The organism is Streptomyces tailanensis, from assembly GCF_008386495.1.
In the GTDB taxonomy this organism is placed as follows: Bacteria; Actinomycetota; Actinomycetes; order Streptomycetales; family Streptomycetaceae; genus Streptomyces; species Streptomyces tailanensis.
Genome location: NZ_VTHJ01000002.1, coordinates 279626 through 337296 on the forward strand (window position 1 = coordinate 279626; position 57671 = coordinate 337296).

Annotated in this window: 47 protein-coding genes and 3 pseudogenes (2 of these 50 running past the window's edge); 23 read left to right on the forward strand and 27 right to left on the reverse strand. The window is 70.0% G+C overall.

Annotated elements, in window-relative coordinates; all coding sequences use genetic code 11:
- The 8 genes from F3T56_RS03135 to F3T56_RS03170 all read right to left on the reverse strand — a co-directional run.
- Positions 1 to 1964, reverse strand: partial view of a molybdopterin oxidoreductase family protein gene (locus F3T56_RS03135; protein WP_149823088.1) — the 5' portion only. Its footprint begins 391 nt before the window's first position; only the first 1964 of its 2355 coding nucleotides appear in the window; it begins with the start codon at positions 1962 to 1964; its stop codon lies beyond the left edge, outside the window.
- A complete protein-coding gene (locus F3T56_RS03140; RefSeq protein WP_172638783.1) occupies positions 1957 to 2700 on the reverse strand; it encodes an SDR family NAD(P)-dependent oxidoreductase in 744 nt (247 codons plus the stop codon). Before F3T56_RS03140 ends, F3T56_RS03135 begins: the two co-directional genes overlap by 8 nt.
- On the reverse strand, positions 2697 to 4058 hold the full coding sequence (locus F3T56_RS03145; RefSeq protein ID WP_149823090.1) for a B12-binding domain-containing radical SAM protein: 1362 nt from the start codon (positions 4056 to 4058) through the stop codon (positions 2697 to 2699). The genes F3T56_RS03140 and F3T56_RS03145 overlap by 4 nt, the downstream gene beginning before the upstream one ends.
- A 27-nt stretch (positions 4059 to 4085) precedes the next feature.
- Positions 4086 to 4343: an acyl carrier protein gene (locus tag F3T56_RS03150; protein ID WP_149823091.1), complete on the reverse strand. Its 258-nt coding sequence runs from the start codon at positions 4341 to 4343 to the stop codon at positions 4086 to 4088.
- Positions 4340 to 4642, reverse strand: coding sequence for a LysM peptidoglycan-binding domain-containing protein (locus F3T56_RS03155; RefSeq protein WP_149823092.1), 303 nt, complete (start codon positions 4640 to 4642; stop codon positions 4340 to 4342). Before F3T56_RS03155 ends, F3T56_RS03150 begins: the two co-directional genes overlap by 4 nt.
- 22 nt (positions 4643 to 4664) lie before the next feature.
- Positions 4665 to 6314: a fatty acyl-AMP ligase gene (locus F3T56_RS03160; protein WP_149823093.1), complete on the reverse strand. Its 1650-nt coding sequence runs from the start codon at positions 6312 to 6314 to the stop codon at positions 4665 to 4667.
- 55 nt (positions 6315 to 6369) lie between these two features.
- Positions 6370 to 7302, reverse strand: coding sequence for a hypothetical protein (locus F3T56_RS03165; protein WP_149823094.1), 933 nt, complete (start codon positions 7300 to 7302; stop codon positions 6370 to 6372).
- Between the two features lie 426 nt (positions 7303 to 7728).
- Entirely contained in the window at positions 7729 to 9237 is a 1509-nt protein-coding gene (locus F3T56_RS03170; RefSeq protein ID WP_149823095.1) for a flavin-containing monooxygenase, read from the reverse strand.
- Between the two features lie 392 nt (positions 9238 to 9629).
- Between F3T56_RS03170 and F3T56_RS03175 the strand changes: the two genes are divergently transcribed.
- The 10 genes and pseudogenes from F3T56_RS03175 to F3T56_RS03220 all read left to right on the forward strand — a co-directional run bounded on the left by F3T56_RS03175 (position 9630) and on the right by F3T56_RS03220 (position 21052).
- Positions 9630 to 10607: a carbohydrate ABC transporter permease gene (locus tag F3T56_RS03175; protein ID WP_149823096.1), complete on the forward strand. Its 978-nt coding sequence runs from the start codon at positions 9630 to 9632 to the stop codon at positions 10605 to 10607.
- A 1-nt stretch (position 10608) separates the two neighbouring features.
- A complete protein-coding gene (locus tag F3T56_RS03180) occupies positions 10609 to 11499 on the forward strand; it encodes a carbohydrate ABC transporter permease (protein WP_342786893.1) in 891 nt (296 codons plus the stop codon).
- A gap of 64 nt (positions 11500 to 11563) precedes the next feature.
- Positions 11564 to 12838: an ABC transporter substrate-binding protein gene (locus F3T56_RS03185; protein WP_149823097.1), complete on the forward strand. Its 1275-nt coding sequence runs from the start codon at positions 11564 to 11566 to the stop codon at positions 12836 to 12838.
- 139 nt (positions 12839 to 12977) lie between these two features.
- Positions 12978 to 14294, forward strand: coding sequence for a Gfo/Idh/MocA family protein (locus tag F3T56_RS03190; RefSeq protein ID WP_216372916.1), 1317 nt, complete (start codon positions 12978 to 12980; stop codon positions 14292 to 14294).
- Positions 14295 to 14371: 77 nt separating this feature from the next.
- Positions 14372 to 15067 (forward strand): GntR family transcriptional regulator, encoded by a 696-nt coding sequence (locus tag F3T56_RS03195; RefSeq protein WP_149823098.1) that lies wholly within the window; start codon positions 14372 to 14374, stop codon positions 15065 to 15067.
- A gap of 294 nt (positions 15068 to 15361) precedes the next feature.
- Complete coding sequence (locus F3T56_RS03200) at positions 15362 to 15973, forward strand: hypothetical protein (RefSeq protein ID WP_149823099.1); 612 nt, start codon at positions 15362 to 15364, stop codon at positions 15971 to 15973.
- A gap of 118 nt (positions 15974 to 16091) precedes the next feature.
- Positions 16092 to 17768 (forward strand): extracellular solute-binding protein, encoded by a 1677-nt coding sequence (locus F3T56_RS47385; protein ID WP_246203372.1) that lies wholly within the window; start codon positions 16092 to 16094, stop codon positions 17766 to 17768.
- A gap of 56 nt (positions 17769 to 17824) precedes the next feature.
- Positions 17825 to 18748 (forward strand): carbohydrate ABC transporter permease, encoded by a 924-nt coding sequence (locus tag F3T56_RS03210; protein ID WP_246203389.1) that lies wholly within the window; start codon positions 17825 to 17827, stop codon positions 18746 to 18748.
- A gap of 14 nt (positions 18749 to 18762) precedes the next feature.
- Positions 18763 to 19650: a carbohydrate ABC transporter permease gene (locus F3T56_RS03215; protein WP_149823101.1), complete on the forward strand. Its 888-nt coding sequence runs from the start codon at positions 18763 to 18765 to the stop codon at positions 19648 to 19650.
- A gap of 5 nt (positions 19651 to 19655) precedes the next feature.
- Positions 19656 to 21052 (forward strand): annotated as a pseudogene (locus F3T56_RS03220) (glycoside hydrolase family 32 protein).
- Here the strand turns inward: F3T56_RS03220 and F3T56_RS03225 are convergent.
- A pseudogene (locus tag F3T56_RS03225) lies at positions 21015 to 22080 on the reverse strand (LacI family DNA-binding transcriptional regulator). The pseudogenes F3T56_RS03220 and F3T56_RS03225 overlap by 38 nt on opposite strands.
- 442 nt (positions 22081 to 22522) lie before the next feature.
- Entirely contained in the window at positions 22523 to 23002 is a 480-nt protein-coding gene (locus F3T56_RS03230; protein ID WP_149823102.1) for an RICIN domain-containing protein, read from the reverse strand.
- A 318-nt stretch (positions 23003 to 23320) separates the two neighbouring features.
- Here F3T56_RS03230 and F3T56_RS47390 point away from each other — a divergent pair.
- Positions 23321 to 23710, forward strand: a pseudogene (locus F3T56_RS47390) (SulP family inorganic anion transporter); the annotation flags it as partial.
- Positions 23711 to 23871: 161 nt separating this feature from the next.
- Here the strand turns inward: F3T56_RS47390 and F3T56_RS47395 are convergent.
- On the reverse strand, positions 23872 to 24612 hold the full coding sequence (locus tag F3T56_RS47395) for a recombinase family protein (RefSeq protein ID WP_149823103.1): 741 nt from the start codon (positions 24610 to 24612) through the stop codon (positions 23872 to 23874).
- 59 nt (positions 24613 to 24671) lie between these two features.
- Positions 24672 to 25094 (reverse strand): secondary thiamine-phosphate synthase enzyme YjbQ, encoded by a 423-nt coding sequence (locus F3T56_RS03245; protein ID WP_149823104.1) that lies wholly within the window; start codon positions 25092 to 25094, stop codon positions 24672 to 24674.
- A gap of 303 nt (positions 25095 to 25397) precedes the next feature.
- On the opposite strand from F3T56_RS03245, the gene F3T56_RS03250 reads away from it, so the two are divergent.
- Positions 25398 to 26477 (forward strand): NAD(P)-binding domain-containing protein, encoded by a 1080-nt coding sequence (locus tag F3T56_RS03250; RefSeq protein WP_149823105.1) that lies wholly within the window; start codon positions 25398 to 25400, stop codon positions 26475 to 26477.
- 61 nt (positions 26478 to 26538) lie between these two features.
- Here F3T56_RS03250 and mltG read toward each other — a convergent pair whose 3' ends face one another.
- Positions 26539 to 27417, reverse strand: a complete 879-nt coding sequence (gene mltG, locus F3T56_RS03255; protein WP_149823106.1) for an endolytic transglycosylase MltG — start codon at positions 27415 to 27417, stop codon at positions 26539 to 26541.
- A 43-nt stretch (positions 27418 to 27460) separates the two neighbouring features.
- Entirely contained in the window at positions 27461 to 29347 is a 1887-nt protein-coding gene (locus tag F3T56_RS03260; RefSeq protein WP_149823107.1) for an ABC transporter ATP-binding protein, read from the reverse strand.
- A gap of 94 nt (positions 29348 to 29441) precedes the next feature.
- Between F3T56_RS03260 and F3T56_RS03265 the strand changes: the two genes are divergently transcribed.
- The gene (locus tag F3T56_RS03265) at positions 29442 to 29897 is read left to right on the forward strand and encodes a MarR family winged helix-turn-helix transcriptional regulator (protein ID WP_149823108.1); all 456 of its coding nucleotides are present in this window, start codon (positions 29442 to 29444) and stop codon (positions 29895 to 29897) included.
- A gap of 105 nt (positions 29898 to 30002) precedes the next feature.
- On the opposite strand, the gene F3T56_RS03270 is transcribed toward F3T56_RS03265, so the two are convergent.
- The 3 genes from F3T56_RS03270 to F3T56_RS03280 all read right to left on the reverse strand — a co-directional run bounded on the left by F3T56_RS03270 (position 30003) and on the right by F3T56_RS03280 (position 33870).
- On the reverse strand, positions 30003 to 31385 hold the full coding sequence (locus tag F3T56_RS03270) for a cation:dicarboxylate symporter family transporter (protein WP_246203374.1): 1383 nt from the start codon (positions 31383 to 31385) through the stop codon (positions 30003 to 30005).
- A 144-nt stretch (positions 31386 to 31529) separates the two neighbouring features.
- Complete coding sequence (locus tag F3T56_RS03275) at positions 31530 to 33140, reverse strand: peptide-N4-asparagine amidase (protein ID WP_149823110.1); 1611 nt, start codon at positions 33138 to 33140, stop codon at positions 31530 to 31532.
- A 43-nt stretch (positions 33141 to 33183) separates the two neighbouring features.
- Positions 33184 to 33870 carry a L,D-transpeptidase family protein gene (locus tag F3T56_RS03280; RefSeq protein WP_149823211.1) on the reverse strand — a complete coding sequence of 229 codons (687 nt, stop codon included), beginning with the start codon at positions 33868 to 33870 and terminating at the stop codon, positions 33184 to 33186.
- A 314-nt stretch (positions 33871 to 34184) separates the two neighbouring features.
- On the opposite strand from F3T56_RS03280, the gene F3T56_RS03285 reads away from it, so the two are divergent.
- From F3T56_RS03285 to F3T56_RS03295, 3 genes are all read left to right on the forward strand, one after another.
- Entirely contained in the window at positions 34185 to 36005 is a 1821-nt protein-coding gene (locus F3T56_RS03285; protein WP_149823111.1) for an ABC transporter transmembrane domain-containing protein, read from the forward strand.
- Positions 36002 to 37783, forward strand: coding sequence for an ABC transporter ATP-binding protein (locus F3T56_RS03290; RefSeq protein WP_149823112.1), 1782 nt, complete (start codon positions 36002 to 36004; stop codon positions 37781 to 37783). The genes F3T56_RS03285 and F3T56_RS03290 overlap by 4 nt, the downstream gene beginning before the upstream one ends.
- Positions 37784 to 38221: 438 nt before the next feature.
- The gene (locus tag F3T56_RS03295; RefSeq protein ID WP_149823113.1) at positions 38222 to 38686 is read left to right on the forward strand and encodes a DUF5709 domain-containing protein; all 465 of its coding nucleotides are present in this window, start codon (positions 38222 to 38224) and stop codon (positions 38684 to 38686) included.
- A 113-nt stretch (positions 38687 to 38799) separates the two neighbouring features.
- On the opposite strand, the gene F3T56_RS03300 is transcribed toward F3T56_RS03295, so the two are convergent.
- On the reverse strand, positions 38800 to 39594 hold the full coding sequence (locus F3T56_RS03300; protein ID WP_149823114.1) for a metal-dependent hydrolase: 795 nt from the start codon (positions 39592 to 39594) through the stop codon (positions 38800 to 38802).
- Between the two features lie 166 nt (positions 39595 to 39760).
- Between F3T56_RS03300 and F3T56_RS03305 the strand changes: the two genes are divergently transcribed.
- Complete coding sequence (locus F3T56_RS03305) at positions 39761 to 42274, forward strand: DEAD/DEAH box helicase (RefSeq protein WP_149823115.1); 2514 nt, start codon at positions 39761 to 39763, stop codon at positions 42272 to 42274.
- A gap of 19 nt (positions 42275 to 42293) precedes the next feature.
- The gene (locus F3T56_RS03310) at positions 42294 to 43169 is read left to right on the forward strand and encodes an acyl-CoA thioesterase (RefSeq protein ID WP_149823116.1); all 876 of its coding nucleotides are present in this window, start codon (positions 42294 to 42296) and stop codon (positions 43167 to 43169) included.
- A gap of 80 nt (positions 43170 to 43249) precedes the next feature.
- Here the strand turns inward: F3T56_RS03310 and F3T56_RS03315 are convergent, their stop codons facing one another.
- The 7 genes from F3T56_RS03315 to F3T56_RS03345 all read right to left on the reverse strand — a co-directional run bounded on the left by F3T56_RS03315 (position 43250) and on the right by F3T56_RS03345 (position 50022).
- Complete coding sequence (locus F3T56_RS03315; RefSeq protein ID WP_149823117.1) at positions 43250 to 44212, reverse strand: DUF6397 family protein; 963 nt, start codon at positions 44210 to 44212, stop codon at positions 43250 to 43252.
- 128 nt (positions 44213 to 44340) lie between these two features.
- Positions 44341 to 44754 carry a roadblock/LC7 domain-containing protein gene (locus F3T56_RS03320; protein ID WP_149823118.1) on the reverse strand — a complete coding sequence of 138 codons (414 nt, stop codon included), beginning with the start codon at positions 44752 to 44754 and terminating at the stop codon, positions 44341 to 44343.
- A gap of 224 nt (positions 44755 to 44978) precedes the next feature.
- A complete protein-coding gene (locus F3T56_RS03325; protein ID WP_149823119.1) occupies positions 44979 to 45584 on the reverse strand; it encodes a GTP-binding protein in 606 nt (201 codons plus the stop codon).
- Between the two features lie 189 nt (positions 45585 to 45773).
- Positions 45774 to 46190, reverse strand: coding sequence for a DUF742 domain-containing protein (locus tag F3T56_RS03330; protein ID WP_149823120.1), 417 nt, complete (start codon positions 46188 to 46190; stop codon positions 45774 to 45776).
- 20 nt (positions 46191 to 46210) lie between these two features.
- Entirely contained in the window at positions 46211 to 46648 is a 438-nt protein-coding gene (locus F3T56_RS03335; RefSeq protein ID WP_149823121.1) for a roadblock/LC7 domain-containing protein, read from the reverse strand.
- A complete protein-coding gene (locus F3T56_RS03340) occupies positions 46645 to 49182 on the reverse strand; it encodes a sensor histidine kinase (RefSeq protein WP_149823122.1) in 2538 nt (845 codons plus the stop codon). Before F3T56_RS03340 ends, F3T56_RS03335 begins: the two co-directional genes overlap by 4 nt.
- Positions 49183 to 49245: 63 nt before the next feature.
- Complete coding sequence (locus F3T56_RS03345) at positions 49246 to 50022, reverse strand: MHYT domain-containing protein (RefSeq protein ID WP_149823123.1); 777 nt, start codon at positions 50020 to 50022, stop codon at positions 49246 to 49248.
- A 143-nt stretch (positions 50023 to 50165) separates the two neighbouring features.
- Between F3T56_RS03345 and F3T56_RS03350 the strand changes: the two genes are divergently transcribed.
- From F3T56_RS03350 to F3T56_RS03360, 3 genes are all read left to right on the forward strand, one after another.
- A complete protein-coding gene (locus F3T56_RS03350; protein ID WP_172638784.1) occupies positions 50166 to 50774 on the forward strand; it encodes a class I SAM-dependent methyltransferase in 609 nt (202 codons plus the stop codon).
- Between the two features lie 158 nt (positions 50775 to 50932).
- Complete coding sequence (locus F3T56_RS03355) at positions 50933 to 51229, forward strand: hypothetical protein (RefSeq protein ID WP_149823125.1); 297 nt, start codon at positions 50933 to 50935, stop codon at positions 51227 to 51229.
- Positions 51230 to 51366: 137 nt separating this feature from the next.
- A complete protein-coding gene (locus tag F3T56_RS03360; RefSeq protein ID WP_149823126.1) occupies positions 51367 to 52230 on the forward strand; it encodes a hypothetical protein in 864 nt (287 codons plus the stop codon).
- A 76-nt stretch (positions 52231 to 52306) separates the two neighbouring features.
- On the opposite strand, the gene F3T56_RS03365 is transcribed toward F3T56_RS03360, so the two are convergent.
- Positions 52307 to 52519 (reverse strand): hypothetical protein, encoded by a 213-nt coding sequence (locus tag F3T56_RS03365; protein WP_149823127.1) that lies wholly within the window; start codon positions 52517 to 52519, stop codon positions 52307 to 52309.
- 317 nt (positions 52520 to 52836) lie between these two features.
- Between F3T56_RS03365 and F3T56_RS03370 the strand changes: the two genes are divergently transcribed.
- Together F3T56_RS03370 and F3T56_RS03375 are read left to right on the forward strand one after the other, a co-directional pair.
- Positions 52837 to 55623, forward strand: coding sequence for a DEAD/DEAH box helicase (locus tag F3T56_RS03370; protein ID WP_246203376.1), 2787 nt, complete (start codon positions 52837 to 52839; stop codon positions 55621 to 55623).
- Positions 55620 to 56885, forward strand: a complete 1266-nt coding sequence (locus tag F3T56_RS03375; RefSeq protein WP_149823129.1) for an SWIM zinc finger family protein — start codon at positions 55620 to 55622, stop codon at positions 56883 to 56885. Before F3T56_RS03370 ends, F3T56_RS03375 begins: the two co-directional genes overlap by 4 nt.
- 263 nt (positions 56886 to 57148) lie before the next feature.
- On the opposite strand, the gene xylA is transcribed toward F3T56_RS03375, so the two are convergent.
- Positions 57149 to 57671, reverse strand: the end of a protein-coding gene (gene xylA, locus F3T56_RS03380; RefSeq protein WP_149823130.1) for a xylose isomerase. The gene runs 644 nt beyond the window's last position; the window shows 523 of its 1167 coding nt (coding positions 645-1167); the start codon falls outside the window, past its right edge; it ends in the stop codon at positions 57149 to 57151.

A 57671-nucleotide genomic window follows, 5' to 3' on the forward strand; every position in this document is an offset into this window, starting at 1 on the left:
CCGCGCCCGGTGATCAGTACGAAGCCCCGGCCGCGCTCCTGGAAAGGCACCAGTCGTTCGGGGGCCGGCAGATGGAAGCGGGCTCGGCGCCGGTCGGCGCTGAACACCCCGGAGAACAGTGGGACTTCATCGTCGGCCGCGTCCTTGCCGTCGGTGGGGGGCGGCACATAGCGGCGTGCCCCCTGCCACTGGACGCCCTCGCCCGAGCGGATGCCGTCCCAGGTGATCGGCTTGCCGTCGGCATCGGTGAACTCGTTGTAGAAGCCCCGCGAGGCCTGCTGGATCTCCTGCCAGACCGCCTCGCCGGAGGGTTCGCCGTCGGGCTCGGCCGGGTACCGGAAGGCGGCGTCCAGCGCGGGTCCGGACAGGTCGCGGTTGCCCTCGGCGACCCACGACTCGAGGTTCTCCTGGGACGGTTCGACGTCCGTCGCGGGCGGCTGCTGGTCCCCGAGGCGTTCGGCGATCCGCCGGGCGACCGAGCAGATGATGCGGACATCGCCCCACGCCTCGAACGGGGGCTCTTCCACCGGCTCCATGTACTGCAGCCGGCGCTCACCGTTGAGGAAGATCCCCGACGTCTCGTGCTTCGTCCGGCACGGCAGGATGATGTCCGCGTACTCCAGGATCTCCGGGTTGTAGTAGGAGTCCGCGTACACGATGCACAGGTCCATCATCTTCTCGCGCCAGCGCCGGAGGTTGGGAAAGTTCCGCGCCGGGTTGGTGCCGAAGACGAAGAGGGTGCGCAGCCGTTCCGAGGTGGCGAACGAGGCCACGGGAAGCCCCGGTCGGGGACTGATCCGCCATGGCGGCAGGTCCCATGCGTCCGCCATGACGGCCCGGTGTTCGGGGTTGTCGACCCGCATGCGGAACGGCAGCATGCGGCCGGAGAAGCCGAGCGCGAGTTCGCTGGAGGCGTTGGACTGGCCCGCCAGCCGGACGTGACCGCGCCCCGGCTCACCGATCGCGCCGGTCAGCAGATGCAGGTTGAGAATGGACGCCACTCCGGCACTGCCGACGGTCTGGTTGATGCCCACCGAGCTCGTGGACACCACCCGGCGCCGGGCCCACAGGTCGCAGGCTCGCTCGACCCTGGCCCGCATGTCGGCGGGGTCCATGCCCTCGGGGGTGATCCGCGGCACGACCTCCTCGACGCTGAACGGTCCTCGCCGGAGGAAGGCGAGGAAGCTCTCGGCACTGTCCGCGTCGACGTGCCGCTCGACATAACTCGGGTTCCACGCCCCGGTATCGAGGAGCCGACGGGCGAACATCAGGTTCAGCAGGACGTCGCTGCCGCTGCGCACCGGCAGATGGATGTTGTCCGGGTTGTCGGCCAGCAGCTGGGTGACGGTGTCGGTACGCCGCGGGTCGACGACCACCTTCACGGCGTCGCGATTGCGGCGGATGTAACGCTGGAACACGGTCGGATGGTTGACGGCCGGATTGTGGCCGTAGAAGAAGATGGCTTCGGCCGACCGGTAATCGTCGTAGCATGAGAACGGCCCCTCATTGCCGAACACGAGCTCGTGGCCGCCCGCGTTGTTGGCCAGGCACTGCTCGGCGTTGGAGCAGATGTTGTTGGTGCCCAGATGCCCTTGGAAGAACTTCTTGGTGACCCACAGCGCTTCCATGGTCATCTGGCCGACGCCGTAGAACGCCAAGGAGTCACGCCCGAAGTCCTGCCGGTCGGCGAGGATGCTGTCGGCGACCATGTCGATCGCGTAGTCCCAGGAGACACGCTCCCAGCCGTACGGGGACCTGAGCATCGGGCTGGTGAACCGGGCGACCTTCTGGGGGTGCGCTCCCAGGTGCTTCTGGAAGTAGTGCGCACCCTTGACGCACACGCCGAGACTGCCGGTGGCGCGCACCTTGCGGTCCTCGGTGACGGTGACCTGGTCCACGACACCGCAGAAGGTGCACAGCGTCTGCTTGGCCCGTGCGGGGGAAGCCGGTGCGGGATCAGCCACCGCCGGCCTCCATCAGGTCCCTGGCCAGGGCCGGGCTGCCCAGCGTCCAACCGCCGTCGACGACGAACTCCTGGCCGGTGATGTAGCGGCTCTCGGGCGAGGCGAGATGGGCGGCGAGAGCGGCCACCTCCGCCGCCGTTCCCAGCCTCCCGAGCGGGACGTGCCGTGCCACAGCGGCCTTCCACTCCGCGGACCGCTCGGCCGTGGCGCCGCAGTCGACGAACCCGGGCAGCACGGTGTTGCAGGTGATCCGGTACCTGGCGAGTTCGGCTGCCATGGCCCGCCCGAAACTCGCCAGCGCGCCCTTGGCCGCCGCATACCCCGACAGGCCGGGCACCCCGACCCGCGAGGCGGCCGATCCGATGTTGACGACCGCGCCGCCGCCGGCCTTCATCATCCGGAAGGCCACCGCACGGCAGACGTTCATGACGCCCAGCAGATTGGTGTCGAGCAGCCGGTCCACGGCCTTCGGGTCCGCCGTCAGCAGCGGTCCCTCCTCCACGGTGCCGAAGCAGTTGACCACCGCCGTGCACGGGCCCTGGGTGCGCCACGCCCACGCGAAGAACTCACGGCACGACTCAGGCTCCGTCGCGTCGACCAACGCCCCCGGCACACCCAGGCGTGTCGCCGCGTCCGTGGACCCGTGGCAGCCCGCCACCACCTCGTGCCCGCGGGAGCGCAGCGACCGCACCACCTCGGCCCCGATGCCGCCGGGGCCGATGACCGCCGCCCTCACACCATGCTCCGGCCGGTGGTGGCCAGCGCCTCGTCGCGCTCGGCCTTCTTCCGGACGAGGTTGCGGTAGATGGACTTGAAGTGCCGGGTCTTCCGCAACGAGAACTCCCGGTTGTAGAAGCTGCGGTAGATGCCGATCGTGCCCTCCTCCAGCTCCTCGGGGGTCATGTGCCTGGGCTGGTAGACCGCGTCGAAGACGGTGTAGTGCGACCAGGGGCGGTCGGTGAGGATCCGGCCCTCCCGCTCCATGTCGCCCCGCAGCGGTGTGCCGGGGAACGGTGTGACGCAGGAGGCCTGGATGCCGGCCAGGTAGTTGTCCTTCATGAAGGCGGCGGTCTCCTCGAAGGAGTCCTTGGTGTCGGTGTCCAGACCGAGGGTGAACGCGCCGTACACGCCGATTCCGTGGTCCTGGATGGCCTTCGTGGCCTCCACGTAGGTGCCCAGCGCCCGCAGCTTCCAGTTGCGCTCGTCGATGCCGGTCAGGGTCTCCGTCGAGACGCTCTCGAAGCCGATCAGCATCATCATGCAGCCGCTGTCATGCATCAGTTCGAGGATCTCGGGGTCCTTGTAGAAGGACACGTCGGACTGGCCGCTCCACTTGATGCCGAGAGGGATCAGGCGCTTGAGCAGCTCCCGGGTGCGGCCCCGGTCGACCACGAAGTTGTCGTCGGAGAAGAGGACGTAGGGGTTGTCGAAGCGTTCCCGGACGAGCTCGACCTCGGCGACGACCTGGTCGACGGTCTTGTAGCCGAGCTTGTCGCGGTAGCGGATGGTGGCCGCGCAGAACCGGCAGGTGTGCGGGCAGCCGCGCGAGGTCTCCACCCACACGCTCGGGTAGTAGCGCTGCTGTGCCAGCTCCCAGCGGGGGCGCGGCGCCTGCGTCAGGTCGGCCCGGCCGCGCTGGCGGTACATCGGTTTCAGCTCGCCCTGTTCGAAGTCGTGCAGCACCTGGGGCCACAGCGCCTCCGCCTCGCCCACGCACACGGCGTCGACGTGCCGCGCCACCTCTTTGGGGATCAGGTTGGCGTGCAGCCCGCCCGCCACCACGGGCACGCCGCGGGCACGGAAGGCGGCGGCGATCTCGTACATCCGGTCGGCCTGGGCGGTCATCCCGGTGACTGCCACCAGGTCCGCCTCGGCGTCGAAGTCGACCGGCTCGATGTTCTCGTCGATGTACCGGACGTCGTACTGGGGCGGAGTGAGCGATCCGACGATGATCAGCCCGGTGGCGAAGCCGGTCCAGGTGTAGTCGAAGAACTGGAACTCGCGGGATTCCCTCTTGAACTGCTGGTGTTTCGGGTTCCGTCCGAAGAACGTGGCCCGCGGTGATATGAGCAGGAGTTTCTTGGAGCGCGGCATGGCTTGCTGGTCCCTCCCGGTTGTTCCTCAGGGTGCGGCGACGAGCCGTCGGCACGCGGCCACGAACTCACCGACGGTGTCGATGGCGAACAGTTCCTCCTCGTCGATCTCGATGCCGAGTTCGTTCTCGACCGTGACGATGATTTCCAGCAGGACGATCGAGTCGACGTTCTGCAGTCCGCTGACGGGTGCGTCGGCACGCACGGTCTCGGGCGGCACCTTCGCGATCCGCGAGATGACACCGCACACGGTGTCGAAGATGGGGTCGTGGGTCTCGGTGGTCATCGCTCTCCTCCGTCCGCCGAGCGGTCTGTCGATCGGCCGTCCCGCAGCGCGAACGTCTGTCCCGCGCCGCCTCGCATGCCGCCCAGGCCGCTGGGGCGGGGCAGGTAGTCGGGTTCCGGAATGCTGATCACCAGACCTGGCCGCAGCCGGGCCGGGGCGAATCCGGGTACGTCCTTGTTGTGCTCGGCCACATCCACGTAGCGGCGCGCGTCGCCGTAGGCCAGGAAGGCGATCTCGGTGATCGTGTCCCCCTCCTGCACCGTGTACGGGCCGCCGACCTCCGGCCGGGGGGTGCTCATCGGTGCGCTCCCTTCTCGGTTCTCACACGGACGGCGCGAGCTCGCCCGACTCCAGCAGGTGCGCCGTGTGACGACGGCGAGGCTTGCCCGAACTGGTCTTCGGCAGGGCGCCCTTGGGGATGACGATCACGTCGGCGACCGGGACACCGAGACCGCGTTGCACCGCCAGCGTCACTCGCCGCGGCAGGTCGGGCGCCGCCGGGAACGAGCGCGGCTCCAGCACGATGCGTACGGCAGAGCTGTCCCCCTGATCGACGGCCAGGGCGATCACGTTGCCCGGGCGTACGCCGTCGACCTGTTCGGCGACGCGCTCGATGTCGTGCGGCTGGTGGTTGCGGCCGTTGACGATGATCAGGTCCTGGATCCGGCCGGTCACATACAGCTCCCCGTCGTGCAGGAAGCCTGTGTCCCCGGTGTGCAGCCGCCCGTCCCGCCAGGTGCGCGCGGTGAGTTCGGGGTCCTCGTGGTAGCCGCTCGCCAGGTGGCGGCCGGACACGACGATCTCGCCGACCATGCCCTCGGGCACCCGGCGGCCCTCCACGTCCACGACGTCGACCGAAGTACCGGGCAGCGGGCGGCCGTTCGACACCAACTCCAGGGTGCGCGCGGTGCCCGGCGGCGTGGGCTGTGCGACGGCCTGCCCGGCCAGCCGGTCGGCGTCGACGGTCAGGGTCGTCATGCCCTTGCCCGGCGTCGCGGCGCACACGGCGAGGGTGGCCTCAGCGAGGCCGTAGCAGGGGAAGAGGGCTTCGGCACGGAATCCGGCGGGCTCGAACACCTCGGCGAACCGGCGCAGCGTCTGCGCGCGGACGGGCTCCGCCCCGCAGCCGGCGATCCGCCAGGCGGACAGGTCCAGGTCGCCGGGCACACCGTCCCGGACCCGCCGGGTGAGCAGCCCGTACGCGAAGTTCGGGGCGTACGAGATGGTGCCGCGCACCTCGGAGAGCAGGCGCAGGAAGCCGACCGGGTCCCTGAGGAAGTGCAGCGGCGACATGTACCAGGTGGAGGTCTGGGTCACCACCGCCACCAGGAGTTTTCCGATGAGTCCCATGTCGTGGTACAGCGGCAGCCAGCTGACCCCGCGGTCCCGCTCGCAGTCGATCTCCAGAGCCGTGGCGAGCGCGCGGGTGTGGGCGGCGAGTGCCCGCTGGGTGACGAGGACGCCCTTGGGGTCGGCCGTACTGCCGCTGGTGAACTGCAGCAGCGCCGGGTCGTCGGGGCCGGGCGCCGGTGGCGGCGGCCCCGGTACGGCGGCGGCCAGTTCCTGGAAGGTGCCGACGCGACAGGACAGCCCCGCGTCCTGGAGCGCGGCCACGGAGTGGTCACCGACCAGGCACACCTCGGCGCCCGCGGCCCGGCAGATCCTGGCCAGCGCCCTGACCTGCTCACTGCCCTTGCCGAAGGCCAGCGGCGGAAAGGCGGGGGCCGGCACCACTCCGGCCCGCATCGCCGACAGCAGGGTGAGGGCGAACTCCCGGATGTCCGTGGCGGCCAGCACCACCCGGTCACCGGGCCGCACCCCGAGCCCGGCCCAGCGGCGGGCCAAGTCCTCGGTGGTGCGGGCCAGTTCGGCGAAGGAGAGCGGTTCGGGGCCGGAGTCGAGAAAGGTCAGGCCCCGGCCGGGACTGTCGAGCCCGGCCAGTACGTCCGACATGGTGCACGGTTCGGTCACGGAGCTGCCTCCCTGGGGCGCGGTCCGGGTCCGGTGCGGGACTTTCCATGCACCCCTACGACTGTGCGGGCGGCGTACGGCCCTCGACGCGGCCGAGGGCGGCCGGGCGGGGGTCGGTGCCCTCGGGGGTTCGGCGGTGCACGCCGATGACGGCGACAGTGGAGGGGGCGTTCGGCGTGCCCGACCGGTGAAAGGCGGACCGGACGACGTACTCGTCGCCGGCACTGAAAGGGGCCTTGAACAGCACCGTGACCCGCTCGGTGACATGGCCGCCGACGGCGATACCCGCATCGCGCAGCAACAGCGTCTGGTGGTTCTCCATCAGGGCGATGTATTCGCCGGTGTAGACGAACTGGTTGACGTCGGTGTGGTGCAGCCCGAAGACACCTTCGTGTTCGGCCTCCGTGCGGACCGCTTTCTCGGGCACGGCGGTCAGTGTCTCCGCGGTCGGATGCGGTTCGCTCAGCGGCTGGACGGGCAGGTGCCGCAGCTCCTCCAGTGGTTCGGAGACCATCCGCGCGGCCGGTGCCGCCTTCGGGCGCAGCATGGCGAAGACGATCCGCGCGCTCGCGCAGGGAACGGGGTCGGGATCCACCAGTTCCCGGTAGCGGCGTACGTCGCCGGTGCCAGGGGGTGAGGAGAAGGTGTGGAGCGATTCGTACCCGAGCCGGGTGAGCCGCGAGCCCAGGCCGTGGCCGGATAATTCACAGTGGCTCAATTCCACCCGGTGATGCAGGGGTCCGGCCACGGCGAGCGGCAGGAGCCCGAGCCGGAAGTCGACGGAGGACACCACGGTGATGACTCCCTCGGCCCGCGCCGCGGCCACGTCGATGCCGCGGGCGAACTCCTCGTAGCTCAGCCGCATGCATGAGGCGACGGCCGTCGCGGTCTTCAGGCGGAACCGCGCGTCCAGGTCGGGAAAGTCGAGGGGTGTGACACTTTCCGCCACCAGTTTCTGCGACTCCTGGGACTGTTCGGAGACGGGCATGGTGCTCCTTTTACACAGGTCGAGAGGTGGCCGAAAACAAGCACTGAGGGCCGGAAAGGCCGTGCCGCCGCTTCATTCTGCTGACCCGGCAGGTTGCTGGCTACCCCTTTGATTGGACAGCGGAGAATCCACTCCGCAAGGAAAAGGAAACGGAATCACAATTTCCGTTACCATGGGTAACCATCAACAGGCGAACGCGGATGACACACGAGGCGCTCGATCACGACCCGTAAGCGAACGCGAGCGCAACGCACACACGACACGGGAGAGTCGGCAACCCGCCACGTCTCGGATCGTGAGACGAGCATCCTGCTCACCTGTGAAACCGCTGTGCGCGGGCGGGCCGAAGCCCGGAGGCTGAAATGCGGCGCGCACTCATCCACATCAATGGAAAAATAGCCGACGAACTCATTTAATGCCCCGCATTCATTTCGCCGAACTCGATCGAGTCAGGCCCGCGTAGCGGTGTGCGAGTCCGCCGGGAAGCAGGTATTCGGCCAGTAGGTTGCCGGCGCGGTGGGACGGCAAGCCCATGTCGTGCAGGAGTTCGTCCGCGCAGTGAATGTCGTAGGGGCCGAAGTCGTAGCCGCCGGATCCTGGTAGCACCTGCTCCTGCCAGGCCAGGCGAGCGTCGATGGCCTCCCGCATCTCCTGCTCGCTCCGGGTGGTGCGCAGCGTCGCACGGAAATGGCAGGTCAGCCAGTGCGCGGCGAGTTCCACGCCCATGATGTTGTTGAAGACCTGCCGGAAACCGACGAACCCGAGCCGGTCGGCGCCGGGTGGCACGATGCCTCGGTAAAGCCGCAGCCGCCCGGCGGAATCGTGCACTCGTACTCTCGGATCCAGGAACGGGAAGACTTTGTGGTGCCCCGTGGCGAACACGATGACGTCCGCCGCCACGTCCTCACCGGTCGCCAGTCGCAGCCCCTTGTCGGTGTACGCGTCGACAGCACTGATCTTGGGGGCGATCAGGCCACGGCGGACGGCCCGCACGTAGCCGCGCGGCATCACTCCCGCGTGGGCCAGGTGGAAGGGGAGCGCGTGAGCGGGCCGCAGTTCCCTCGGCAGCCGGTACAGCCCGGTGGACAACAGCGTGTCGCGGGTGATGAGCCACCACAGGGCTCGTTTGACCCGCTCGTCGATGCGGTCGATCGGACGGACGCAGGCCGGATCGTGGTAGCGAGGCAGGAGCGCCTCACCGAGCCGGGTGAACAGGATCCACTTGTAGCCGACCAGACCGAGCAGGAACCGCTCGGGGACCATCCAGTTCACCTTGCGCTGCACGAGGGTGGCCGAGGCCGCCTCGCGTGCGGCGCGGGTGACCAGGTCCAACGCGGACTTACCGCCGCCCACGACGACCACGCGCCGACCGGCGAATGTCCCCGCCCGCACCTCGTTGGAGTGCAGCACGGTCCCGCGGAACAATTCACGCCCCGGCAGCTCGGGCAGCTGGACATGATGATGAGCCCCGGTGGCGACAACGACGTAGTCGAATGTGTCGCGTTGAACCTCCGCCGCCTCGTCGCCGGCGGGCCGAGAGTCGATCGACCAGCCGGAGGCGCCCACCCGCCCAGGACCGTCCACCGGCCGGATGGAGATCACCTCGGTGCCGGGTCGGACGCGGTCCAGCACGCCGAAGGTCTCGGCGTACTTCTCCAGGTAGCGTTGCGTGTCCGCCGCGCCGGCGAAGTGCAGGCGGTTGGGCAGGTCCGCGAACTCGAAGATGCGGAGCGCGGACTGGTTGGCCAGCCCGTCGTAGCAGCCTCCTGATGACCAAATTCCGCCGACCTGCTGGTACTTGTCGAAGACCGTGACGTCGAAGCCGTTCTCCAGCAGCACCTTGGCGGTGACGATTCCCCCGGGGCCGGCCCCGACAACACACGCTCTCATCAACTGCCACTCCCCTTGGGCGATCGACGCAGCCGACTCGCTCATCGTCCCGATTGCGGACCCTTGTGGGAGTCGGCCCAACAGAACGACGACGGCTTCGACTCGCGAACTCGCTGAGGCTCATGTACACGGCATGTCATATATGACGTACGAAATGGAGCACGGCTGAACGTACGAGAGCTCCCCGGGCGTGTCAAGACGCCGACCAGCCCCCCCCCCCGGAAGCCGGAAGGGTAGGCCACAACTCCCAACGGAAGTGCGATGAATCATGCGCGCAGCGTTGACGGTGCCCCCGGACGTCTCTACGTTGCCACGCCATACGACGTACTCCATACGCCATATATGACATGCCGTTGAGCCATCCGACCCACCCACGGGCAGCGCTCCACGGGCGGTGCGGACGGGCGGGCCGCTCGCACGATGTCAGGAGGCTTCGCATGACCGGCGCTCAGGTGCGGCCGCGCCCGGAAGGGGCGCCACCCGACAGCCGACGCTCCGCGAGTGCGCAGGAGGCCGATCGGGCACGCAGGCGGCGACGACGCAGAGAGGCGCTCACCGCGTACCTCTTCCTGGCGCCGTGGTTCGGCGGGCTGCTGTTCATCACCGCGGGGCCGTTGCTGGCCTCGCTGTACCTGTCGTTCACCGACTACAGCCTCATCGGGGGCTCCGACTGGATCGGCCTGAGCAACTACACCCGGATGTTCACCGACGACCCGCGGTTCCTGAAGGCGCTGCAGAACACCACGATCTACGTCTTCGTCTCGGTGCCCCTGCAACTGGCCTTCGCGCTGCTGCTGGCGCTGCTGCTGGACCGGGGCGTGCGAGGGCTCGCCATCTACCGCTCGGTGTACTACCTGCCCTCGCTGCTCGGCAGCAGCGTGGCCATCGCCATTCTGTGGCGGAAGGTATTCGGGGACGACGGCCTCGTCAACCACTTCCTCGGCCTGTTCGGCGTCGACGGACGCAGCTGGATCGGCGATCCGTCCACCGCGCTGGGGACGCTCATCGTGCTGAACGTGTGGACCTTCGGCTCACCCATGGTGATCTTCCTGGCCGGTCTGCGGCAGATCCCGGCCAGCTACTACGAGGCGGCCGGCATCGACGGGGCGGGCAGGGTGCGGCAGTTCTTCCACATCACGGTGCCGCTGCTGACCCCCATCATCTTCTTCAACCTGATTCTGCAGCTGATCGGCGCCTTCCAGTCCTTCACCCAGGCGTTCGTGGTCAGCGGCGGAAACGGAAGCCCCTCGGACTCGACGCTCTTCTACACGATGTACATGTACACCAAAGGCTTCAACTCCTTCGAGATGGGCTACGCGTCGGCGATGGCCTGGTTCCTGGTGGTCATCATCGCCTGCCTGACCGCACTGAACTTCCTGATGTCGAAGTATTGGGTGTTCTACAGTGACAACTGAGGTGAAGACCGACAGCACCACCCGGGCCGGGCTGAACGACACAGTGCTGGCCAGGGCTCTGCTCGCGCTGCGAGGGAAGAAGCTCCTGATCCACCTCGGCCTGATCCTCTTCGGCCTGGTGATGCTCTACCCGCTGCTGTGGATGATCTCCAGCTCCCTCAAACCGGAGGGGCTCATCTTCCGCGAGCAGGGGCTGATCCCCACCAGCGTCACCGGGCAGAACTTCGCCGACGGCTGGAACGCGCTGAGCAGCCCCTTCAGCCACTACCTGCTCAACTCACTGATCATCACGGGCGGAGCCGTACTGGGGAACCTGACGGCCTGCTCCCTGGCCGCGTACGCCTTCGCGCGCATGGAGTTCCCGCTGAAGCGCTTCTGGTTCGCGCTCATGCTGGGCTCCATCATGCTGCCGTTGCAGGTGGTGATCGTGCCGCAATACATCCTCTTCAAGCAGCTGGACTGGATCAACACGTTCTATCCGCTGATCGTCCCGAAGTTCCTCGCCACCGACGCCTTCTTCGTCTTCCTGATGGTGCAGTTCATCCGGACGCTGCCGCGCGATCTGGACGAGGCGGCGCGGATCGACGGGGCCGGCCACTGGCGGATCTTCAGCCGGATCATCATTCCGCTGTCGCTGCCGGCGCTGGCCACCACCGCCATCTTCACCTTCATCTGGACCTGGAACGACTTCCTCAGCCAGCTGATCTTCCTGACCGACCCGGACAAGCACACCGTGCCGGTGGCCCTGCGCACCTTCCTCGACTCGACGGGCCAGTCCGCCTGGGGGCCGATGTTCGCGATGTCGGTGCTCTCCCTCGGCCCCATCTTCGGCTTCTTCCTGGCGGGCCAGAAATACCTGGTCCGCGGGGTCGCCATCACCGGCCTGAAATAGCCCTGGAGCAGCCCGTCTTCCCCACCGATCTCGAACCGACGGAACGTACCGAAGGAGAGATTCCGTGCTTCATCGACAGAGAACGGCAAGGCACTGCGTGGCACTCGCGGCCACAGGCGCCCTCGTCACCACCGCTGCCTGCGGAGGCGACTCGGGGCCCGGCGACGACGGCAAGGTCACGCTCAAGGTCAGCTGGTGGGGCGAGGCCAGCCGGCACAAGATCACTGAGCAGGCCATCGACCTCTTCGAGAAGCAGAATCCGGATGTCACGGTCGAGTCGTCGTACTCCACCTGGGACTCCTACTACGACCAGCTGACCACCAAGGTCGCCGCCGGGGACGCCCCGGACGTCTTCGCCATCGAGATCCGCAAGCTCGGCGAGTTCGGCCGCAAGAACACGCTCGCCGATCTGAAGGGGCTGGTGAACACCGGCGATCTCGACCCGAAGCTGCTCTCCAGCGGCACCGTGGACGGCACCCAGTACGCCATCCCCACCGGCGCCAACGCCTGGGCCGTGATGGCCAACACCAGCGTCTTCGAGAAAGCCGGGGTCAGCCTCCCCGATGACTCGTCCTGGACCTGGGAGGACTACGAGGACGTCAGCACCCAGCTCACCAAGGCCGGCGGCAGCGGCATCTACGGCACCCAGATCAACTTCAACGACGCCTTCCTGAACGTGTTCGCCGCACAGCGCGGCGAATCGCTCTACGACAACGGCAAGATCGGCATCTCGGCCGGCACCCTCGCCGACTGGTACCAGCTCAGCGCGGACATGATCGAGTCCAAGGGCTCCCCCGACGCCGCCCTCAGCAACGAGTTGGACGCCAACAGCATCGAGCAGTCCCTCATCGGCACCAACAAGGGCGGCATGGGGATGTTCTGGACCAACCAGCTCAGCACCGCCTCCGGCGAGAAGATCGACCTGCTGCAGATGCCGCAGGCACCGGAAGCGACGAGCAGCGGCATGTTCCTCCAGCCGGCGATGTTCTGGACCGTCGGCGCACACAGCGAGCAGCAGAAGGCAGCGGGCAAGCTCATCGACTTCCTCGTCAACGACCCGCAGGCCGGCAAGATCCTGGGCAGCGACCGCGGCCTGCCGATGAACAGCAAGGTCCTCAAGGAGATCCGCAGCGACCTGCCCGCGGCCGACCAGGCGTCGCTCGACTACGTCGACAAGGTCCGCGACAAGCTGGCCGATCCGCCCTCCGCCTATCCGGACGGCGCCGCCGACATCCCGGACATGCTGAAGCGCTACGGCCAGGACGTCATCTCCGGCAACAAGACCACCGAGGCCGCCGCCGAGGGGTTCCTGAAGGAGGCGAACAGCACGCTCGGCTGAGCCCCGCCCCGCTGACGCCCGGCGTGCCGTGCCCGGCCCGACCCGCCGGGCCGCCCGTCGCCCCGGCACGCCGCCGCGCAGGGTGAACCGCCTGAGTCCGAAGACCCGTATCCGAAGACCTGCTTTCGAGGAGCCGCCCGTGGAATCGCGTGGAAAACGCCGCTACGCCGTCGTCGGGCTCGGCCACCGCGCGCAGATGTACGTCGACGCGCTGCTCGGTGACTGGAGCGACACCGGAGAGATCGTCGCGCTGTGCGACAGCAACCGGACCCGGATGGACTTCTACAACCAGCGCATCGCCGCGACGGGCCGGGGGCCCGTGCCGTGCTTCGGCCCGGACGGCTTCACCGCGATGCTGGAGGGCGCCGACGCGGTGGTGGTGACCTCGGTGGACGCCACCCACGCCCACTACGTGTGCACCGCCCTGTACGCCGGCGTGGATGTCGTAGTGGAGAAGCCGCTCACCACAAACGCGGAGGGCTGCGCGGCGATCGCGACCGCGGCCGAGCGCAGCACCGCCCGGATCATCGTCACCTTCAACTACCGCTATTCGCCGCGGAACACGGCCCTGCGGCGGCTCCTGGCCGACGGCGCCGTCGGCCAGGTGACCTCCGTGCACTTCGAGTGGGTGCTGGACACCATCCACGGCGCGGACTACTTCCGACGCTGGCACCGGGACCGGACGCGCTCCGGCGGGCTGCTGGTCCACAAGTCCACCCACCACTTCGACCTGGTGAACTGGTGGCTGGACGCCGACCCCGAACTGGTCTTCGCCCAGACAGACCTGCTCTTCTACGGCAGCGAGAACGCCCGGGGCCGCGGCCTGGGCCCGCGGCCCTCGCGCGGCACCGGCGCGCCCTCGGCCGGCACCGACCCCTTCCTGCTGGACATGTCCCGCGACGAACGGCTCGCGCGGCTCTACCTCGACGCCGAGCACGAGGACGGCTACCAGCGGGACCAGGACGTGTTCGGCGACGGAGTGACCATCGACGACACCATGGCGGTGCTGGTCCGCTACGACAACCGCGCGATGCTGACCTACTCGCTGCACGCCCACGCACCCTTCGAGGGGTACCGCGTGGCGGTGAACGGCACCGAGGGCCGGGCCGAGTTGGAGGTCTGCGAACGCGCCTGGACGCCGCCACACGCCGCCGTCGACCCCTCGGCGCACAGCAAGGAGCACGCCGAGGGAGCGTGGGAACGACTGACCCTGCAACGGCACTGGTCCCCGCGGGAGGAGATCACCCTGGATGTCGAAGGCGACGGCGGCGGGCACGGCGGTGGGGACCGGCTGCTGCTCGACGACGTCTTCCGCGGCCCCACCCAGGACCCCCTGAGTCGGCAGGCGGGATACCGCGACGGCATCCGCAGCGTGCTCGTGGGCGTCGCGGCGAGCACCTCGGCCAAGACCAACCGACCGGTGAGGCTGGTGGAGAACGGCACCCGCCTCGGATGACCCAACGTCCAGCGCCCTGTCCATACGAGTACGTCACATACGACATACGGTAGACGAGACGTGAGAGCTGTTGCCGCATGAATGCGCCCGTGCCTGGCACCGAACCGGCCGTCCCCATCCCCTCCAGGACCCAGTTCGTCCTCGAACACCTGACGCAGGCCATCCTCACCGGCCGGCTGCCGCCGGGACAGCCGCTCATCGAGATCGAGCTGGCCGGGCGATTCGGGGTGTCCAAGACCCCCGTACGCGAAGCACTCAAGACACTGGCCGGACGCGGACTGGTGGTGATGAGCGAGTACAGGGGCGCGGCAGTGCGCGCCGTGGACGCGACCATGGCCCGCTCCGTCTACGACGTGCGGCTACTACTCGAACCGGAGGCGCTGCGCCGCGGCGTTCTCGCGCGCTCGGGCTTCCCCGGCGCCCAGGAGGCCCTGGACCGCGCCGACGCCGCCGAGGACCGAGCCGACCGCTCCCTGGCCAACCGGGATTTCCACCGCGCGCTCTACCGCCCCTGCGGCAACCCGCTCCTGGCGCGCATGCTCGACGATCTGCGCGACCAGGCGGCGCTGGTCTCGGTCGTGGCCTGGGAGTCCACCCCCAGCTGGGAGCGGGAGGCGGAGGAACACCGGCGGATCCTCACCCGCGCTCTGGAGGGCGACGCGAGCGGCGCCGAACACCTGCTGTACGACCACATCGCGGGGTTCGTTCGCCGGGCCTTCCCGCAGTCCCCAACGGGCGAGGGGCGGGAGCCGGACATCGCAAACCCGGTCTGAGTCAACCGACCGGTAGGGAGCCCGTTCGGAGGGGCCTCGCACGAGCCGTCATTGCAGGAGCTACAGGACGAACCGTCACGGGATACGGACGGGGATGCGGGAACTCCGGCATGCCGCTGCCGACAGAGAAGCCCTGGCCGGCGGTTGTCCTGTCCGTCTCGTACGGCGCGCAGTAAATGCACAACGCCACGTGGCCCGTGCTGTTGGGCCAGAGGGACTCCTCGATTCGGTCGCCGAGGATGGCAACGTCCAGCATCGGTTCGGTGAGCCGGATCGGCGCGAGGACGACAGCGGGTGAACCAGCAGGGCGGTACACGAGTCGAGCGCTCGCAGGGCTTCATACACACGGGTCCCGGCAACATCTACGTCAACGGCGGTGCCCACCCGCAGGACTCGGACAAGTCGGCCTTCCGACGTGTCGCCGAGGACCAACTGCGGTGGCTGCGGCGCGTGTTGCTCGACCCGTCCGGCATGGGCAAGGCCCGCGCCGTGCTCGCCGACACCGGCACCGTCGTCCTGGACGGTCCTCCGGGCAGCGGCCGTACCTCCGCGGCCCGCGTACTCCTTCGCGAATGCCGCCGGGACAGCGGCGTCTTCCACGAACTCCTCCCCGGAGAGGAGGACGAACTGGCCCTCCACGACCCTGCGCTGGTCGGAACCGGTGACCAGCTACTGCTGGATCTGTACACCGCCGACGACCGCCAACGGTCCGCGGCACGGGCCGACGTCCCCGCACTCCGCAAGGCCGTACAGGTTACGCCTGGAGGCGACGAAACGAGGCACGGGTTACCTCGTCAAACACATCGACCCGCTGCGCCTCGTCGACCGCGCTCACCTTGCTCGGTCCTGTCTCCTGGCCCGCCCGCCCGCCTGGAAGATGGTGCTCGACCTGAGGGCGGTGCCTGAGGGCTCGGACGCCCAGTGGCAAAGCCTTGAAACGGCCTGGCAGAACCTCGGCCAAGCGCAAACGCGGCAGCGAGGGATCTCCTCAGTCAGCGAAGCCCAATCGGAGTTCCTCAACACCGTGGGCCGACTGATTGATGCGGCCGAGGAGATCACCACCAGGGAGGACCGCAGTGTCGCACCCTTCCCGTATGAGCGCCTGACGGCCACCGGCGGCAAACGCCGCAGCAGCGTTCCGCAGTCGGCTTACGAATTCCAGCTCATCGGACCCGAGTTGCCGCCGATGGGCGCCTTCATCCGGATTCAGGGCGACACGGAGATTCGCGGCAAGGTCAGGCGTGCCTCCGGGTATTCCGTCACCGTCCGTTTCGACGAGCCCGTGTCATGGGAGCGGCTGCCCGCCCGCGGCGCCCTGGAACTCATACCGAGCACGGTGGTCTTCAACAAACAGCGGCAGGCGATAGCGAGTCTGCGCGCGCGGAACCCGGGCTTGCTGCCGGCGCTGGTCGAGCACCAGGTGCGTACCATCCCGGCCACGGCCGCGCGGCCGCATGAGGACCTCGACCCAGAACAACTCGCCGCGTTCCGCGCGGCGTTGACCACGGAGGACCTCCTTGTGGTGCTCGGCCCGCCCGGCACCGGCAAGACCCGGACCATCACCGCTGTCTCTGCCGCCGCCGACGGCGGCCGGGTCCTCGTCACCTCCCACACCAATCGCGCCGTGGACGTGCAGCTCTTCGCCCGGCGGCTCGGCGTACCGCTGGACGGGTGGGCGAAGCGGGACGCGGCCGAGCTGCGCGCGTACTTCGCGGACGTCCATCCCTCGCTGGTCGAGTCGATGATGTACGAGGGGAGCCTCTACCAGCTGCCGGTCGAGTTCAACGCGGCCGACATGTACCTCAACAACCGGGTCCTGGAGCGCGCGGGCGCCGACCTCCCCGACGACGACTGGACCCGCGACGACTTCACGGCGCTGCTGCGCGCGATGAAGCGCAGCAACGGCGACCGGTTCACCCCGTACTTCTGGACCAACCGCCTGTGGGGCGGAGTGGTCCCCTGGCTGTTCGCCAACGGCACCAACCTCCTCGCCGAGTCCAAGGCTCCCGGCGGCGACTGGCTCTGGAACTCCTTCTATCCCGAGGCGGAGCGGCGCGGCCGGGGCGGCGGCTACCGGTGGACGACACCACAGGCCGACTCCGACCGCGTCGCGGAGGTCTACGACTACCTCGCCTCCCTCATCCAGGAGGACCTGTGCACCCGGCCGGAGGGCGGCGACAGCCGAAACCTCGTCGGTGTGTTCTCCACCGGCCGCGTCGGTGTCACGCCCGCGGGCGGCTTCTGGGCGGGCGGCCTGCATGAGGCGGGCATGAAACCGACCGACTACGACGTGCGGTACTTCCCGCGCTGGCGCACACGGCGTCACCAGTTCGGCGCCGCCGGGTACGCCATGCTGCGCACGTCGAAGATGCGGGACGAGGCCTGGGAGTTCATCAAGTACACCGCCCGCAAGGACGTGATGACCCAGCTCTTCGCGGCCAACCAGACCACCCCGGCCCGCCGCTCCATGGTCGACGAGGCCCGCTACCGGGGGACCGGCCCGGCCCATTGGCAGGTCTTCTACGACACCCTCGACAAGATCCCCACCACCGGCCCGATCCCGGCCCCGCCGCAGGTCAACGAAGTCGAGCAGCTGCTGATCAAGCACACCGGAACCGCCCTCGCGAGCCCTGGCGCCGTGCGCCCCGCGCTGCGGCGGCTGCAGGGAGACCTGGAGAAGGCCATGGAGCGTGAGGTATGACGAACACCGAGATCAGGCCCGTACCGCCGGAGCCAGTCCCTACCCGCAAGACCCGTATGGCCCGTGACGCCGGCAAGGCGTCCGAGTCCGCGGCCGCCACCGCGCGCACCCGGGGCACCCGCCTGCTCGCCGTACTGTTCCTCGCGCCCACCGTCGTCGGCATCGTCGTCTTCACGGTCGTACCGATCGTCGGCTCGGTCGTCCTCAGCCTCTTCCAGTGGGACGTGATCGAGGACCCGCGCTGGGCCGGAGCGGCCAACTACCGTGAGATCCTGACCGATTCGACGGTCCTCATCTCCTTCCGCAACACGCTCGTCTTCATGGTGCTCGCGGTCGCGCTGCAGCTGCTGATCGCGCTCGTGCTGGCGATCACCGTGAACGGCCGGATGCCCACGTGGCTGCGGTCCGTGTTCCGTTCGGCGTTCTTCTTCCCGCTGGTGCTGTCCGCCGCGTCCATCTCGGTGGTGATGAAGTACCTGTTCAACCAGGACTTCGGCCCCGTGAACTGGCTGCTCGGCACGGTCGGCATCCCCTCGGTCCCCTGGCTGACCTCGGAGAACGGGGCGATGGCGGCCGTCATCCTGGCGTACGTCTGGCAGCAGTTCGGCTTCTCGTTCCTGCTGTTCGTCGGCGGTCTGAACAACATCCCGAAAGAGGTGCACGAGGCGGCTTCACTGGACGGCGCGAGCGGCCTGCGCAAGCACCTCGCCATCACCCTGCCGCTGCTGTCGCCCACGCTGCTGGTGGCATCCGTGGTCGGCATCATCAACGCCCTCCAGGTCTTCGAGCAGCCGTACGTCCTCACGGCCGGAGGTCCCGGCGACTCCACCCGCACGGTCGTGATGGTCATCTACGAGACGGCCTTCGAGCAGCTCCGCTTCGGCGAGGCGTCCGCCGTGGGCGTCCTGCTCTTCGTCCTGATCATGGCGGTCACCGCACTCCAGTTCCGGCTCAGCCGGCGTTACGTCCACTACCAGTGAGCCGGGTGAGTCAGATGAGTACGAGTTCCCTGTCAGGTTCCGTGTCGGGTTCCCTCCCGAGCCCCGCCGGGTCGCGCATACGGCACGGCCTGGCGCCCTGGGCCCGGATCGCCGGCCTGGCGCTGTGCGCCCTGTTGACGCTCGGCCCGGTCATCTGGACGGTGTCGACATCGCTGCGCACACCGGCGGAATCCTTCGACCTGCCGCCGGAGATCATCCCCACGGACCCCACCGTCGACGCCTACCGCGGGGTCTTCGACCAGATCGACGTCTGGCTGTACGCGCTGAACTCCACCTTGGTGACCGCGCTGATCGCGGTCGGCCAGATGGTCACCGCGGGCCTGGCGGGCTACGCCTTCGCCCGCCTCGAATTCCGCTTCAAGAAGCCGCTGTTCGCGCTGGTCCTGGCCACGATGATGGTGCCCTTGCAGGTCACGATCGTCCCAGTCTTTCTGGAACTGAAGGCGATGGGCCTGACCGACACCCTGCTCGGCCTCATCGTCCCGGCCTTCCCGACGGCCTTCGGCACCTTCCTGATGCGCCAGTACTTCCTGGGCATGCCGAAGGACCTGGGCGAGGCGGCGATGATCGACGGCGCGGGCCCGTGGCGCGTCTTCCGGTCCGTGTACGCCCCCTTGGCGGCTCCCGGTCTCGCCATCGTCGGCGTACTGGCCTTCAACTACCACTGGAACGAGTTCTTCCGGCCGCTGATCCTCGAGACGTCCACCGAGAACCTCACGCTGCCGCTGGGCCTGGTCTCCCTCCAGGGCAACCTCGGCACCGGATCGATCTCCGTCGTCCTCGCCGGAGTCGTCCTGTCCATGATCCCTGCCGTCGTCGTGTTCGTCGTCGGCCAGCGCCCTCTGCGCGAGGGCATCACATCCGCAGGAGTCAATCGTTGAGTTCCGTGAGCCGGTCGACCGACGCCCACAGCCCGCGCTTCCGGGTCCGCCCGCCGGCCAACTGGATGAACGACCCGAACGGGCCGCTGCGCTGGGGCGGTCGCTACCACCTCTTCTACCAGCACAACCCCGACGCCCCCGTCCACGCGAACGTCCACTGGGGCCATGCCTCCAGCGCCGACCTCGCCCACTGGGACGACCACGGGATCGCCCTGCGGCCGACGCCCGGCGGCCCGGACGAGGCGGGCTGCTGGTCCGGCTGCGTGGTGGACGACAGTGGTGTACCGACAGCGGTGTACTCCGGGATCGACCGCGACCACCAGGGCCTGAGCACGATCTGTCTCGCCGTGGCCGAGGACGACGGCCTGGACGAGTGGAAGCAACTGCCGGTGCCGGTGGTCGCCGGCCCGCCGGCCGGCCTGGACGTGACGATGTTCCGGGACCCGTTCGTCTTCCGCTTCGCCGGACGCCGCTGGGCGCTGGTGGGCGCGGGCCATGCCGACGGCACCCCGTTTGTCCTGGTGTACGACTGTGAGGACCTGTACGCGTGGCGGTTCGCCGGGGTCCTGCTGGACGGCCGCGACGCGGCGGCGGCCCACGCCTTCGGTACGCGGGCGATCGGCTGGGAGTGCCCGCAGATGTGGGAGACCGCCGGGGGCGACCGGGTGCTGGCGGTGGCGCTGTGGGACGGCGACCCGCTGAGCACGGCGTACCTGACGGGCCATCTGGTGGAGGAGGACGGCGGGTTGAGGTTCGTGGCCGGTATGGGCGGAGCCCTGGACCTCGGCCGCGACTTCTACGCCCCCTCCGTCCTCCAGGACACGGAGTCCGGCCGCGTTCTGCTGTGGGGCTGGTCCTGGGAGTCACGCCCGCGCGAGGAGGTGAACCGCGCGGGCTGGTCCGGAGTTCTCACGGCACCACGCGTGGTGGACACCCACGACGACGGCACGCTGCGGGTCGTACCGGCTCCGGAACTCGAACTTCTGCGAGCGGCCGTCCCGTTCACGGCCACACCCGGACCGCTCCGGCCGCTCCCCCTCTCGTACGACCTGCTGGTGACCGCCCGGTCGGCGGCGACGTTGAGTCTGCTGCGGGCCGCGTCCGGAGCCGAACTGACCGTGCGACTCGACCCGGCGTCCGGCACGGTGACCCTGGACCGCACGGGCTGGCCACGCTCCCGTCCGGACGGCACGGCCCCCCCCTGGTCCTGCCGACCCCGCCGGGCGAGACCCTCACCGTACGGATCCTCGTGGACGGCTCCCTTCTGGAACTGTTCGCGGGCGACCGGGCGATGGCCACGGAACGGGTGTACCGACGGGACGACGACGTCGCGGAGCTGGCCGTGTCGGGGACGGAAGTCGAGGTCACGGGCTGGGCGCTGGCCCCACCGAGCCCCGCATGACGACGGGGCACTCCAGCCGCCGGGTGGTGACGGGCGGCGCGGTCCCGCTGTCGATGGCGTCCAGGAGCCAGGCGGGCGGCCGTCTCTCCCATCGCGCGGTGGGGCAGAGCGACCGTGGTGAGGGGCGGGCTGAGGAATGCGGCCATGTGCTCCTGGTCGTCGTAGCCGACGACGGACAGATCGGCGGGCACGTCGAGGCCCAGGCGCGCGGCGGCATGGAGGACGCCCGCGGCGACCCGGTCGTTGTAACAGACGATCCCCGTGGGCCGCCGGTCTACGGGAACACGGTCCAGCAATCGCAGCGCTCCCTCGTACCCGGCGGCGATCTCCCCTCCCGTCCGCATGATCCAGTCCTTCTCTGCGGTCAGCCCCACCGCCCGCAGCGCGTCCCGGAAGCCACGCAGCCGCTCCGCGGTGGCGATGTCGTCCAGGCCACCCACCAGGGCGACACGGCGGTGGCCCGCGTCGAGGAGGAGGCGCGCGGCGCTGCGGCCACCGGCCCGCTCGGCGGGGATGACGGCCGGGAGGGAACCGTCCTCGGGGAGGCAGTTGGCGAGCACGGCGAACGTGCGGTGCAGCCCTTCCGGGACGCGGGCGCGGCGCAACGACAGCGCCGCGTAGATGATCCCGTCGACCCTCCGGTCGAGCAGTTCGGCGACGGCCGCGTCCTCGGTGGCCGGGTCCTGCCCGGAATCGACGGTGAGCACCAGGTGCTCCCTGTTCCACGCCGCGTCCATGGCGCCGCGCAGCAGCCGCCCGGCGAACGGCGAGGTGGCGATCTCGTCCGTGACCAGCCCGATCACGGCGGTACGACGTCGGCGCAGGCCACGGGCGACGGCGTTCGGCCGGTAGCCGAGCTGTGCGGCGGCCTTGCGGATCTTCTCCTGCGTCTCGGCGGAGAGGTTGCCCTGGGCACGCCCGTTGAAGACGAAGGACACGGCCGTGTGCGACACCCCGGCGAGCCGGGCGACATCCCGCGAGGTCGCCCGCTCGGCCCCGCCACCCCGTGTCTTCTCGACCCCGCCCATGCCTCGTCCCCGCCGACTTTGCCTGATCAGGCCAGCCTACCCGCGGAGGATGTCGAGGAGCCCTCCACCGCAGACCGGACGGGACAACCGTCGAGTGCTCCCTGCGGGGCCGCTTTCTGTTGGGGCCGTGTCCTCAACACCTACCGGCCATCGCCAAGGCACGCGCAGTGCGGCGAAGTTGATCAAACCGCACAAGCCTGGCACGGCCTCGCCGACGGCAGACTCGCCGTCGCGGAATGGACCGACTGCTTCAACAACCAGCGCCCCACACGGCGATCGGAGAAGAGCGGCTCACTTCGGGAGGGCTGCTGACTGCGTCCAGCTGCGGGTGACCGCCGTTGCGTCGCCGTCGTGGCCGACGCTTGGCGGCCACCCGGTGTTCGACCGGGCAGGCTTCAGGTGTCACTCCCCGCGATGGGGCGGCACAGGTGCCCGTCCGGGGTCATCCCTGGTCCTCTGATGAGGGGTAGATCCGCCACAGCTGGGAGAGGTTCGGTCCACCCCACATCCGGGTCAGGCCTACCAGCCGGTCGTTGCCCTGGAGGTGGTCGGCGATGGCCAGGGCGTAGCGCGGGTGCACGACCGAGACCAGATAGAAGTCATTGCCTCGCTCTGCGTGGGAGACCAGCCGCCAGTGCTGGCTGAGGCTGTCCGTGCGCTCTCGGAGCGTCACGGTGTCGGGCGGGTTGGCCCCTGCCGTGAGGCAGCGGTGGTTCGCGTACGACTCGATGCGCACTGTGCCGTCCGCGTTCGTCCGCAGGAACCACCGATGCGAGGTGTTGTCCTTGGCGAACGGGTCCTGTGCCCAGGTCTGGGTGTGGTTGCCGACACCGTCGTGCCAGTCGTTGCACATGAAGTAGGTTCCGGTGACGTGGTGGGTCATCGTCACCGATCCGCCCGCGAGCAGTACGAGGTCGGTCAAGTCAGTGCTCCTCAGCCTTGAGAGTCCGTCACGGGAGAGGGGCGCCCCTGAAACTCAGCGTAGGCATCCGGCTGTTGCTCCGCAGCGGGGCGAACCGGTCGTTCGGCGAGGCCGGAGTCTGTCCGAGAGGTCCTCGAACGGGTTGACGGCGCTGCACGAACCACCTGGCCGAGCGTCACCCACGTGCCGCGCACGCGGCGCAACGGGGTGGCAGCGCACCACTGAATTCGAACGGGCAGGGCAACAGCCACGCGGAAGGCGAGGTCGGCAAGACCGAGAAACCAGCAGCCGCCCCGACGAGGCGGCTGTCTCATACGCTCCAAGACCCGCGAATCCGTCGCCCAGGGCGTCGCCGACATCGCCACCGGCTTCTTCGGTGGCATGGGCGGCCGCACCACGATCGACCAGACGATGATCGACGTACGGGTCTCCGGCGGCTGCACCCGGCCGTCGACGTTCCTGACGGGTGCGTCGCTGATGGTGCTGTGCATCGTCTTCGGGCCGGCCGTCTCTGACATTCCCATGGCCGCGTTCGTCGCGGTGATGGTCATGGTGTCGGTGGCCACCTGCGACTTGCACTCCATCGCCCGAAGACGCTCAAGGGGATGCCGGCCGGGGAGATCACCGTCATGGCGGTCAGCTTCGCGTGCGGTCGCCACCCGCAGCCTCGCCATCGGTGTCGTCGTCGGCTCCCTGACCGCCATGGTCAGCCGCCTGGTGCGCATACCCCTGACGCGAGCGGACCGCCACTCTGTTCGCGGCGAGCAGGGCACCGCCACTCTGCGACAGGTGGTCGCCCATCGCTGCGGCGAAGCCCATGACGCACTCCTCACGTGATGGGGGCCTGCCGGGCGGCGAGTGGGTGCGGTTCAGGAGGTCGCGGGCCGGGAGGTAGCCGGTCGAAGGCGGACGCAGCAGTGGCCGGGGCTGGGCTCCAGGCATGCCTGAAGCTCGTCTTCTTCGAGCCCCGGTAGGACGCCGCGAAGCAGGTGGAGGTTCATGCCGCAGACCGTCTGGGTGTGTTCGCGGGCGAGCGCGCGGAAGGGGCAGTTGCCCAGCACGATGGTGTCACCCTCATCGCGGGGCTCGAACCCGTACCGCTCCAGCAGGTCGAACACGCCTGTCACACCTGGGCCGTCGTCGCCCGCGAGCTGTTCGCCGAGCTGGTGGGCCGTGCGGTGCAGGACGGCGCGGGCCGGTTCTCCGGTGACTTCGGATTCCTCCACGGCCTGGGCGAGGAGCCGTCCGGCCAGCACAAGGAGCTTCCCCTCGTCCCGCATCTTGTAACCGGTGTTCAGGCAATCCACGACCTTGCGGCCGAGGCGGTCGACAGCCGCGGCCACCAGGCCGTCGTGTGGTCCCCTCTCATCGCGGAGCCAAGGGCCCACCTGCGGCCGGGTCATCGGGTCAGTGGCGCCTGAGACCTCCCAGTCATCGGCCCAGCCGATGATGTGGCCGCCAACGGCGCCGGCCGCGGTGAGGAAGTCCTCACGCTGGCGCTCCGGGGACGACGTGGCGAGCTTCATCCGCGACAGCCGCCGCACCCCGAGCAGGCACTTGCCGCAGCCGTCGTAGGGGCGTTCGATCATGTTCAGGTCCGTACCGCGCAAGGCTTCTCCGTTTCGAACACGCAAGATACGGAGATTTCGCCCCCCCAGGACGATCATGCTCAGCCCAGGAAGCTCAGTCGAACCTGACGGTTGACATTAGAGATGTTGGTGTCGACCAGGCACACCGACTGCCAAGTGCCCAGTTCCAGCTGGCCGTTGATGACCGGGAGGGTGGCGTGGGGCGGGACGATGGCGGGGAGGACGTGGTCGCGGCCGTGGCCGGGGGTGCCGTGGCGGTGCTGCCAGCGGTCGTCGGCGGGGAGGAGGGTGCGCAGGGCGGCGAGGAGGTCGTCGTCGCTGCCGGCGCCCGTCTCGATGATCGCGACGCCGGCGGTGGCGTGCGGGACGAAGACGTTGAGGAGACCGTCCCGGCCGGCGGCCGCCTCGCGGAGGAACGCCTCGCAGTCGGGGGTGAGGTCGACAACCCTCTCGCGGGAGCCGGAGGCGATGTTCAGGACACGGGTGGTGAAGGCATCGGACATGCCCCCATACTCGCGCACCCCGTCCCCGCGCAGCGGAAGGCCCGACCCGGGCCACCGGACCGACGACCGGCGAGCCGACGGCCCGCAATCGCCCCCGTGATACGTGACATCCAGTCCACGAGACGCCATTGACCGTGTGCGGCACAGGTCGCGGGTGAACTGAAGACTGAGCGACGTGAAGGTCAAGTTCCTCCAGCCGGCCAACGCGCCGGCCGCGTTCACTTTCGGCAAGGTCGACGCGTGGGCGGTGTGGGATCCGGGCCCTTCGGGAAGATCCGTGACCTCTCCGGAGTTAGTAGAAGCGTGAACAATACGCGTGAGGTCGAGGTCGTCGTCATAGGCGCCGGTCAGGCAGGGCTGGCCGGTGCCTATCACCTGCGCCGCACCGGTTTCGAGCCGGAGCGCGACTTCGTGGTGCTGGACCACTCCCCCGGTCCGGGCGGCGCCTGGCAGTTCCGCTGGCCGTCGCTGACGTACGGCAAGGTGCACGGGATGCATGCGCTGCCGGGCATGGAGCTGACCGGCGCCGATCCGGCACGGCCGTCCTCCGAGGTCATCAGGGAGTACTTCGACACGTACGAGCGCACCTTCGACCTGCGGGTACGGCGTCCGGTGGATGTGCGCGCGGTACGTGAGGGCGAGGGCGGGCGGCTACTGGTGGAGACCTCGGACGGTACGTGGTCGACGCGGGCGTTGATCAACGCGACGGGCACCTGGGACCGGCCGTTCTGGCCGCGCTGCCCCGGCCAGGAGACCTTCCGCGGGCGGCAGTTGCACACCGCGCAGTACCCGGGGCCGGAGGAGTTCGCGGGGCTGCGGGTGGTCGTGGTGGGCGGTGGCGCGTCCGGGACCCAGCATCTGTTGGAGATCGCCCCGTACGCCGCCGCGACGACGTGGGTGACCAGGCGGCCGCCGGTGTTCCGTGAGGGGCCCTTCTCCGAGGACGTGGGCCGGGCGGCCGTCGCCCTCGTGGAGGAACGGGTGCGGCAGGGGCTGCCGCCGAAGAGCGTCGTGTCGGTGACGGGGCTGCCGCTCAACGACGCGATCCGGCAGGGCACCGCGGACGGCGTCCTGGACCGGTTGCCGATGTTCGACCGGATCACACCCGACGGCGTGGAGTGGGACGACGGTCGCCGCGTGGACGCCGACGTCATCCTGTGGGCCACCGGATTCCGTGCCGTCATCGACCATTTGGCCCCGCTGCGGCTGCGCGAGCCCGGCGGCGGCATCCGTATCGAGGGCACCCGCGCGGTCGCCGACCCCCGAACCCACCTGGTCGGCTACGGCCCGTCGGCAAGCACCATCGGAGCCAACCGCGCCGGACGCGCGGCGGTACGGGACATCAGACGCCTGCTGGCAGACGAGCGGCTCACCGCCGCCTGATTTTCCGTACAGTTGGAGTTCGACCGACACCTGCTGCCCCGCACCGCTGTCAGTCGGAGGTCTACGCAGGTGGTGTGGCGGGGGTCGAACCGGTCGTTGCCGACGGCTTCTTCCGGTTCTCGTTGAACTCGGCGACATTGCGCAGGTGTTCCTCGTGATTCGCCGTGAAACGGGTGTCGCCCGGCTTGACGGTGACGAAGTACAGCCAGTCGCCCGGGGTCGGATTGACGGCGGCGCGCATCGCCTCCTCGCCCGGGTTGGCGATCGGTGTGGGTGGCAGGCCCATGCGCTGGTACGAGTTGTAGGGGCTGTTGATCTTCGTGTCAGCGACGCTGGTGTCCAAAGTGGAGCGGTTCAGCGCGTAGTTGAGGGTGGAGTCCATCTGCAACGGCATGCCGCGCTCCAGCCGGTTGAAGACGACCCGTGCCACCCTGCCCATATCCGCCTTGGTGTCGGCCTCGGCCTGGACGATGCTCGCGACGATGACCGCCTGGTAGACGTTCATCGCGTTGCGCTGGGCCCCGGCAGTGACCTGACCGCCGCTGAACCTCTTGGCCGCGGTCTCGACCATGGTCGTCAGCACGGACTCCGGCGCCACGTTCTCCGCCAACCTGTACGTCGCCGGGAAAAGGTAGCCCTCCGGGTTGCCCTCGGCATCCTTCGGGAGGGACAGCTGGGCCTTGGCCAGGGATTTCTTGGTGGATCCGGCGGGCAGGGCGAGGACCCTGTCCACGGCTTCGTAGACCTGGGCGGAGCGCCAGCCCTCCGGGATCACCAGTGACGTGCGGTTTTCGCCCTCGCCGTCACCGCCTTCCACGCTCAGCAGCAGCGGCACCGCCACGGCGGTGGCCGCCACGACGGCTGCGGTCGCGATGAGGACGGCCCGGCCCCGGCGTGTCAGTCGAATCGTCGTGCTCCGTGGAGGAGTGTTCATCTGCATGCGGGCACGGTAACCCGCATATCACCTCAAACCCGGCATATTTTCATCTTGTCGACTCCATCGGCCGCAGAGCCGGGGCTGTCGGTTCGGCCGCCGCGGTGACCGAGTTCGGCTCCAACTGCGCGTCCCGCCGTACCAGCGCCGCGTATTTGCCGTCCCGCTCCAGCAGTTCCTCGTGCGTGCCGCGTTCGACCGCGCGCCCGGAGTCGAGGACCACGATCTGGTCGGCGCCCCGGACGGTGGACAGCCGGTGGGCGATGGTGAGGGTGGTGCGGTTGGCGGAGAGCGCGTCGATGGCCTTCTGCACGGCGTGCTCGGTACGGGTGTCCAGGGCGCTGGTCGCCTCGTCGAGGATGAGGACGGGTGGGTCGCGCAGGATGGTGCGGGCTATGGCGAGGCGCTGTTTCTCGCCGCCGGAGAAGCGGTGGCCGCGCTCGCCGACGACCGTGTCGTAGCCGTCGGGCAGAGACGCGATGTGCTCGTGGATCTGGGCCGCCCGCGCCGCCGCATACAGCTCCTCGTCGGTGGCGTCCGGCTTCGCGAAGCGCAGGTTGTCGGCGACCGTGGCGTGGAAGAGGTACGTCTCCTGGGAGACCACGCCGACCGCGCGGGCCAGGGTGTCGAAGTCCAGATCGCGTACGTCGACCCCGTCAAGCGTGACCCGGCCGCCCGTGACGTCGTACAGCCTCGGTACCAGGCAGCCGAGCGTGGACTTGCCGGCGCCGGTGGGGCCGACGACGGCGAGGCTTCCGCCGGCCGGGACGGTGAGGTCGATGCCGTCGAGGATCGGGACACCCCGGCCGCCCTGGCCACTCGTGCCATCGCCGCCGTCGTAGCGGAACTCGACGTTCTCGAAGCGGACTTCGCCCTTGACCTGGCCCAGGCGGACCGGGTGCTCGGGTTCGGTGATGTCGATGGGCAGGTCGAGGTACTCGAAGATGCGCTGGAAGAGCGCGAGCGAGGCCTGGATCTGGACGCCGGTGGACAGCAGGCTCACGGTCGGCCGGAACAGGTTCTGCTGGAGCGAGACGAAGGCGACGAGCGTGCCGACCGAGACGGACGGGCCGCCGAATCGGAACGCGAGGCCGGCGGTCCAGTAGATGACGGCGGGCATGGCGGCCATGACGATCGTGATGATGGCCATGCGCCAGCGCCCGGCCATGTTCGCCCTGACCTCCAGGTCGACAAGCCCCTCCGACTCGTCGGCGAAGGACTTGGTGAGCGAGTCGGCGCGGCCCATCGTGCGGCCGAGCAGGATGCCGCCGACGGAGAGCGACTCGGTCACCGTCGCGGCCATCTCGGCCATCTGCTTCTGACGCCGGGTGGTGATCTTCTTGCGTTCGTCGCCGACCCGGCGGCTTATCCACACGAACAGCGGCAGCAGGAGCAGCGTGACCACGGTGAGCCGCCAGTCCAGCGCGACCATGGCGACGATGGTCGCGACCACGCTGGTGAGGTTGGAGACCAGGGAGGTGGCCGTGGAGGTGACGGTCGCCTGCATGCCGCCGATGTCGTTGGCGATGCGCGACTGGACCTCGCCGGTGCGGGTCCGGGCGAAGAAGGCGAGCGACATGCGCTGCAGCCGGCCGTAGACGGCGGTGCGCAGGTCGTGCATTACGCGCTGGCCGACGGTCGTGGAGATCAGGGTCTGCAGTACGCCGAAGATGCTGGTGAGCACCGCGCTGACGATCATGCCGAGCGCGAGCAGGCTCAGCAGCCCGGTGCGGCCCTCGGGGATCGCGGTGTCGAGGATCTCCTTCAGCAGGAAGGGCGTGGCCACCGAAGCCAGTGACGCGGCGCCGACCAGCAGGCCGACGATCGCGAGTCGTCCGCGGTAGGGGCGGAAGAGCTTCAGGATGCGGCGTACCTGCCGGGGTTGTTCCTTCGAGTCGCCGGGCGGCGCCCAGGCGGATGCGTTGTCGGGATGCATGAGCTCCTACGGGAAGTGAGGGGGAGCGGATTCACGGAGCCTAACTCATTGTTACCTATACTCACAATGAACATCATCCTGATATTGTTCCCGTATGACCACCCCCGACGCCGACGGCCTGCTCGCCGAGCAGTTGTTGCGGCTGACCCGCCGTGTGCACCGGATCCAGAAGCGCCACCTTCTGCAGTGCGGACTGGACATCACCCCTGCCCAGTCCCGGCTGCTGCGCACCCTCGCGCACTACGACGCGCCCCCGCGCATGGCCGATCTCGCCGAGCGCCTGGAGGTGGTGCCGCGCGCCGTGACGACGCTGGTCGACGGGCTGGAGGGGAGCGGGCGGGTGCGCCGGGTGCCGGATCCCACCAATCGGCGTGTCATCCGGATCGAGGTCACGGACGAGGGCCGCAAGGCTCTCCGGGAACTGCACCACGCTCGGCGGTCCGCGGCGGAGGAGATCCTGGCGCCGCTGTCGGATGGACAGAGGGAGGTGCTCGGGGGGCTGCTCGACACGTTGATCGACGGGGCACCGGGGGCCGAGCGACGCTGCTGAACAGACGACGGGGCCCGGCGCACAGGTAGTGCGCCGGGCCCCGTCGCGTCCATCGGGGAGCGGTCAACTCGCCTCGGAAGCGGGCTCCTTGGCATCAACCGCCGGCTAAGCGGGGACCCCGGCCTTGGCGGTGCTCACGGGAGCGTCGGCGGCCGTGCCCTCTTGAGCCTCGGGCTCGTCCTCTTCCTCCACGAACTGGATCTCCCCGTCCAGCATCTTCTTCGCCCGGTCCGTGTCCAGCGCGCCCTCCCACTTGGACACGGCGAAGACGGCGACGCAGTTGCCGAGCAGGTTGGTAACGACACGCATCGAGTCCATGATGCGGTCGACGCCGAGGAGCAGGGCGACGGCGCCGGCAGGGATGGCGCCGAGCGAGGAGGCGGTCGCCGACAGGGCGAGGAAGGCCGAGCCGGGGATGCCGGCCATGCCCTTGCTGGTCAGCATCAGCACCAGGATCACGGTGATCTGCTGACTGAGGCTGAGGTCCACACCCACGGCCTGCGCGATGAAGAGCGTGCCGATGGAGAGGTAGATGGACGCGCCGTCGAGGTTGAAGGAGTACCCGGTGGGCAGCACCAGACCCACGGCGTCGTCACGGGCCCCGGCCTGGCGCAGCTTCTGCATCATGCGGGGCATGACGCTCTCGCTGGAGGCGGTGCCCAGCGCGAGCAGCATCTCCTCACGGGTGTAGCGGACGAACTTCCAGAGGTTGAGCCCGGTCATCAGCTTCAGCGCGATGCCGAGCAGCACCAGGAAGGCGGCGGCGACGGCGTAGCAGAGGATGATGAGCTTGGCGTAGGTCTCCATCACGCCGAGGCCGTACTGGCCCACCAGGTGGACCATCGCGCCGAACACGGCGAGCGGGGCCAGCTTCATGACGAAGCCGACGATCGCGAAGATGACCTCCTGGGCCTGCTCGATGGCGGGCAGGATCTTGGGCACCTTGGTGTGACCGAGGTGGAGCAGCGCGGCGCCGGTGAGACAGGCGAGCACGAGCACCTGGAGCAGGGAGTTCTCGGCGAACGCGCCGATCGCGCTCTGCGGCAGCGCGTTCAGGATGAACTCGCTGGTCGACGGCAGCGAGCCACCGGCGGTCTTGGCCTCGACCGCCGAGGTGTCGAGCTTCGACGGGTCGACGTTCATGCCCGCGCCGGGGCTGAAGACATTGGCGGCGATCAGACCGATGAGCAGCGCGGCCGTGGAGGCGACCTCGAACCAGATCAGGGCCTTGAGCCCGATCCGCCCGAAGGCCTTCAGGTTGCCGGCCTTGGCAATGCCGACGACGACCACGCAGAACACCAGCGGCGAGATGACCGTCTTGATGAGACGGATGAAACCGTCGCCGAGCGGCTGGAAGGTGGTGGCCGTGTCGGGCCACACCTTTCCGACGACGATTCCGAGTACGAGCGCGATGGCTACCTGCGTGAACAGTGAGGTACGCAGCAAGCGTGCGACGCGTCGCGGCAGGGACGGTACGGACTGCGGCACGGGCACTCCTCCGAAGGGACTTTCTGTCATGCGGAAAAGTGCTTCCGCGCGGATCACTATCGGGGAGTTGTCGCTCGCGGGGAAGACCGCAGTGTTTCGGGCATGTAAATCATCGGCCTGGCGTCACAGCTCACGCATGGTTCGTCAACAGCCCCGAGTGTCCTCGGTCAGCACTCCCTGTGCGGTCACCAGTGAACGGTCGTAGCAGCCGCCCGACCCGTACAGACGGTAGCGCTCGCTCGTCGTCCCGACCGCGTGCCGCTGGTCACGGGGCACGAACGCCGTGTACGTGGCGTCACCGGTGTACGTGTCGTCGAGCCGGGACCATGCGACGCGCCGACCGCCGTACGTCTCGGTGACCGTCGCCCGGTCGCCGAGCGTGAGCACGGTCCGCAGCCGGTCGCCCGCGCCGAGTGTCGTCGTTCCGTCCATCGTGTACGACCGCTGCGTGCGCGTCGTCCGGGCCGGTCCGCGCCCGTCGACGGTGACCGTCTCGTCGTCGGTCCATGTCGCGTCGAGCCTGTCGGGGTTCTCGCCGTCCGACCAGGTGTGCACGGAGGTGTTGGTGAGGCTCCGGCGGACTGTGGTCGTCACCCGGCCGTGCGAGGTGTCGACGTATCCGGCGACCGTCAGCCGGTGGCTCCCCTCGGTGTCGAGACGGTGCTCCGTACCGGGCGTGTATGTGGAGGAGTTGGCGAGGTCACCCGCCTGAACCTTGGTGAGGGCGCCGGTGACGTGCTCGCTCTTCTCGTCCTGCCAGACGAGGACGTTGACCGGGGTATTCCACCCGGCCTGCCCCTCGGGCACACCGACCACGGACACCTCGATCCGGTGCGGGCGGCCGTCGTTGAGGAGGCCGGCGAAGGGAGTGAGGTCATAGCGGAGGGGCTGGATGTCGAAGGCGCGGGGCCCCGGAACCACGTACCAGAGGAAGGGGTTCGACCAGCCGCCGGTCCACACGGTCGGGAACGGCGCGGCGATGCCTGCCAGTTGGCCGTCGATCTCTATCCGGACCTCGCGGTACGGCCCGTCGTCCGCCTTGCAGGAGTACGGCGCCGCCTCGGGCACCGTCAGATACCAGTACTCCTCGCAGCCGCCGCCGGACCCGGTGGCGTACACCTCGGCGATGACGCGTTCGCTGTTGCGTGGGGTGGTGAGTGTGTTGCCGTCCTGGAGGGTGAGGACGCGGTCGGGGGTGGCCTTCGCGGTCTTGGCGTCGGGCCCGCCCGCATAGAAGGTCAGGGTCACCTTGACGTCGAGGATGCCGGTGTACGTGTCGTCGACGACGTTGCCGATGAGCATCTCCACGGGCTGCGCGCGGCGCAGGGTGTCGCTGTAGCGCGTGACGTCCTTCTCCACGGACCACTCGATGCCGTCGGGCGAGGGTTGGGGCGTCGACGTACGGAGGACCTCGACACCGCCGATGTGCAGATAGCCGAGGCGGTCGTACTGGCGGCCCTTCACCTTGCCGTCCATGCGCAGGACCACCTTGCTCCACTTCCTGCCGCAATCACCCGGGGGTGCGTAGGTGCCCTCGTACGGCGTGAAATCCTTGAACTGCGCTTCGGCGACCGTCACTTGGCAGGACGTGGTGTTCTCGGGCTTGGTGACGGGTGGGGCGGCGGTGATGGGGTCGTGCCAGTCGGTGCCGAACTCGGCGGGGACGTCGGCGGATCGGGCGGTGGTGGCCCCGAGCAGCGCGCTCACCAGGAGGGTCGCTCCTGTGAGCATGGACATGATGATTCGGCTTCTCATGGGCGGAGTTCTACGGGTAGCCGACCCGATCCGCAATGAGGCCTCAGGCCATCAACTCCGCCCTGTCCCCCATCACGATCACCGGGTGCGCGGCCGGGTCGAGGGTGCGCAGCAGGTACTCCATGCCCGACTTGGAGAGGCTGACGCAGGCCGAGGTGCCGCTGCCGTGGTCCATGTGCAGCCAGATGCCGCCTCCCTTGGACTGGCCCTCGGGGCGCGTCGGGTCGATCGGCGAGGTGCCCTTGACGCGGTTGTAGTCGATGGCGATGACGTAGTCGAAGTCGTGCCAGTGCGACTTGGCCCAGTAGTGCGGGGCCTGGAATGCCGCCGCCTGGCTGTACGGAAGCTTGGCGCCCGGGTCGGCGAGGACGCCACCGGCATCGGTGAGCGTGAACACACCGACCGGGCTGCGCTTGTCGCCCTCCCGGTGGTCGGTGGTCCAGCCCTTTTTGCCGTTGTGTCCCTGCCAGGAACGGGTCTTCTTCCAGTGGGAACCGCTCTTCGAGTAGAGGACGATCGTGGCGTCGGCGTCGTCCTTGCCCTCGCCGTAGACGGCCACGACCTGGCGGGATGCGGCGGGGATCTGCTTCTGGAGACGGTCACCGACGTCCGGGATACGGGTCGGGTCGACGGTTTTCGCCTCGGCCCGCTCGGCCTTGGCGCCGGAACTCGCCTCGGCCCCGGCCTTGTCGCCCGTCCCGCCCGAACCGCCGCACGCCGCCAGAGACATCACCAGGGCGCCGCAGACCGTGGCCGCGATCAGGGAGCACCTGGCGCCCCTCGACTCGCTCGTGTCGCCGGTTCGTCCGTTCCTCGTACCGCCTATGCGCATCGGTCCATCGTCGCACCGTGTCCCGGGCGGAATCGCCCGTCACCCCCTCCACCGGGCCTCGCGCGGACGGTCCAGGCCGAAACTTTGCCCCGCGACGGAAAATCGTTTGCCTCCGACCACGCTGTGACGCGAACCTTTCACAGCCGGTTGCCGGGCCCGGCCCGCCCCGCCTTCTTCCCTTCCCCCCTCCTGAGACGAGCCACTGGGACGTCATGCGAATTCAAGACCTTCCGTATCAAGACCCAGGTGTGCCGGACGCGCGCTCGGGTCCCAGATTCCTGTGGTGGCTCGGCCGGAATCAGCTCGGCGGGCAGTTCAAGTCGCTGGCGTGGGGGCTGTTGCACTTCACGTCCGTGGCCGGGCTGCCGTTCTGCGTCGGCTTCGCCATCGAAGCCGTGGTCGACCGCTCCGGCGCCCGACTCGCCCTGGCGGGCGGATTGCTGGCACTGTGCGGCTTCGCCGTCGCGCTGGGCGACACCTTCCTGCACCGGACTGCGGTCACCAACTGGATCACCGCCGCCGCGCGTGTCCAGCAGGTGCTGGCCCGCAAGACGGCCCAGCTCGGCTCGGCGCTGACGCGGCGGGTGGCGGCCGGTGAGGTCGTCGCCGTGTCCACGGGCGACGTCGAGAAGATCGGCTGGTTCGTGGAGGCCGTCTCCCGCTTCACCGCGGCGGCGCTGACGGTGGTGCTGGTCTGTGTCGCGCTGGTCGTCTACCAGCCCGCGCTCGGCATCGTCGTCGCCGTCGGCGTACCCGTCCTCGCGCTCGCCGTCCTGCCCCTGCTGCCCCGCGCCACCCGACGCGCCGACGTCCAGCGCGAGAAGGCGGGCCGAGCCACCGAGCTGGCCTCGGACACCGTCGCGGGCCTGCGCGTCCTGCGCGGCATCGGCGGCGAGGACCTCTTCCTGGACCGCTACCGCCTCGCATCGCAGGAGGTCCGCCACGCCGCCGTACGCAGCGCCCGTATGTGGGCCCTGATCTCCGGCATCCAGGTACTGCTGCCGGGGCTACTGATGATCGCGGTCGTCTGGCACGGCGTGGGTCTCGCCCGCGACGGCCGGATCACGGTCGGAGAACTGGTCACCGTGTACAGCGCGGTCATGCTGCTGACGTATCCGCTGCGGCACTTCGACGAGATCGCCATGGCCTACTCCTTCTCCCGTCCGTCCGCCAAGCGTGCGGCCCGGGTGCTGTCCTTGGAGCGGGCCACGGACACCGAGGGATCACGCGAGGCCGTCGCGCCTTCCGGGGACGTGTACGACCCGGCGACCGGGCTGCTCGCGCCCGCCGGGTGTCTCACCGCGGTGGTGTGCGGCGACCCCGACGCGGCCGGGCGGCTGGCGGAACGGCTCGGCGGCCATGCCCCGGAGAAGAGCACGTCGGTGCTCGTCGGCGGCGTGCCGCTCGACGAACTGCCGCTCGACGCCGCCCGTACCGCCGTCCTCGTCCAGGACAAGGACCCGGTACTGCTCTCCGGCACCCTGCGCGAACACTTCGACGTGCCCGCCTCCGGCGAGGTCACCGCCGAGGAGGCGCTGGACGCCGCACAGTGCGGTGATGTGCTGGAGGCGCTCGCGCAGGGTTCGCTGCACGCGGAGGACCCGCTGGACGCGCGGATCACCGAGCGGGGCCGATCCCTGTCCGGCGGCCAACGCCAGCGGCTGGCACTGGCCCGCTCCCTGATCACGGACCCCGAGGTCCTCGTCCTGGACGAGCCGACGTCCGCGGTCGACTCACACACCGAGGCAAGGGTCGCCCAAGGCATCCGATCGCTGCGGGCGGGCCGCACGACGGTCGTCTTCACTTCCTCGCCACTCCTGCTGGACCTCGCCGAACGGGTCGTACTGATCCGCGACGGCGAGGTCGCGGCGGTCGGCGTACACCGCGAGCTGGTCCACAAGGAGCCGCAGTACCGGGCCGTCGTCACCCGTGAGACCGACGAGGAGGCCGCCATGGACTCCGGACCCAGGGGCCGGAAGGCCACCCTCAGCGACGTACTGGACGAACTGGAAGAGATCGAGGAGACCGCATGATCGGCGTGGCGCCACCGGCGTACGACCCTGCCGCCCCGACGACGGCCCACACCCTGCCCATCGGCGCCCCCGCGACCGTACGCGCCTACGTGGCCGAACTGTTCCGCCGGCACCGGCGGGCCTTCATCCTGCTCATCGCGGTCAACACGGTCGCCGTCGTGGCCTCGATGGCGGGGCCCTACCTGCTGGGCGGACTCGTCGAGCGGGTCTCCGACAACGCACGCGACCTCCATCTGGAACTCACGATCGCGGTGTTCCTCGCCGCCCTCGTCGTCCAGGCCGTGTTCGTACGGGAGGTACGGCTGCGCGGCGCCATGCTCGGCGAGCGGATGCTGGCCGACCTGCGCGAGGACTTCCTCGTACGGTCGGTCGGCCTGCCGCCGGGCGTCCTGGAGCGGGCCGGTACCGGTGACCTGCTGTCCCGGATCACCACGGACATCGACCGCCTCGCCAACGCGATGCGCGAGGCCGTACCGCAGCTGTCGATCGGCGTGGTGTGGGTGGGGCTGCTGCTCGGCGGGCTGGCCGTGACCGCGCCCCCGCTGGCGCTCGCCGTCCTGCTGGCCCTGCCGCTGCTGGTGGTCGGCTGCCGCTGGTACTTCAAGCGGGCCCCCTCCGCCTACCGCTCGGAGGCCGCCGGGTACGCCGCCGTCGCGGCCTCGCTCGCCGAGACCGTGGACGCCGGACGCACCGTCGAGGCCCACCGCCTCGGCACCCGCCGCATCGAACTGTCGAACCAGCGCATCCGGGAATGGACCGCGTGGGAGCAGTACACGATGTGGCTGCGGACGGTGCTCTTCCCCGTCATCAACCTCACCCACATCATGGTCCTCGGCTCGGTCCTGGTCATCGGCGGGGTGTTCGTCCTGCAGGGCTGGATCGGGCTCGGCCAGCTGACCACGGGCGCGCTCATCGCCCAGATGCTCGTCGACCCGGTGAACCTGATCCTGCGCTGGTACGACGAACTGCAGATCGCCGAGGTCTCGCTGGCCCGTCTGGTCGGTGTGCGGGACATCGAACCGGACGCGGGCGACCCCGCCGTGACCCCCGACGGGCGCCACGTCCACGCCGACCAGGTGCACTTCGGGTACCGCGAGGGCGTCGACGTCCTGCGCAAGGTGTCCCTGGAGGTCGCGCCCGGCACCCGGCTCGCCCTGGTCGGCCCGTCCGGCGCGGGCAAGTCGACCCTGGGCCGGCTCCTCGCCGGGATCTACGCGCCCCGGGACGGCCGGATCACCCTGGGCGGCGCGGAACTGTCCCGGATGCCCGCCGAGGACGTCCGCTCCCATGTGGCCCTCGTCAACCAGGAGCACCACGTGTTCGTCGGCTCCCTGCGCGACAACCTCCTCCTCGCCCGCACGGGTGCCGAGGACGCCGAGCTGTGGGCGGCGCTGGGCGCGGTCGACGCCGACGCCTGGGCGCGGGCGCTGGACGACGGCCTGGACACGGAGGTCGGCTCCGGCGGGCTGGCGCTCACCCCGGCACAGGCCCAGCAGATCGCGCTGGCCCGGCTGGTCCTCGCCGACCCGCACACGCTGGTCCTGGACGAGGCGACCTCGCTCCTCGACCCGCGCGCGGCCCGCCACCTGGAACGCTCCCTCGCCCGCGTCCTCGACGGCCGTACCGTCGTCGCCATCGCCCACCGGCTGCACACCGCCCATGACGCGGACGTCATCGCCGTCGTCGAGAACGGCCGCATCAGCGAACTGGGCAGCCACGACCAACTGGTCGAGGCCGACGGCGCGTACGCCGCACTGTGGAGGTCCTGGCACGGCTGACCGGGGCCGCCGCCCCGGCGGGTGCCGCCGGGGCTGTCCTGCCCCGGGCCGTGGGCATCGGTGGGGCCACGCTGTCGGTGCGCGGCCGCTCGGTTGGGGCCGCCCCGGACCTGAACACCAGCCGGTGCGGGGGCGCCCCCGACGCAGACGGCGGCTGGGGCCGGGGCGGCTCCGACGTGGACGGCGGTCGGGGTGCGGCACGGGCGGCCGGCGGGCCGGGGTCGCCTCCCGCTCGTAGGGGTGGTGCCGACGATGTGCTGCGGCGGCTTCCCTGCCGTTGCGCGGTGCCGAACGCGAGTGGAAGGCTGGTGGTGGGCAGAGATTCGGGGGACGCCCGTGAACCGCCCGGTTCGCGGGGTTCGGGCCGTTGCCCAGCGGCCCGCGCGCCCACTGTCGCCGAACCGCGGCACCGGGCCCGTCCCACCACTGGAGGTACCCGTGGAGAGAGCCGGCGGATGGGGAGACGACGTCTACCAGCCTGACGGATCCGAGGTCCAGGACGACGCGGGACTGCTGGACGCCGAGGACACCCTGGTCGCCGATGGTGTGGCCGACCCGCTCGACCGGGGCTGGTCGCCACCGGAGCGGCCATGGGCGGTGGAGCACATCGGTGTGACCGCCTCGGAGCGCCTTCGGGGCGAGACCCTGGAACAGCGGCTCGCCGAGGAGCTGCCGGACGTGGAGGGGCTCGACGGGGACGGCATCGGCGACTCCCAGGACACCGACGGGGAGCCCTTGGACAACGAGGTAGGAGCCTTCCGCTCCGGTCGCCTGGTCGCCCCCGACGAGGGAGCGCACGAGGACGAGGAGAGCGGGCTGATCGCCACCGACGTGGGTATCGACGGCGCCGCCGCGTCCGCCGAGGAGGCCGCCATGCACATCGTGGACGAGGACTCGCTGTAGGACTGAGCCTTCCCTGAGCATCGGGCCGCCGCCCCTGCCGGACCTGGTCCGGTACGGCGTCCGACAAAGGCGCGGCGTCCGAGGAAGGCCCGGCGTCAGATGAAGGCCCGGCGTCAGATGAAGTTGAGCGCGGCCGCGCCGCCCACTCCGCCGAGCACCATGAACACCGGCATGAGCACCCTCAGCTCGACCCAACTGCCGGCCCGGAACCGCATCGCCTTCGGCGGGCCCACCGGATACCAGCGCTTGTTGCCCACTGGTATCGGCCACAGGATCGGGCAGCCGGACACCGTCAGCGAGTCCCCGATGTCGTGCACCAGCGCGCCGAGGAGGATCGGCAGCCCGAGCCACAGGTACTCCTGCCCCGGCTGGCTGAACAGCCAGTCCGCCCCGTTGCCCGGCTTGTCCAACATCCCCGCGATGATCCAGGCACTGGTCGCGGCCAGCAGCCACACCAGCACGTCGGCGCTCGAACCGCGGGTCGCCCGCCACAGCAGGCCCTCGATCGCCAGCACCATGTGCACGAACAGGATGGCCAGCACCGCCCAGCGGCCCCCCACGATCGCGATGACGGAGGCGCCGCCGCCGAGCATCACGGCCCACAGCCAGGTGTGCGTCAGTGTGCGGTGCCCGCCTGAGCGACGCGGGTCGCCCTGCTTCTTCGTTCCCTTGTAGACGGCGTAGGAGAGCTTGTCGACGATCTCGCACACCCAGCGGGAGAGCGGGCCGAAGGACCGGGAGATCGTGGCCGCCTTGTGGTCGAGGTCCGGGGCGAGCGCGGCGCCCGCGCAGATCAGCGCACCGGCCAGGAGGACCGGCCAGGGCATCGTGTGTCCGGCCGCGGCCGCCGCCGCTCCTACGCCGAGCCACGCCGCGGCCCCGGACAGTGAGTGTGCTGGTCCCATCATGGCCGTGCCCCGCCCCATTCCCTTTGTGCCGCTGTCCAGTTGCCCTGTGCCGCTGTCCAGTTGTGTGCGTGCGCTGACGCTTCGTCGGCGCCACAGCGTAGCGTTCACGATCTTCGGTCCGGCATCCGATTCCCCCATCGGGTCCGCGGGCAGGCAAGATGGGGGTGTGACCCTCATCGATCAGCTGCCGCGGACCGCCGACCCCGACGCCCTCTACGAAGCCTTCGAGTCGTGGGCCCAGGAACGCGGTCTCACCCTCTATCCCCACCAGGAGGAGGCGCTCATCGAGGTGGTCTCCGGCGCGAACGTGATCGTGTCGACGCCCACCGGCTCCGGCAAGAGCATGATCGCGGCGGGCGCTCACTTCGCGGCCCTCGCCCGGGACGAGGTCACGTTCTACACGGCCCCGATCAAGGCGCTGGTCTCGGAGAAGTTCTTCGAGCTGTGCAAGATCTTCGGCACCGAGAACGTCGGCATGCTCACCGGTGACGCGTCCGTGAACGCCGACGCTCCGGTCATCTGCTGCACCGCCGAGGTGCTGGCGTCCATCGCGTTGCGCGACGGCAAGGCCGCCGACGTCGGCCAGGTCGTCATGGACGAGTTCCACTTCTACGCGGAGGCGGACCGCGGCTGGGCCTGGCAGATCCCGATCCTGGAGCTTCCGCAGGCCCAGTTCATCCTGATGTCGGCGACGCTCGGCGACGTCTCGATGTTCGAGAAGGACCTCACCCGACGCACCGGCCGCCCCACCGCCGTCGTCCGCTCGGCGACCCGTCCGGTTCCCCTCTCCTACGAGTACGTGCTGACCCCCCTGACGGAGACGCTCACCGAGCTGCTCGCCACCAAGCAGGCGCCTGTCTACATCGTGCACTTCACCCAGGCGCAGGCCGTGGAGCGGGCGCAGGCGCTGATGAGCATCAACATGTGCACACGGGAGGAGAAGGACCAGATCGCCGAGCTGATCGGCAACTTCCGCTTCACCACCAAGTTCGGCCGCAATCTCTCGCGTTACGTGCGGCACGGCATCGGTGTGCACCACGCCGGCATGCTGCCCAAGTACCGGCGTCTGGTGGAGAAGCTGGCCCAGGCCGGTCTGTTGAAGGTCATCTGCGGCACGGACACCCTGGGCGTCGGCGTCAACGTGCCCATTCGCACAGTGCTGTTCACCGCCCTCACGAAGTACGACGGCAACCGGGTGCGGACACTGCGGGCCCGTGAGTTCCACCAGATCGCGGGCCGCGCCGGGCGGGCGGGGTTCGACACGGCGGGCTTCGTGGTGGGGCAGGCTCCCGAGCACGTCATCGAGAACGAGAAGGCGCTGGCCAAGGCGGGCGACGATCCGAAGAAGCGCCGCAAGGTGGTCCGCAAGAAGGCCCCCGAGGGGTTCGTCGGCTGGACGGAGAACACCTTCGAGAAGCTCATCGCCTCGGAGCCGGAGCCGCTCGCCTCCCGCTTCCGGGTCACCCACACGATGCTGTTGTCGGTGATCGCCCGACCGGGCAACGCCTTCGAGGCGATGCGGCGGCTGCTGGAGGACAACCACGAGCCGCGCAAGCAGCAGTTGCGGCACATCCGCCGCGCGATCGCCATCTACCGCTCGCTTCTCGACGGCGGCATCGTCGAGAAGCTCGACCAGCCGGACGGCGAGGGCCGCATCGTCCGTCTGACGGTCGATCTCCAGCAGGACTTCGCGCTCAACCAGCCGCTGTCCACCTTCGCGCTGGCCGCGTTCGAACTGCTGGACCCGGAGTCGCCGTCGTACGCCTTGGACATGGTGTCCGTCGTCGAGTCGACGCTGGACGATCCGCGCCAGATCCTCGCCGCCCAGCAGAACAAGGTGCGCGGGGAGGCCGTGGCGGCGATGAAGGCGGACGGTGTCGAGTACGAGGAGCGCATGGAGCGGCTCCAGGACATCAGCTACCCCAAGCCGCTGGAGGAGCTGCTCTTCCACGCGTACAACACGTACCGCAAGAGCCATCCCTGGGTCGGCGACCATCCGCTGTCCCCGAAGTCCGTGATCCGGGACATGTACGAACGAGCCCTCTCCTTCACGGAGTTGGTGTCCTACTACGAGCTGGCCCGCACCGAGGGCATCGTGCTGCGCTACCTCGCGAGCGCCTACAAGACCCTCGACCACAACATCCCGGACGACCTCAAGTCCGAGGATCTCCAGGACCTCATCGAGTGGCTCGGGGAGATGGTCCGCCAGGTCGACTCCAGCCTTCTCGACGAGTGGGAGCAGCTCGCCAACCCCGAGGAGATGACGGCCGAGGAGGCCCAGGAGAAGGCCGACGAGGTCAAGCCGGTCACCTCCAACGCACGTGCCTTCCGTGTCCTGGTCCGCAACGCCATGTTCCGCCGCGTCGAGTTCGCCGCCCTCGACCAGGTGGACGAGCTGGGCGAGATGGACGCTGAGACGGGCTGGGACGCCGAGCGGTGGGGTGAGGCGATGGACAAGTACTGGGACGAGTACGACGAGCTGGGCACCGGTCCTGACGCCCGCGGCCCCCGGCTGCTGATGATCGAGGAGGAGCCGCAGAACGGGCTGTGGCGCGTCCGTCAGACCTTCGCGGATCCGAACGGCGATCATGACTGGGGCATCAGCGCGGAGATCGACCTTGTGGCCTCCGACGCCGAGGGACGCGCCGTCGTCAAGGTCACCGACGTCGGCCAGCTGTGAGCACCGGAGAGGCCAGCACATGACGACCAACCCCGCCGAGCGGCTCGTCGACCTGCTCGACCTGGAGCAGATCGAGGTCAACATCTTCCGCGGTCGCAGCCCGCAGGAGTCCTTGCAGCGGGTGTTCGGCGGCCAGGTGGCCGGCCAGGCCCTGGTCGCCGCCGGGCGCACCACGGAGGGCGACCGGCCGGTGCATTCGCTGCACGCGTACTTCCTGCGCCCGGGCCGTCCGGGCGTGCCGATCGTGTACCAGGTCGAGCGGGTCCGCGACGGGCGGTCGTTCACCACCCGCCGGGTCACCGCCGTGCAGCAGGGCCGCACGATCTTCAATCTGACCGCCTCCTTTCACAAGCCTGAAGAGGGGAGCTTCGAGCATCAGCTACCGCCGGCCCGCAAGGTTCCGGACCCCGAGTCGCTGCCGACGGTGAAGCAGGAGATCACCGAGCATCTGGGCTCGCTCCCCGAGCAGTTGGAGCGCATGGCCCGGCGGCAGCCCTTCGACATCCGGTACGTCGACCGGCTGCGGTGGACGCTCGAGGAGGTCGAGAACGCCGAGCCGCGCAGCGCGGTGTGGATGCGGGCCGTGGGTTCCCTGGGCGACGACCCGCTCGTGCACACCTGCGCGCTGACGTACGCCAGCGACATGACCCTCCTGGACGCCGTCCGCATCCCGGTGGAGCCTCTGTGGGGACCGCGTGGCTTCGACATGGCGTCGCTGGACCACGCCATGTGGTTCCACCGGCCGTTCCGCGCGGACGAGTGGTTCCTGTACGACCAGGAGTCACCGATCGCGGTGGGCGGGCGCGGTCTGGCCCGTGGCCGCATCTACGACCTGGAGGGCCGTCTGCTCGTGTCGGTCGTCCAGGAAGGACTGTTCCGCAAGCTCGGCGCCTGACCGCCGGCTGTACGGCACCGCCGGCCGCACGGCGCCGAGGTCGGACGGGACCGACGGTCGCACCGCGTCCGGTCGGCAGGTCAGGGGTGTCTGCGCCTGAGCCAGCCGAGCAAGCCGTGTCGCTTCTCGGCGCCTGTGGTCGGCGCCGGCTGTTGTTTCTCAGGACGCCTCATGTCCGGAGGCAGGTGTGGCGCCGCCGCCGGCCGGAGGGGCCTCGGTGCGAGTCGGTGCGCTCGGGCCGCGGCGAGGGCCTGCTTGAGGTCCGCGCGCAGCCACTCGATCTCATCGGGGTCGTCCGCCGTCATGATCCTCGCGGTGAGCTGCGCGGCGGGCGAGTCGGGCGGACCGGAGTCGGGCCGCGCGGCCCGGTGACGGTTCAAGTAGGCCCGCTCGTAAGGGTCCTGAACGATCTCCGCCACCTGGACCAGGTCGAGGAGCGAGGCCGGGGCGGCGGCCCTCGTCCAGGGGTCGTCGGCCTGCCGCAGCAGGAATCCGAGATGACGCCCTCGCCAGGTCTTGGGGCGCAGGTCGAGGCCGGCGTCCAGCCAGGCCCTCAGTTCCTCGGGAATGCGGCCCTTCAGCCACGAGATGTTGTTCTCGTCGGCCGCGAACTGCCGGAGTTCTTCGGCCAGGTACAGCCAGACCACGGCCCGATAGCGGTTCAAGTAGAATTTGACCGGCGTGACCAAGCCCAGGCGTGCGAGGCGCATGAACCGCGCGGACGTCACGTCCAGGATCTCGGCGGCCGCTGTGGAGCCCACGGTCTCGACCCGCTCCCGCAGCGCTTCCGGGAAGCCCTTCTCGGCTCGGAGCCGGTCGATCTCCGTACGGGCGACGCGGCGACCCCCGCCTCCGTCATCGACGACTGTTCGTACGCACCCGAGCTGTACGGCGATGTCGAGCTCTGCCCTTTTCAGGCCCAGTTCCCGCGCGGCGCGGCTCTGGGCGAAGCACCGGCCGGCCGCCCCGGCCGGTGCCGGGGCGACGGCCGACTTGATCGACGTGGTGGGCGTGGCGGACTGCGTGATGGTGTTGCCTGACATGATGGTTCTCCCCCGTGCGTTGCTGCGTCGGCGCTGGTTCGCGCTCGCCTCGGGAAAAACCGTAGCCCGGTTGCCGGAAGTCGTGGCGGGCCTGTGGATAACTCTGCCGGCAACGCCAAACCCGCAGGTCAGCGGTCCATCGCCGCCGAGTGTTCGGGGTGTCGGGCATCCACGCCGAGGTGTTCCCCGACGCGGTTGACCATCAGGGTCATCTCGTAGGCGATCTGGCCGATGTCCGCCTCCGCGGCGCTGAGCACGCACAGACAGCTGCCCGGGCCGGCTGCGGTGACGAAGAGCACCGCGTCGTCGAACTCGATCATCGTCTGCCGTACATCACCGGCGCCGAAGTGGCGTCCCGAGCCCTTGGCGAGGCTGTGCAGACCGGATGAGACCGCAGCGAGGTGTTCGGCGTCCTCGCGCCTGAGGCCGGTGCTCACCGCGGTCACCAGTCCGTCGTTGGACAGCACCAGTGCGTGCCGTATGGGTTCCACGCGCTCGGTCAGGTCGTCCAACAGCCAACCGAGTCCCGTGTTCTGCGCCATTGTTCGTACTCCCCGTGGTGTCGTTCCCCCTGGCAAGGCGGATCCGACGGTTCAGCCTTCCCCACTGCTGCCGTGGGAGCAAGCAGGATGGGGACATGGCAAAGAAGAGAGCAGTGTGAAGGGGCGGAATCTGGCCAGGGACTGCCGGGTCGTGCTCTCTGGGGACGCCGAGGATCCGCCGTACGACTTCGTGGTGCTGGAGGGGCGGGCCGAACTCTCCGACTTCAGCCCACGGAGTCGAGCAGCCGGGCGGTGTGCATTCGCCCGGCGTACTCGACGAGGCGGATCAGCACTTCCTTCCCGGAGTCGCGGTCGCGGGCGTCGCAGAGCACCACCGGAGTGCCGTCGTCGAGGTCCAGCGCGCGGGACACGTCGTGGGCACCGTACGAGCGGGCTCCCGCGAAGCAGTTGACGGCGACCACGAACGGGATGTGCCGGTGCTCGAAGTAGTCCACCGCCGGGAAGCAGTCCTGCAGTCGCCTGGTGTCCGCGAGTACGACGGCACCCAACGCCCCTTGCGCCAACTCGTCCCACAGGAACCAGAACCGGTCCTGTCCCGGTGTGCCGAACAGGTAGAGCGAGAGGCCGGACCGGATGGTGATGCGGCCGAAGTCCATGGCCACGGTGGTGGTGACCTTCTGGTCCACCCCGTCGGTGTCGTCCACCGACTCGCCCACCTCGCTCAGGAGTTCCTCGGTGCGCAGCGGCCTGATCTCGCTGACCGCGCCCACCAGGGTGGTCTTTCCCACGCCGAAACCGCCGGCTACAAGGATCTTCAATGCCAGGGCGCCCGTGTCTCCGTCGGTCGCGTCGGCTTGCTCGGAGGCCATCGATCAGTTCTCCCGGGAGTTTCGGCAACGATCGGCGTGAGTGGAGTTGCGCGGAGTCAGCATCATGGCAACTGCCGCTTTCGCCGGGGGGCGTTGGACCGCAATTTCCTGGCATCGACCGTCTCGTGCCCGTTCGGTGCCCGGTTGGATGTGCAAGTCCGTACGGGACAGGCCCATGTCGTGGTTCATCTACAGAGCCCTGAGCCCTTCGATCACCTCGCGCAGGATCCGCTCGTCCGGCAGTTGCCCGGGCGGCACGGGGCGGCTGACGGTGACACAGCCCAGCTCCAGGAGGTCGCCGAGGAGTACCCTGACCACGCCGACGGGGAGGTCCGCGTCGGCGGCGAGTTCGGCGACCGACTGGGTTTCGGCACGGCAGAGTTCGATCAGTGTCCGGTGTTCCGGGCCGAGCGAGGTGTCGTCGAGGACGTCGGGTGCGCCGGTGTCGAGGGACACCAGGGCGATCAGGTCGAAGCGGACCCCGCTCGGACCGGGCCTGGTGCGCCCACCCGTCATCGCGTAGGGGCGGACGAGCGGCCCGGCCTCGTTGTCGTACCACTGGCTGTCCGGCGGCCTGTGCGGAGCGCCCGCGCTGTCCTCGGTCATGAGCACGGTCCGTCCCCGGCTCATCCGGCGACGGGCGGGCGCGCGCCCGCGCGGGGCGGTGTGTAGAGGTGCTCGCCGACGCGTTTCACGAGCCGGGCCATCTCGTACGCCACCAGCCCGATGTCGGCGGTGACGGCGGTGAGGACCGCGAGGCAGGAGCCGTCACCGGCGGCCGCCACGAACAGGAATCCGTCGTCCATCTCCACCATCGTCTGGCGGACGCCGCCGGCGCCGAAGTGGCGGCCCGCGCCCTTGGCCAGGCTGTGGAATCCGGAGGCGACCGCGGCGAGGTGCTCGGCGTCCTCGCGTTCGAGGTCGCTGGAGGCGCCGACCGCGAGTCCGTCGTTGGACAGCACCACTGCGTGCCGTACCTCGTGCACGCGCATCACCAAGTCGTCCAGCAGCCAGTCGAGTTCACCGGGCCGTCCGGTGGCCCTGGTGCTCCGGTCCTGGATCATGCGGGATCTCCTTCGCTGCTGTCGCTGCCCGTGGCGGGGCCCTGGGTGCCACCTCGGCCGGGTGCTCTGCCGCCGCCGCGCGCCCAGCCGTCGCGGTAGGCCGCCATGCGGTCACGTACGAGTTCGGGGGTGCGTTCGCCGTCCGCCCGGGGACTGGCCGTCGGCTGTCGCTCCACCGTGCCCTGTTCGCGCAGCTGACGAGCGAGATGTGCCTGTCGTACCCGGCGCGGCAGTTCGTCGGCGCTCTCCTGGTCCTGTGGAGGGTGGTGCGGTCGCAGGGCGGTGACGCGGGACGGTGGTTCGGGCGGGCCGTCCGCGGTGGTCTCGGCGGCGGAGGCCACGGGGGCCATCAGCGCGCGCCGGTCGGCGGGCTGCTCAACGGGTTCGTGTTCAGGGGCGGCGGACACGCGCGCGTACTCACGTTCCTCGGGCTGGCGCCGCGCTTTGGCGACAGCTCGGGGGGAACGTTCCGTCATGCCGCTGTGCAGGAGGTCGGTGGGCAGGAGCACCACCGCGGTGGTGCCGCCGTAGGGCGAGGTCCGCAGGTGGACCTTGACGCCGTGGCGGGAGGCCAGTCGGCTCACCACGAACAGGCCGAGCCGGTCGCTGTCGAACAGGTCGAGGGCCTCGGACTGCTCGATCCTGCGGTTGGCCTCGGCGAGGGTCTCCTTGCCCATACCAAGTCCCCGGTCCTCGACTTCGAGGGCGTATCCGTTGCCCACTGGTTCTCCGGTGACCCGCACGCGCGTGTGGGGCGGTGAGAACTGGGCGGCGTTCTCGACGAGTTCGGCCAGGAGGTGGGTGAGGTCGGCGACGGCCGCGCCGACGATCTGCGCCTCCGGGAGTTGTCGTACCTCCACGCGGGCGTAGTCCTCGATCTCGGAGACGGCCGCGCGGACCACGTTCGTCAGGGAGACCGGCATGCGCCAGGCGCGGCCGGGGGCGGCTCCGGAGAGGATGATCAGGCTCTCCGCGTGGCGGCGCATACGGGTGGTGAGGTGGTCGAGCCGGAAGAGGTCGCTGAGCTCGTTGGGGTCCTCCGACCTGCGTTCCATGCTGTCCAGCAGGCTCAGTTGGCGGTGGACGAGGACCTGGCTGCGGCGGGCGAGGTTGACGAAGACCCCGGAGATTCCGCTGGCCAGCTCGGCACGCTCGACCGCCGCGCGGAGGGCGGCCCGGTGCACGGTACCCAGGGCCTCGGCGACCTGACCGGTCTCGTCCTCGGCGGGTGGTCCCGGCGGGGCCTCGGTGTTGATGTCGATCTCCTCTCCAGCCCGCAGTTTCCGCATGGCGTGCGGAAGTTTGCGGCGGGCGATCTCCAGGGCACCGTTGCGCAGGCTCACCAGCTCGACGACCAGGCCGCGTCCGATGCGTACGGAGATGACGAGTGAGGCGGCGACGGCTGCGAGACCCAGGAGCACCGCGGCTCCGGCCGGGGTGAGCAGGGCGCGGGTGAACGGGTCGGCCCGGTCGGCGACATCGCGTCCGGCATCGGCCTCGATGGCCCGCATGGCGTCCTGCACGCGCGCGTGTGCAGTCCGCCAGGTCGCGTCGGGCGCGGCGTCGAGCGCCCGGGTGCCGGGGTGACTCGCGAGCACCCTGTCCTCGACGGCACGCAAGTCGGCGTAAGCGCTTGTCCCGGCGAGTTCCCGCCAGGCGGTGCTCTCGGCTCCGCGCAGATCGGCGACGGCGGCTTCGGTCAGGGTGCGGCGGGTGTCGACGGCGCCGGTGAACAGGCGCAGCCGCTCGCCGTCGAGGGTGCCTGCGAGGCGGGCACCGGCCAGGAGCGCGTCCTGCTGCGCCAGGGCCTCAGCCGCGCGGGAGAATTCGAGCAGCACGCGCGCGTCGGAGCCCGCGTCGGCGTCCTGGACGCCCGTGAGCGCGCCACCCACGCCGAAGGCCGTGGAGATGGTCGTGGTGTACCGCTTGTACGTCTCGCCCCATCCGGTGCGGCGGTCGAGCACCGAGGTTCGCAGTGTGCGCAGTTGTTCGGCTCCGGTGACGAAGCTCGCGAGGCGTTCGGCCACGTGTGCGGGCAGGTCGGTGCCGTCGGCGACGGTGTGCCGGTCGCCCAGGCGCAGTGCGGCGACGGTCCGGTCAGTGCGCTGCGAGAGCCTGTTCAGGTCGCTCTTCCGCTCGGTGGAGGGCTTGGTGGCGTAGCGCACCGCGGCCACGCGTTCGGCTTGGAGCGCGGCGACGGCGTCGGCGACCGGTGCGCGTACGGAGGCGTCCACGCGTTGCAGTTGACGGAGCCGGGCGACGTCCTGGGCGGTGGTGACGGTGGCGTGGGCCCACAGGGCGAGCAGGGAGACGACGGGCACCATCAGCAGGCAGACGATCCTGGCCCGGACGGTGCGGGGGCGTATGTGCCATCGTCCCGCGCACGTGGGTGGATCGGATTTGGGAACGGCGCCGGTCTCGTCGGGGTCGAAGCGCTCGTCGGCCGGGGGTCCCGCGTGGGCGCGGCGGCCGCGTACCGCGGGCTGGGGCGGCGCTTCGGCGCCGGCTGTCGGGGTCCTGCGCGGTGTACGCATGGCCTCCTCGATCGGAGTGGTTCGGGTGGGCCTTCGACGGCCGCCACGCGTGCGTGGGCGTGGCTAGTGGGCGACGGCGTTGTCGACCGGGCGCTGGGCCGACGCGGATGCCTCGCGCTCCCCGGTCGTCGGCGACAGCGCGACGAACGCCGAGGTGAGGAAGAGGTAGGACCCGAGACCGACGGCGAGGGGGAAGATGAACTGCATCGCCGTGGCCCCGGGCAGGACCTCGCCGGACGGGGCGACCTCCACCCGCACCGCCCACATCGCGGTGTAGTGCATGCTGCTGACCGCTCCGCCCATGACGAGGGAGGCGACGGTGACCGCGATGGGCGACTTGATGTTGAGCGCCGCCCACAGGGCCGCGGTCGCCGCGATCACGGCGATCACGACGGAGAGCGCGACGAGGGCCGGGTCGTACGTCACGTCGCCGTGCAGTCGTACGGCGGCCATGCCCAGGTAGTGCATGCTCGCGACGCCCAGGCCGGTGGTGAGCCCGCCGAGGAGGAGCGCCCGGCCGCGGTCCCGGCTGTAGCCGACGGCGAAGACTCCGCCGCAGACGACGGCCATGGCGACGAGGAGGCTCAGGATGGTCAGCGGCACGTCGTAGCGGATCTCGGTGCCGCTGACTCCGAAGCCGAGCATCGCCACGAAGTGCATGGTCCAGATGCCGGTGCCGATCGCGGAGGCCGCGGTGATGAGCCAGTTGCGGCGGGAGCTGCCGGTGGTGCCGAGCCCACGAACGGTGCAGCGGAGCCCGAGGGCGGCGCCGATGCAGGCCATGGCGTACGACAGCACGGGGGTCAGCCAGCCGAAGGTGGCGTGGTCCAGGTGTCCCATGGCTCCGGGACGCTAGTGGGGTCGCAGGCGCACGAAGGGGGCGCATTTCGAAAGGTGCTGGAATGTGGCGCATATGTGCGCTGGAACGATCGCCTCACGCTCGAACGTGTGCGCCGCACCCTCCACCGTGCCGGTGAGGGATCATGCAGAGCATGAGCGACGACCACACACACGTCCAGGAGTTCTTCACCGCGCGGGCCGCCGACTGGGACGCCCGGTTCCCCGACGACGGGCCTGCGTACGCGACCGCGGTGGCCGAACTCGGCCTGCGCGCGGGTGACCGTGTGCTCGACGCGGGATGCGGTACGGGGAGGGCCCTGTCGCCCCTGCGCGCCGCCGTGGGGCCCTCCGGCGTGGTGCTGGGGGCCGATCTGACTCCGGCCATGCTGGAGGCAGCCGTACGGGCCGGGCGGGACCGCGACGGGCAGTTGCTGCTCGCCGACGCGGCCCGGCCGCCGTTGCGTACGGAGTCGCTGGACGCGGTGTTCGCGGCGGGTCTCATCGCACATCTGCCGCATCCCGCCGAGAATCTGCGGGAGTTGGCACGGGTGGTCCGACCGGGCGGCACCCTGGCGCTCTTCCACCCGATCGGCCGGGCGGCGCTCGCGGCGCGCCAGGGGCGGCAGATCACCCCGGACGACCTGCGTGCGGAGGCGAACCTCGGTCCCCTGCTCGCCGATTCGGGCTGGCGTATGACGTCGTACATCGACGAGGACGCCCGTTTCCTCGCGCTGGCCGAGCGCCTCGGCTGAGCCCCGGACCATCGCCGGGCTGTGCCGGACACAGTCTTGAACCTGTCGTTCGAAGCGCTTCACGGCGCCGGCCTTCTTCTGCCGCCGCAGCTCCATCTCTACGTTGAGTGGGAACATGTGAACGATCTGTGACAGCGACTCGGGGGAAGGTAGCCCACATGCTCGGCAGGCTCCGCAAGTCCTTCGGCAGATTCCGCAACTCGATGCGCGCGGAGACGACCGCGCGGGAAGCGAAGCGCACGCACAACCTGTTCGAGGCGGCCGCCGTCTACATCTCGGCGTGCGCCGAGGACGATCAGGACCAGATCGACGAGGCCGTGACCTGGGTGTCGCCCGAAGCACTGTCGTTCGGGGTGAGCGAGCTGGCGTGCCGGGCGGTCATCGCGCTGGCGCGCGAGCGCGACGAGTCGCCGCAGACGGTGGCGCGGTCACTTCTGGGACTGCCCGCGGCCTGAACGAGCGAGGTCGCCGGTCGATCCGCCCCTGTCCACCCGGATGACTGCAGCTCCGCATGGGGTTCCGGCCCGTGACAAGCGCCCGCCGGGCGCATTAGGGTGCGCCGACGGACGAGCGAGAGCGAGGGGAGACCGGGATGACCGGGACGGACGACGACGCCGTCACCGCCGGGGACGACGACGCGCTGTATGTCCTGACGGCGGTACTGCTCACGCCCGCGAACTTCCCGAGCGTGCTGGGCGACGACTATCCGGAGGCCTGCGCGGCGCTCGGCCTCGCGCCGCTCGCCGACGGGTACGGAATCGTTCTGGGCCAGGACGGCGACGGTGCCCGGTGGACGGTGGTGGTCGACGATGTGTCACTGGTCGCCGTGGCCATCGCGTCGTGGGACTGCGGCATGGAGTACGACCTGTCGCCCGACGAGGGCTCGGTCGTGGCCGCGCTTCCCGGCTGGCCGCTTGCGGTCGCCGTAGCGGCTCCCGGGGTGCCCGCTCCGCACGATCCTGATCCGGAGATCTCGGACCGGCCGCCGCTGAGTCCGCCGGACACCGACACCTGGGGCCCCGCCCAGCGGCGTCTGGGAGCGGATGAGATCGCGCTGCAGTGGAGCATGTGGCGGGAGCAGATCGACGACGCCGCGGTCGCCGGAGGAAGCGGCACGGGGGAGGCTGCCACCGGGGAGGCGACCGAGGCCATGGACGCGGCAGACAGCGGGGGCGATCAGGGCACCGTTCGCACGGGCATCCGCCGCGTGCTCGCAGAGGCGCGCGCGTATGTGGAGTCGCCGCCGCCCCTGGGGCGGGTCCGCTCGTCGTTCGCACCGGGCGACGCCCGGACGCTCCGTGCCGACGGCCCCGGCTGGTCGATGGTGGCCAGGACCGACGACATCGCGTTCGTCCTGCTCGACGAGGAGCCCGGGGAAGTGCTCCCGGTGGGCCGGGGGGCGGAACTGCCAGGCCTCCTGGAGTCCCTCGACAAGATCGCGGTACGCCCGAACTGAGCCCAGGCGCATCACTGAACGCCGCGCCTCACCGGCCTGGTGTCACCGGCCCGCTGATGCGGGCCGGTGACACATCTCAGCGACCGAGCTCCTTACGGCTGACCCTGCGGAGCCTGCGCCGCTGCGAGGGGTCCAGCGCGAGGTACGCGGCCGTGGGGATCCCCAGCACTATCAGGAGATTGGCCCAGAAGGGGAAGGGCAGCAGGATCAGCAGGACGATCCCGATTGCCGCACCCCCTGCGACGATCTTCGTGCTCTTCGACATCTCCGTCGCCTCCTTCGCGGCCATCGCCGCTCTCTGACCTGAAAACGGGTTCGAGCTCCCCGCGGTTCCGGACCACGACCCTGACGCAACCCTGAATACGACCCCGGCGCAACCCTGAGATGCCCTTGCCTACCAACCTTGCCTACACCGGAAAGTGATCCAAGTCACCGCCCGTCATTCCTGCCAGACGTATGAAGCGATGTATCCTCGGCGATCCTGACTGCGGTAGTCAAATTTGAGGAGTCCGTATCTCTGTGCCACCGCATCTCGCGGCAACCCCTTCCGAAACAGCGGCCACCCCTTCTGAATTCTCCGAGCTGACCCGCTGCCACGCCATTTTCATGGCCGCGGACCCGGCCCGCACCGGCCGTGTCGTGTTCTGGCGGCCGGACGGCACGACACCGCCCCTGATCGCGCCCGGCTCCGCCGAGGAGACGACGGTCGTCGTGCCCGACGCCGAAGGCGTCGAACTGGTGAGGGTGCCCGCCCTGTCCCTCCCCGTGCACGCCGCTCTGCCTGTGCTCACACGCGCGCGTGCCACCACGGCAGCCCACCGGTCGACCGCGTTCTGGGGCGCGGCCGCCGTGCTGGCGCTCCAACTCGCCACGCGGGGGCTGCTGTTGCCCGGTGTGACCGCGAGCGGCCATGACGCCTGGCGGGTCGGTCCGCTGCGGGCGGAGGACCTGGAGCGAGTCCGTGAACTGGCGGCCGCGATGCCGCCCGAGGCGCACGCGGTGCCCCTGGACCACAGCGTGCCGCTGCGTCTGCCGGATCCGGAGCGACTGGTGCGCGGGTTCCTCGACGCGGTCGCCGACTCGCTGCCCCGCTCCCCCGCCGCGGCCCTCGTGACGGGCGGCCCGGCCTTCGCGGTGCCGGAACCGCAGCACGTGCCCGAACAGCGCTCCTGGGCCGTCGATGTCGCCGCCGGGCACGACGCGGGCGTCCGCCTCTCGCTGCGCGTGGAGATCCCCGGGCTCGTGTCGGCAACGTCAGACGAGACACGGCTGCCGTTCCGTGCCGTCCTGCAGGTGCACAGTGTGAGCGACCCGGCGCTGGTCGCGGACGCCTCCGCCGTGTGGTCCGGCTCCGAGGTCTTCGGCCCGCGCGCGCGGATGGACGCCCTGGTCGCGCTGCGCCGCGCGGCCCGTGCCTGGACGCCGCTCGCCCCGCTGCTCTCGGCCGCCGTGCCGGACGCCGTGGAACTTGCCGACGAGGAGATCACCGAACTGCTCGGCGAGGGCGCCCGCATGCTGGCGGGCGCCGGTGTCGAGGTGCACTGGCCCAAGGAACTGGCGCGCAGGCTGACCGCCCGCGCTGTGATCGGCCCGCCGGACGACGATCAGGGCCCGGACAAGGCCGCGTCGGACACTCCGTCGTTCCTGTCCGCCGACGCGCTGCTCGCCTTCGACTGGTGGTTCGCGCTGGGCGAGCAGCGGCTCACCCGCCAGGAGCTGGACCTGCTCGCGGAGGCGAACCGCCCGATGGTGCGGCTGCGTGACCAGTGGGTCCTGGTGGACCCGGAGGAGATCCGCCGCGCCCGTGCGCAGCAGGACCACAAGGTGTCGCCCGTCGACGCGCTCAGTGCCGCTCTGACGGGCTCCACGGAGTTCGACGGCCGGATGGTCGACGTACGGCCCACGGGGTGGCTGGCGACGCTGCGGGAGCGGCTGTCGGACCCCGAGGGGCAGGAGCCGGTCGGGCAGCCGTCCGGGCTCGCCGCGACGCTGCGGGACTACCAGCTGCGCGGCCTGAACTGGCTGGCCCGGATGACCTCCCTGGGGCTGGGCGGCTGCCTGGCCGACGACATGGGTCTGGGCAAGACGATCACCCTGATCGCCCTGCATCTGCACCGGCAGTCCGATGTCTCGTCCGCCGGCCCCACGCTCGTGGTCTGTCCGGCGTCGCTGATGGGCAACTGGCAGCGCGAGATCGAGAAGTTCGCGCCCGGCGTCCCGGTGCGCCGTTTCCATGGGGCCCGGCGCGGCCTGGAGGGGCTCGCCGACGGGGAGTTCGTCCTCACCACGTACGGCACGATGCGGCTCGACGCCCCGCGGCTCTCCGGCGAGTCGTGGGGCATGGTCGTCGCTGACGAGGCGCAGCACGTGAAGAACCCCTACTCGGCGACGGCGAAGGAACTGCGCACGATCGGGGCACGCGCGCGTGTGGCGCTCACCGGCACTCCGGTGGAGAACAACCTGTCCGAGCTGTGGGCGATCCTCGACTGGACCACTCCGGGCCTGCTCGGCAGGCTCGGCACGTTCCGCACCCGGTACGCGCAGGCCGTCGAGGGCAGTCGGGATCCCACGGCGGCGGAGCGGCTCGCCCGTCTCGTCCGGCCGTTCCTGTTGCGCCGCCGCAAGTCGGACCCGGGCATCGCGCCGGAACTCCCGCCGAAGTCCGAGACCGACCGAGCCGTGTCGCTCACCAGGGAACAGGTCGGTCTGTACGAGGCGTTGGTCCGCGAGACGATGGCGGAGATCGCCGCGGCCGACGGCATGGAGCGGCGCGGACTGATCGTGAAGCTGCTGACCGGGCTCAAACAGATCTGCAACCACCCGGCGCAGTTCCTCAAGGAGGACCGCCCCCGCATCCCCGGCAGATCGGGGAAGTTGGAGCTGCTGGACGAACTGCTGGACACCATCCTCTCAGAGGGGGCGAGTGTTCTGGTGTTCACGCAGTACGTTCGGATGGCGCGGCTCCTGGAACGGCATCTCGCGGCGCGCGGTGTGCCGACCCGGTTCCTGCACGGCGGGACACCGATCCCCGAGCGCGAGGCGATGGTCGAACGCTTCCAGGAAGGCGAAGTGCCCGTCTTCCTGCTGTCGTTGAAGGCCGCTGGCACCGGCCTGAACCTGACGCGGGCCGAGCATGTCGTGCACTACGACCGCTGGTGGAATCCGGCCGTCGAGGCGCAGGCCACCGACCGGGCGTACCGCATCGGACAGACCCGGCCGGTGCAGGTGCACCGGCTGATCACGGAGGGAACGATCGAGGACCGCATCGCGGACATGCTGGTGCGCAAGCGGGAGTTGGCCGAAGCGGTGCTCGGCTCGGGCGACGCGGCGCTCACCGAACTGTCCGACGCCGAACTGGCCGATCTGGTGGAGCTGCGAGGGGGCGCAAGATGACGGAACACCACGCGCATGACGAGGAACGCACGTTCGCAACGCTGGCGCCCGTACGCGGGCGGGGTTTCGCACAGACGTGGTGGGGCCGGGCCTGGTTGAAGGCCCTGGAGGACGCCGCGCTGGACTCGGAGCAGGTGAAGGCGGGACGCCGGCTCGCGCGCGCGGGAGCCGTGGGCGGCGTGTCCGTGCGCCCCGGCCGGGTGACGGCGGTCGTCCAGGACCGCGACGGTACCGCCCATCGCGCCGACGTCCTGCTCCAGGAACTGTCCGAGGACCACTGGGACCGTTTCCTGGACATGACCGTCGAACGTGCCGGGCACATCGCCGCACTGCTCGACCGCGAGATGCCACCGCATCTGGTCGAGGAAGCCGCGACGGCCGGAGTCGAGCTTCTGCCCGGGCTCGGCGATCTGGAGGCGGACTGCGACTGCGGCGCCTGGGACCACTGTGGGCACACGGCGGCGCTCTGCTACCAGGTGGCGAGGCTGCTGGACCAGGATCCGTTCCTCCTGCTGCTGATGCGGGGGCGCGGCGAGCACAAGCTCCTGGACGAGCTCCAGGTGCGCAGCATCACCCCCGCAGCGGCGGAGCAGGGGGCGCCGGATGCCGTCCAGGACGGCTTGGACGCCGCCGAGGCGTACACGGCCGGCGACATCCTCCCGCCGCTCCCGGATCCGCCCCAGCTTCCCGCGGAGCCTGGTCTGCCGCCTTCCCTGGACACAGAGGTCCCGCCAGCGCCCGGAGTGGACCCGGTCGCGCTCGGCTTCCTGGCGGCACAGACCGCCCGGGAGGCCCATCGGATGCTGGCCGAGGCTCTGAGTCCCGGACACGAACAACAGGCCCTGGACGGTGAGCTGACGATCCATCAGGATGCGGTGCGCCTGGCCGCCGGCGATCCGGAACCCGGCATCGCGGTACGACTGGCCCGCGGGTCCGAGCGTGACCGGGAGGGACTGGCGCTCGCCGTCCGCGCCTGGCGGTACGGCGGTGTGGCGGGACTCGCCGTGCTCGATGAGGAGTGGCACGTACCAGCGGAATCGCTCGCACGCGCGCGTGCTGCCCTGCATGCCGCCTGGGACGACGACGAGCGGCCTCGGCTGCGCTCCACGCACAACCGCTGGACCGTGGTCGACGGCACAGCCCAGCTGCGGCTGGGCCGCGACGGCCGCTGGTGGCCCTACCGCAAGGAACGGGGCCGCTGGGCCCCGGCGGGCCCCGCGGCCCAGGATCCGGCGACGGCACTGGCATCGGCCGACGCCTGAGAACCTGTCAGTGCGAACCGCACGGCCGTACACGCGCGTGAACCTCCACGGTTGCGTCCACGCGCGCGTACGGCCGCTCTCACGCCAGCGGCTTGGTGAGCGTGCGCTTGCCGTCGATGTCGGACGGCGAGACTGCAGGCCACGCCACGGACCGCACGATTCCGGAGAATTCCACGCGGGGATCAGCCAACAGGGGCGCAGGATTCGGCCAGTGCAGGCGGAGGCCCCTACCGCTTCGGCGGAAGGGGCCTCCCACGCGCGTGTCAGCCGCGCGCGCCCAGCAGGTGGTCCATCGCCAGCTGGTCGAGCTGCTCGAAGGCCATGCCGCGGGCGGCGGCGGCCTCGGCGTCGAAGTCCTCGAAGGCCGTACGGTCCGCGAGCAGCGCCTTCAGGCCGTCGGCGGCCGTCGGCTGGGCCAGCTGGTCCAGACGCGCAGCGCGCAGGGCCTCCTGGACCTCGGGGTCGGCGCGGAAGGCGGTCGCGCGCTCCTTCAGGATGAGGTAGTTGCGCATGCAGCCCGCGGCGGACGCCCACACACCGTCGAGGTCCTCGGTACGCGGCGGCTTGAAGTCGAAGTGCTTCGGGCCCGCGTAGCCGACGCTCTCCAGGAGGTCCACCAGCCAGAAGGCCGAGCGCAGGTCGCCCGCGCCGAAGCGAAGGTCCTGGTCGTACTTGATGCCGGACTGGCCGTTGAGGTCGATGTGGAAGAGCTTGCCCGCCCAGAGGGCCTGGGCGATGCCGTGCGGGAAGTTCAGCCCGGCCATCTGCTCGTGGCCGACCTCCGGG

Coding starts and splice junctions, on each gene's coding strand:
- F3T56_RS03145 (WP_149823090.1), bottom strand. CDS start 4,058: ATGCCGCGCTCCAAGAAACTCCTGCTCATATCACCGCGGGCCACGTTC.
- F3T56_RS03150 (WP_149823091.1), bottom strand. CDS start 4,343: ATGACCACCGAGACCCACGACCCCATCTTCGACACCGTGTGCGGTGTC.
- F3T56_RS03155 (WP_149823092.1), bottom strand. CDS start 4,642: ATGAGCACCCCCCGGCCGGAGGTCGGCGGCCCGTACACGGTGCAGGAG.
- F3T56_RS03165 (WP_149823094.1), bottom strand. CDS start 7,302: ATGCCCGTCTCCGAACAGTCCCAGGAGTCGCAGAAACTGGTGGCGGAA.
- F3T56_RS03170 (WP_149823095.1), bottom strand. CDS start 9,237: ATGAGCGAGTCGGCTGCGTCGATCGCCCAAGGGGAGTGGCAGTTGATG.
- F3T56_RS03175 (WP_149823096.1), top strand. CDS start 9,630: ATGACCGGCGCTCAGGTGCGGCCGCGCCCGGAAGGGGCGCCACCCGAC.
- F3T56_RS03195 (WP_149823098.1), top strand. CDS start 14,372: ATGAATGCGCCCGTGCCTGGCACCGAACCGGCCGTCCCCATCCCCTCC.
- F3T56_RS03210 (WP_246203389.1), top strand. CDS start 17,825: ATGGCCCGTGACGCCGGCAAGGCGTCCGAGTCCGCGGCCGCCACCGCG.
- F3T56_RS03215 (WP_149823101.1), top strand. CDS start 18,763: ATGAGTACGAGTTCCCTGTCAGGTTCCGTGTCGGGTTCCCTCCCGAGC.
- F3T56_RS03245 (WP_149823104.1), bottom strand. CDS start 25,094: ATGTCCGATGCCTTCACCACCCGTGTCCTGAACATCGCCTCCGGCTCC.
- mltG (WP_149823106.1), bottom strand. CDS start 27,417: ATGCAGATGAACACTCCTCCACGGAGCACGACGATTCGACTGACACGC.
- F3T56_RS03260 (WP_149823107.1), bottom strand. CDS start 29,347: ATGCATCCCGACAACGCATCCGCCTGGGCGCCGCCCGGCGACTCGAAG.
- F3T56_RS03265 (WP_149823108.1), top strand. CDS start 29,442: ATGACCACCCCCGACGCCGACGGCCTGCTCGCCGAGCAGTTGTTGCGG.
- F3T56_RS03275 (WP_149823110.1), bottom strand. CDS start 33,140: ATGAGAAGCCGAATCATCATGTCCATGCTCACAGGAGCGACCCTCCTG.
- F3T56_RS03280 (WP_149823211.1), bottom strand. CDS start 33,870: ATGTCTCTGGCGGCGTGCGGCGGTTCGGGCGGGACGGGCGACAAGGCC.
- F3T56_RS03285 (WP_149823111.1), top strand. CDS start 34,185: ATGCGAATTCAAGACCTTCCGTATCAAGACCCAGGTGTGCCGGACGCG.
- F3T56_RS03290 (WP_149823112.1), top strand. CDS start 36,002: ATGATCGGCGTGGCGCCACCGGCGTACGACCCTGCCGCCCCGACGACG.
- F3T56_RS03300 (WP_149823114.1), bottom strand. CDS start 39,594: ATGATGGGACCAGCACACTCACTGTCCGGGGCCGCGGCGTGGCTCGGC.
- F3T56_RS03310 (WP_149823116.1), top strand. CDS start 42,294: ATGACGACCAACCCCGCCGAGCGGCTCGTCGACCTGCTCGACCTGGAG.
- F3T56_RS03315 (WP_149823117.1), bottom strand. CDS start 44,212: ATGTCAGGCAACACCATCACGCAGTCCGCCACGCCCACCACGTCGATC.
- F3T56_RS03320 (WP_149823118.1), bottom strand. CDS start 44,754: ATGGCGCAGAACACGGGACTCGGTTGGCTGTTGGACGACCTGACCGAG.
- F3T56_RS03325 (WP_149823119.1), bottom strand. CDS start 45,584: ATGGCCTCCGAGCAAGCCGACGCGACCGACGGAGACACGGGCGCCCTG.
- F3T56_RS03330 (WP_149823120.1), bottom strand. CDS start 46,190: ATGACCGAGGACAGCGCGGGCGCTCCGCACAGGCCGCCGGACAGCCAG.
- F3T56_RS03335 (WP_149823121.1), bottom strand. CDS start 46,648: ATGATCCAGGACCGGAGCACCAGGGCCACCGGACGGCCCGGTGAACTC.
- F3T56_RS03340 (WP_149823122.1), bottom strand. CDS start 49,182: ATGCGTACACCGCGCAGGACCCCGACAGCCGGCGCCGAAGCGCCGCCC.
- F3T56_RS03345 (WP_149823123.1), bottom strand. CDS start 50,022: ATGGGACACCTGGACCACGCCACCTTCGGCTGGCTGACCCCCGTGCTG.
- F3T56_RS03350 (WP_172638784.1), top strand. CDS start 50,166: ATGCAGAGCATGAGCGACGACCACACACACGTCCAGGAGTTCTTCACC.
- F3T56_RS03355 (WP_149823125.1), top strand. CDS start 50,933: ATGCTCGGCAGGCTCCGCAAGTCCTTCGGCAGATTCCGCAACTCGATG.
- F3T56_RS03360 (WP_149823126.1), top strand. CDS start 51,367: ATGACCGGGACGGACGACGACGCCGTCACCGCCGGGGACGACGACGCG.
- F3T56_RS03365 (WP_149823127.1), bottom strand. CDS start 52,519: ATGGCCGCGAAGGAGGCGACGGAGATGTCGAAGAGCACGAAGATCGTC.
- F3T56_RS03370 (WP_246203376.1), top strand. CDS start 52,837: ATGGCCGCGGACCCGGCCCGCACCGGCCGTGTCGTGTTCTGGCGGCCG.
- F3T56_RS03375 (WP_149823129.1), top strand. CDS start 55,620: ATGACGGAACACCACGCGCATGACGAGGAACGCACGTTCGCAACGCTG.